The following is a 57,671-nucleotide window of genomic DNA, read 5'->3' as shown; positions in this document are numbered from 1 at the left end:
GATCTCACGGTGACCACCCCAGAGACAAACACTGCTGTGAGTGATGCTATTATCGAGACCCGATCGGTCTGGTTCGATGGTCAACAGCGCGAAACACCCGTATATGACCGGTCACAACTCCCCCCTGAAAATACACTTACCGGTCCGGCAATTATCGATGATGCTCAGAGTACGACCGTTATTCGTCCAGAGCAAACCGCAGAAATCGATACATATGGAAGTGTTATCATCGAAATAAATCCATGAACTGTATGAGAGAGCTCATCCGATATTCCCATCATATCCATCCTCACAGCCATATGAGATGAGAATAATGAATCCAGAGACAAATATGAACACCAACACTAATACCAATACAGATACCGGCGCTGACAACACCAACTCAGATGCTGACATTAATATTGATCCAATTACACTTGAGGTAACACGCAATGCAGCAGCTGCTGTGTGTGAAGAGATGAATGCAACGCTTATTCGAACGAGTTATTCTCCAAATATCAAAGAGCGACAGGATTGCTCGTGTGCATTGTTTGACCGTGATGCGCAAATGATTGCACAAGCAGAAACAATTCCCGTACACCTTGGCGCAATGCCATTTTCAGTTCGTGCTGCGATCGAGCGATTCCCACCATCTGAGCTTAATCCAGGTGATGCTATTGCAGTTAATGATCCTTTTGCAGGGGGTGCTCATCTTCCAGATCTCACAGTTATTAGCCCAATATACAGTGATACTGATACTGATAGTAGTGATGAACTGATCGGATTTGCAGCGAATCGGGCACATCATGCCGACATTGGCGGTGCATATGCTGGGAGTGTCGCTGCAAATTCAACAGAAATCTATCAGGAAGGGCTTCGAATCCCTCCGGTAAAACTGTTTGAAGCTGGTGAGCAGAATACAGATGTATTTGAGCTTATCTTAACGAATGTCAGAACGCCTGATGAACGACAGGGAGACCTTCGTGCGCAAAAAGCAGCAAACGAAACAGGTCGACGGCGATTTCAAGAGCTTGCCAATCGATATGACTCTGATACATTCCTCGCAGCGACTGACGCAGTCAAGAATTACTCTGAGCGTCGAATGCGCACTGAGATTGAGTCGCTACCGGATGGCGAATACTCATTTTCTGATGTTCTTGACAGTGATGGGGCTGGGAATAGATCGATTACGATTACCGTTACAGTAACCATTGAGGGTGATACGGTACATGTTGACTTTACTGGAACAGCTGAACAGACAGATGGTCCGGTTAATGCTGTGCAGGCAGTGACGACCTCAGCAACCTATTATGCTATTCGTTGTCTCACTGACCCAGATATTCCACCAAATCACGGTTGTTATCGACCTATCACTATTGAGACGCCATCTGGGACTGTTGTTAATCCTGACCCACCAGCAGCTGTTGTTGGCGGGAATCTTGAGACATCTCAGCGAATTACAGACGTAGTGCTTGGTGCCTTCGGTGAAGTGACGCCTAAGCGGATTATTGCTGGATCACAGGGAACAATGAATAATGTCACATTTGGGGGGACCGACCCTCGAGATGGAGATCAATACACGTTTTATGAGACCCAAGGCGGTGGGTTTGGTGGTCGTGCCGGAAAGGATGGGCTTGATGGCGTCCATGTTCATATGTCGAATACACTAAACACACCTGCGGAAGTGCTTGAAATAGCATATCCACTTCGTGTGATGCAGTACTCACTTCGCCCAGACTCAGGAGGCGCTGGCGAGTATCGTGGTGGATTAGGGCTTCGTCGCGATATTCAAATACGCAATCATGAGGCAACATTCAGTTTACTTGCTGATCGGCATGATCATCACCCATACGGGCTCACTGGTGGTAACCCAGGTGACACTGGAGCAGCGATTCTCAACCTCCCAGATGGTGAGTCAGTTACTCTTGATGAAAAACTAACACGGACATTACCTGCGGGGAGTATTGTCAGCATCCGGACGCCTGGTGGTGGTGGATACGGCGCTCCAACTGATCGTGAAAGAGAGGCAATAATACGTGATCTTGATGCTGGGAAGCTCACACCAGCGCATGCAGTTGACGTATATGACTATCACGATGATTATAATTCTGGGATTGCTGAGAGTAATGACAAAACAAATACCGATTCTCAATAGCCGATTCGGATTCGGACTCCAACCCGGTCTCCAACCCGGTCTCATAATGTCTCGATTTTAGTCCTTGAGGACATTGTTGAGTTGCTTCGAAGTTCGGCTGTCGCGATCTCAACGCTGTCGCTAATCACATCAGATAGTGATGCTGAAGTCGGTCCTTTGAGACGCTCCAAACCCGAGGGAGAAGCAACAAGCGGTGGTTTACACTAATCGTATCGAGGAGCGGGTATGTATCAACAATTAATAGCTGTTCAGTTCGAACGATCATCAAAAGGAGTGCTGACGTCGTGACGAGTCGCGTATTACCGAATAAGGTATGAGTTAGAGCTTGTCACAGAGGAAGAACACAGCATCGAGATTACCCGCGAGGGTGACCGCAGCGTTTTCGCCATCGTCAAGCGGAAAACTCGGCATCAAGAACAACTGAGTGTCTATCGAGCGTTTCGGTTCGATCAAGGACGATATAGCATGATCATGCATAATCATATGCGTTATCATACAAGCCAATCTCCTGGAGTTCCTCGGTGACGGCAGTTGGGACGATACCTTTGTGATGGACGTAACACAGCACGAGTGGATCAGAACCATTGTCAGCAACAATTCTGACACTAACGACGGCAGGGCTATCACCAACAAGTATCGGCATCTATACCTTGGCGACCCTGCCGATGAAGTCTTCATCCAATTATCTTTAGAGCGGTCTTTTTACAGAGATGTTTACCCTGCTCAGTCTTGTGTTTCTTCAATATGTTTCTTGTCGATGGTCGAGTTAGCCTCGGTATGGTGATCGATCTCTCTATTCCAAATTTTAGGCTATCCAAAAAATAGATTGCATATACAAAAGATTCTTTATCCAGAACAAATATAATTTAGTATGGTAGTCTTAGCCCATCTCGCGCTTGTGTTCGTTGCCGGTCTCGCAACCGCGTTGGCGACGGGATTGGGGGCGATTCCGTTCTTTTTTATAGATGAATTCAGCGACCGATGGAATGTTGGACTCTGGGGCGTTGCCTCCGGAATCATGGTCGCAGCGTCATTATTCGGTCTCATTAATGAGGGGATGCAGTACGCCAGTGATGGATTTCCGGTATTGATGCTGACTGGTCTTTTGACTGGGGTTGCATTAGTTGAGGGCTCAGGTCGGGTGCTCAGCCGAATTGATATCAACGCGACCGGTCCTGATGAGAGCGGTCATGGAGATGATGGCTATCCTCGTGACGAGGGTGATAAACAAACCGACCCCGCTCCGGATATCGGTACTGATGGTGGACCAGAGGCAACTCCGGACATCGAATCACAAGAACGCGATGATAACCCCCTGGAAGCCAAAGTATTCGCTGACGGGGATTTAAAAACGCTATTGTTAATTCTCGGTATATTGACCGTCCACAGTTTCCCCGAAGGTGTGGCTATCGGTGTCTCATTCGCTGAGATCGGGTTTGACGGCGGAATAGGTATATTCGGTATTGCCATACCATTATTGGCTGTCTTCATGACGGTGGCAATATCAATTCACAATATTCCTGAGGGGACTGCAATTGCTATTCCGATGCGAGCGATGGGACTCTCAAAATGGCGGATGGTCGGTGCAGCGGTATTTTCGAGTCTTCCACAGCCGATTGGTGCTGTTATTGCCTTTGCGTTCGTTACTTGGGCTGAGTCATTCCTTCCGTTTGGGTTTGGCTTTGCTGCGGGTGCAATGATCTATTTAGTCGTCACCGAATTTATTCCTGAGGCTCTCGAAACTGGTGCTGATCTTGAACACAGCGGTTACCGTGCACTCGCAGGGGGAGTTATTGCCGGAGTAGCAGTGATGATACCGCTATTGTACGTTTAAGCCGGATATCTATCTCGTGCTCTGACTGCTGATATGGATGCAATGTGCGATGTATCATAAGTATGTTTTCTACGCTTTTGACTCTCACAAATTACTCCCATCTACTGCTGTTGGCTTTAACCCCGTCTGAAATGCCATTATTACGATCGAGGCAGATACGCTCCATTGCATCATGATTGCTCAGCGATTCTCGCGGATTTGGTTAAGCACGGAGGCGATGTCATCGTGCTTTTCACCGCTCACACGACCAGCGTGAATCGCCTCGGGGTATTCGCTTCGACCGCAGATAAAACGGAAGTCCCGATGATAATTCCATGTCATGATCGCCAGCAGCGGCGGCAATGACGATTCCGAGAAGGATGCTATTCACCCAGCCGACGAGTGTAATAAGATATTGGGACCCAACACCCCAGTCATGGTACTGGTGCTTTCCGCAGCGGAAGTTGATCGAAACCTCGATATCGCGACACTCGTCGATGTCGTGGATAACGCATTAGTTAAACAGGCTGCTGATAAGGTCAAACGACCGCAGCGACCACATTTCACAGTCGGCGCGGGTCTTGATGATGACGAACCAATCGGAACTGGGATTGCGATGCCAGCGTACGTCTATGGTGCAGACCACTACGCGACGAAACTTGTCGGTGTACATGAAGATAATGAAACGCGAAATCTTCCGACGATCAACGCCCAGGTCATACTTACCGAGGCTCGGACAGGTCTCCCGAAGGCGTTCATGGCAGGGACAACAATCACAAACGCTCGGACCGGCTGCATTGGGGCAGTCTCAGTTCGAGCATTGGCACCGGAATCAGGCGATGATGGTCTTACGCTTGGGGTGATAGGCGCAGGTGCACAAGCACGCTGGCAGACCCGCGCAATCGAGACCGTCACAGCGCTTTCAGATGTGCGAATCTACTCACCGAGTGACTCGCGGGAGGCATGTGCGGCAGACCTAGTTGAGGAAGGGATGCCGGCGCATGCGGTCGATACACCCAGGGAGGCTGTCGTAGGTGCTGACGTCGTCGTGACAGCGACGACAGCGACCAATCCTGTTTTTCCGCCCGACGCGCTCGAGACAGGATCTCTTGTCGTCGCCGTTGGTGCATTCACCGCGGAGATGCAAGAACTCAATCCTCGTGTTCTTGAGCGTGCCGAACAGACGTTCGCCGACGTGCCCGAGGAAGTCGCCGAAACTGGAGATATCCTCGTAAGTGATCTTACCGCTGATGACATGGTTGAACTTGGCGTCCCACTCACGAACGGATATGTTCGGGACTCACCGGACGAGATACTGACGGTCATCAGTGTTGGATCCGCGACGTTGGATGCCGCAGCGGGCGAGATGATTTATCAGCGGGCAGTCGAGGCAGGCAACGGGACTGAGATTTCGCTATAGTCCGGCTGATATCATTTGGCGACTCGGTCGGAGAATAATATCAAATTGAATCAAACTCTTGATTCGTGCGCTGACGAACAGCAATTCGACCCTCACAGCCTCTGTGAAGAGATATCGATCCGCTCGCTCAACCGCTTAGCTAAACAGGTACTCAACATAGCTACATCGACAACCCCCTGTTCAACCAATCGATCGTTGCATGCCGAACCAATCCCATTAATAGACTCAATGTCTCCACTTGCGTACTATCTCAGCGATCTGCTCATATCGGGTCTCAATTTTAATATCTATTATTTTACATGTGTATTATTGACTAATAGCGTCTTTTCATGCAGGATTTTCTGTGGCGGCAGTTTTAGATAAATTAGTCCAATGATAACGCTCAATCGGAAACTGACTCAACACTCTCCATATCACCATCCTGCGCTCCGGTTGATTGTGTTGTGAAGCGTGCTCATCATATAGTCGGCAGTCAGCTCATCCCGTGGTCAACTCAGATTCAACAGTCTGTTATCACGAACGGGATAACATCTCAGCATGGTAAATTCAGAACTTTTGGTATTCTCTCTCAATTTCTTTATATGCTGTCAGGGACGAGAATCCAACATTTCCTAAAATTGAAGTATGCTGAATCATATGAAATTTCAGTCAAATATTTGACATGTATCACACCCCGTTATCGATGTGTGCAAAAAAAGAAAATGAAGAGACGTCGCTGAGGAGTTCTAAGTCATACACACTCTCAACTCATGAAATTGGTCATAACCGTCAGATATTGATGCGATGCATGAACTCTTCAGACATAATCACTAGTAAACATATATGACGACGACAGCGAATTTGGGATTCCCACGAATCGGCGCGCACCGCGAGCTTAAGCGGGCGGTCGAGGAGTATTGGAATGGAGATCGCTCAAAAGAGGAACTCCTCGCAGAAGGGGCGGACCTGCGTGAAAGACACTGGCGGAAACAAGACGAACTTGGTCTCGATTTCGTTCCCAGCAATGACTTTTCATATTATGATCAGGTACTCGATACCTGCGCGATGGTAGGTGCGGTTCCTGATCGATTCCCTTGGGATGGCGACACAGTCGATATTGACACGTACTTTTCGATGGCTCGCGGGATCCAAGAAAAGGACTTAGAGGGAGATACCTCCGGCGTGCAGGCAATGGAGATGACCAAGTGGTTCAATACGAATTATCATTATCTCGTTCCGGAACTGTCCCGCGACACGGAATTCTCCCTTTCTTCAACGAAGATCATTGATGAGTATGAAGAGGCAAAGGCTGTGGGCATTGATACGCGCCCTGTTCTTATTGGACCAGTATCATTCTTATTACTTGGTAAGACTCAATCGGAGGATCTTAATGCGCTTGATCTGCTTGAGGAGTTACTTCCGGTATACACTGAAGCACTACAGCGACTTGCTGACACGGGGGCACAGGCAGTCCAGATTGACGAGCCGGCTCTTGTGTTCGAGCTTGACAACGAAGAACAAGCGGCCTACACTGAGGCATATGAGGTCCTTGCTAACGCCACCGATCTTGATATTCACCTTGCAACGTACTTCGAATCGCTTGGTGATAATCTCCCGACTGCGTTAGACCTCCCAGTTGATTCGCTCCATCTTGACCTTGTTCGGGGTGAGGGGCAACTTGATGACGCGCTTGAGTACGGTGTCCCCAACGAATTGAGTCTCTCGCTTGGTCTTGTAGATGGTCGTAATGTATGGCGAGCAGATCTTGATACGCTGCTGGAGACAGTGGAAACGGCTATTGACGCTCTTGGTTCCGATCGAGTGATCCTTGGACCATCATGCTCACTGCTCCATGTGCCGACCGATCTTGACGCTGAGCCAGGTCTCGACGACAATACGAAATTGTGGCTTTCGTTCGCGACAGGGAAGATTGAGGAAATCGTGGCACTAGCTGACCGTGCGAACGGTGATAAGACGGGAACGGAAGCTCTCTTCGAGCGAAGCCGCCAGGCAATCAAGAACCGAGCCGAATCCGACTGGATCAATGATTCGGATGTTCAGGAACGTGTAGACGGTATTGATGATGCGATGACGCGACGGGATTCCAACCGCGATGTACGACGAGAGATTCAGCGCGAGGCGTTTGACCTGCCAGAACTACCGACAACAACCATTGGCTCATTCCCACAGACTGATGAGATGCGAGAAATGCGGGCAGCATATAAGAATGAGGAGATTTCTCAGTCGAAGTACGAGGCATTCATCGAAACGCAGATTACCGAAACAATCGAGCGACAGGAGGAGATTGGACTTGATGTGCTCGTCCATGGCGAAAGCGAGCGAGGTGATATGGTGGAGTACTTCGGGCGTCAACTTGATGGGTTCATTTTCACCGAGAACGCATGGGTCCAAAGTTATGGCACTCGCTGCGTACGTCCACCAATAATTGCAGGTGACGTAAGCCGTCCGGAGCCGATGACTGTACGCTGGCTGTCTTACGCCGACGAACAGACAGACGAATTGGTTAAAGGGATGCTCACTGGTCCAGTTACAATTCTACAGTGGTCATTCGTGCGCGACGACCAGACCCGTGCGGAGACATGCCGTCAGATTTCACTTGCAATTCGTGATGAAGTCCGTGATCTTGAAGATGCTGGGATTCAGGCGATCCAAATCGATGAACCCGCCTTTCGTGAGGGGCTTCCACTGCGCGAAAGCCAGTGGGCTGAGTATCTTGAGTGGGCGGTCGAGTGCTTCCGGCTTGCCTCCTGTGGGGTTGCGGACGAAACCCAAATTCATACCCATATGTGTTATGCGGAATTCACCGACATTATCGATGCAATCGTCGATATGGATGCGGACGTCATATCTATTGAGGCGTCCCGCTCGAAAATGGAGCTGCTCGGCTCCTTCGATGAGCTCGATTATCCGAACGACATCGGACCAGGCGTGTATGATATCCATTCACCGCAGATCCCATCCATCGAAGAGATGGAGGATCTCATTTATAATGGGCTTGAGGTGCTTGATGAGGACCAGATGTGGGTTAACCCGGACTGTGGTCTTAAAACACGTCGGTGGGTTGAGGTAGAACCGTCACTAACGAATATGGTCAAGGCTGCTGAGAGTGTTCGCGAATCTTGAGTAATCACCCGGTGAGACACCCAAACAACTTACAATCGATCATGCGTCAAGCGAGTTATTTACCAAGATCAAGACAATGAGTGTATCAACCGAGATAACGCTCCGCATGTTCCAGATGAGCATCTTGTAGGGCTGAATCAAATCGCTTGCTCATGTGAGATATGCAAATATGAGAACACGACCGAATCTATATCTTCTTTATTCACAATACTGTTTAATTTCACATACTGTAGCTATGATCATTGTTGAGGTCACTCCGGTGGTTCTTCACTATGTTTATTTCCTTTCTCTCCAGTTGAGAGCTTCCGGACGACCAACACTGGTCGGTCAGTCTGGTCAAGGAGTTGCCCTGGCACATCACCAATAACTTGCTCGATTAGTGACGGTTCAGATTCGCCAATAACGAGCAGGTCGTGATTGACCGCGGCATCGACAATATCATTAATAGGAGTGTCAGATTCAAGCGTTACTGTGTCGATACGACCAGGATTGATGCCAGCATCTTGCAACTCGTCGGTCGCTCCCCTAAGTATAATCTTTCCAGCTCCGGTGTCCTCGTCTGCTTCTGCGACATATAAGAGTGTAACAGTTGCTTCACTATCCATTAGCAAGACACCGACAAGCAAAAGAATAGCCTGGAGATTAATATCAGTCCGAATCGGCACGAGGATACGCTTGACACGCTTAACAGCTTTAGGGACCAAGACGACTCCACAGTTGTATTCATCAGCAAGCCGGTCAACCGTCGTTGATTTATCAGGAGTAAAAACAACAACTGTCTCAATTGCTGTATCGTCGTCCCGAAGATTAGATGCAATGGTTTCGATATACTCGATTGCCTCATCCTCATGAGCCCGTTTGAGCTGTTCAGGAGGTGTTTGATGAGGGACAGGATACCAGCCGGCAAGAACGACTCGGGCAGGTTTGAGAAGTTCAAGAAGTCGCGGGTCAGGCTGCTCGTCTGTCGAAGCGTCAATAGGCACGAGTACCGACGGTTTGTTACTATTTTTAGACATCGAAATCAGTGCTCCCTGCGGACCACGAGGACCGCTCGTCCAGTCCGATCATGGATCCGCTCCGGTAGTTCGCCGAGGACGCGCTCGGCGAGTGAGGGCTTTTCTTCGCCCATGATGATGAACTCATGCTCATCAGCTAGCGTAACCAAGTCGGGGGGTTGAGTTTCCGCGGTCGGATTGCGCCACGTGATACGATTTCGTTTGAGACCCTGCTCACTCAGCCAGTCAGTCGCACCGCGGAGCATGAGCTCAGACATAGCACTTTCGTTCTTGATGCTTTCGGGGTGATGTAATGTGACGCTGGGATCGGTCTCTTTTAACAGGACACCGACCACAGAGAGAATCCGAAACACACTCTCTTCATCGTTCAGTGAGACAAGGATATTGCGCAATTTTGTAACTTCGGCGGACCCTGGAATGAGGACTGCATCGCAGTCGTGCTCGTTGGCTACTCGGTCGATCGACGTGATATGATCTCGCGTAAATACCAGCACCGACTCGACATCGGCGCCCTGCTCTACAAACCGGCGGACGACCGGTTCCATCGCAGCCTTCGCTTCATCCTCATGAGCTGCTTGAAGATGTTTAGGCGCCGTTTGATTTGGTACTGGATAGTACCCGAGTACGACGATGTGGAGTGGTTCTAAGAGATCAACGAGTGTCTGTGATGGATCCTCCGAGGTCGATACGTCGATGGGTATCAGTAAGGTAGGAGTATCAATCATAATTGGTAGGTAATATCCACAGGTGAAATTTCTGGGTGCATGGATGATCACACACGAGTGTTTGCTGCCGACTTCTGATACATAACGAGTTGTTAGTCATCTTCTGCTACCTCTTCAGTTCGCTTCGATGGGGTGTCGAAGTCAAATTCCACCTCGACTTCGATCTCAAGTGGGACTGCGCCGCGGTACACCGCTAGCGCACTGGTGTCCACAACGCGATGACGGACATATAGGACATACCAGATAGCGCCCCCAGCAACAACCCCGGTAGCAAGCAGTATCTCCGATAATTGCATGAATCCAATGAGTCCAAATGAAGCAATGGCACCTAGTGCCGGAAGTACCGGATAAAATGGGACTGTGAACCCCGGATCATAATCGCCAGTATTACTCTCCCGAAAAACGATAAGCGAGACATTCAACAGACCATACACCAATAAATGTAGAACACTCCCCGCTCGAGCGAGACTATTGACCTCTCCCACGATAATAAGCAACAGAATGAGCCCGCCGGTCAGCAGGATAGAGCGGTAAGGTGTGTCAAACCGGTCGTGAATGACTGAGAGTCGCGCGTCCATCAGACCGTCCCGCCCCATTGCATAATTGATACGAGAAGCTGATAGCACTGATGCGTTCGCCGACGAGGCGGTTGCTAACAGCCCACCAAATGTGAGCAAACCAACGCCGATGACACCGCCTCCAAACGCGCCGAAGACAACGGCTGCACTATCCGCGATTGCTGTCCCGGACCCAGCGATAACAGGGCGCTCAACGACGCCGAGTAGAATGACCATCGACACCGCATAGATAATCATGACAAAGAAAACGCCACCAACCATTGCTTGTGGGAGATTTGTTCCAGGATGCTTGATTTCGCCGGCGACAGTGGCTACTTGGGCAAATCCAAGATATGAGACGAATACCAGCGCAATGGCTGGAAAGATTGATTCAACTCCTTCAGGAAATATGGGACGGAGCGTTGCGATGTCAGCCTGAGTGGCACCGAGGAGAATGAACAAGCTAAGAATCCCAACTAAAACAATGACGATTATATTCTGCAGATCGCCGGTTCCCTTTGTACTGAGATAATTGACACCAATAAAAACGGCTGCAGCGACGAGTCCACTCAGCTGAGCCGCGGAGATCGGTATGGCACTGACGCCGAGAGGTGGAAGTATCCCTATCCCTATCCCTGATACTAGTGGTGCGACGTAATTGCCGAATCCAATTGCGTAGAATGCCGTTGCAAACGCCAACCCGAGCCAGTTGCCTAACCCAGCGATACTTCCGAAGATAGGACCCAACCCCTGATTAATAAAATGATATGGACCACCGGAGGCTGGCATTGCAGTGGCGAGTTCACTCGCTGAGAGTGCGGTTAGAACTGCAATTCCGCCTGCAGCGACGAATGCAACGACTGCTGCAGGTCCGGCGAGGGCGGCTGCTGGACCTGGAAGGACAAAGATGCCCGCCCCAATCATGGTTCCGACGCCAATAGTCAAAGCTTCCTTAAGTCCGAGCGTGCGTTCAAGTTGGGTCCTAGTTCCGCTCACCGATTGTATTATGATGCAGACACTAAATAAAATACTCCCCCAAGATCAGCCGCAGAGAAGTCTCAAAATCTCGCTGCAAGTGCCTGACTTTTCACCAATAATATGAGACTCAATGGGATCAGGTTTGTTTACAGGATTCCACCGATAATAAAGAGACCAACGATGAACAACAAGATTGTGACTGTGCTGGCTCCAACCAACCATGTGTTCTCCATCGCTTTCTGATAAAACGGCATATCAGCGTACTCCTCACGGAATGTATTGAGATTTTCTGTATCATAGAAATACTTTGTTTGTAGCGCAAATCGTTCGGTCACTGCACAACCCGTACAGACTGGCTTTTCTTCCAGCCGTTCGGTTTTGATGTGGCGATTGCAGGCGATTGCCCCGCAGTTTGGACAGTAGGTATAGGTCTCGTCGACGCCAGTCGTATCACAGTGAACACACCGGTGAATCCCATCCTCCAGCGTGACCCGTGAGGGACCAGCAGCATAGTATTCATGTGGATATGAGTATTCTCTCAGTTCGGTCGTCTGTCGAATCACAGGGAGATATACTGGTTCAATTGACTGAACGGAGATATCCGAACGATTCGGCTCACACGTCTTATTATATGTTACATTATTATCACCAGTGTAGGTCACTGTGGTTGTGTGGTAATCTTTGAGATGGTCGACAGCCCACTCTTTGTATTCCGTCTGGGTTTGACCGAATCGATGCTCCTCAACGTCATCGAAACTCTCGGTGAATTCCCCGATATCGAGGGTAACCGTTGCGTGGAAGTTCTCTGTGACCAGCGTCCCAACATCGTCGTCAACTACCTTCGGATGACCGCGCTCAGCGTGGATAACAAATTGCGTGCTGTCGTTGATTTGATGGATGACGCCGACAGAAGTTTCGAAGACAGCGTTCGTGTTGGCAGTGATTGTGACTACCGGACGGAAAGATACCTGTGAATGCGGTGTTGGGACTTCCGCGGTGTTGATGTTGTTAATATCGCGGAACGCTTCTTGAACAGGTGCATCAATATCAACCGCGGGGTCATATGGACGGAGCGTCTCCTGACAAAGGATTTCGATGCGCCCATTATAGAGATCAAGACCAATGTCGTCCGCAATCTCTCGGAGACCCTCACCGTCGATCAATTCAATCGGATAGGGATCGTCGCTCTGCTGGAGGTCTCCTGCATATTCTTCGGCAGGATTTGTAAATCGACCAGTTGTCACGACCATTCCGCGCTTTGGACCGTCAAAGTCGAACGTCGCAATAGCGGAGTGAAGTTTCTGGACAACTGGTCGACCGACTGTTGCCGTGTGCTTGCACTCAATGATAATTGCACGGTGGGTGCCGTTGATCACTTCCTCCATGATGATATCTCGCCCCTCATCAGCCGTCCGTGCGGCCTGTCGAACATTTTCATATCCAAGATTGCGGAATACATCCTCCATCAGATCCTCAAACTCGAATCCAGAGAGATCATCTAAAATTGCCATTCAAATATAATTTGATACTATCTTGCAACGATTAAATACGTTATCGAGCACAGCGCTATACTGCCCATTGACCCAGCAATACCGATATGGATGTCATCGATATGGGTGTGAATCGCCTCGGGGTCACATCCACATCAACATCACCATCAAAATCAATATTAAAGCCCCGAGGCTTTCTGTTTCTACGACGCGCTTTATAGATACTGAATGGGTATCCGTAAGGAGCGCAGTCTCCACGGGTGTGTCTCCGAACCATCCCCTCGTTCAGAAAAAACCGCCGTTCTAAAATGTTCAACGACGCGTTCGCATCACGGTCATACTCGAACACATACGACGGAGACGGACAGGGCGTAATTGTACGCTTGGCGATGAACGTCAATATACTATTCCAGTCTCTCCGCTACCTCTTGTGTCGGGTAAGCGTGGTAGCGGTGAGTATGCTCCATCGCTCTTTAGGTCGACCTAAAACATCTTAGTCTTTGCCCCCTGGAGGTATGTGTGGAATCAGAATTTATTTCATATGTATGTGTCACCGCCGTACAGTCTAGCGGTAATCGCCACGGGTGGATGAGTATCGACATCAGAGTTATGACTGCTTTTCAGTGCGTGGCGAGGCAAGCCGAAACACAGCCGGAGCAGCTATCGCGGCAAGTGTGACTTCGACCGCGCCAGCGAGGACAAACACCGTGGTGAACCCAGTAGCGCCAGCGACGGTTCCCGCAAGTATCACTCCAGTGAGAAAGCCGATACTGCCGGTAGCGTTGAATCCAGCCATCGCAACGCCACGGTCAGCTTCGCTTGCGAGATCGGTTACTAGCGCCATCGTCGCCGGGGACATAAGCGCGCCGACAACACCAACCGTCACCATTGCAACGCCAACAATTGTCACTGTCGGTGCCAACCCGACCGCGATTACGCTGAACCCATAGCCAATCGAGCCGAACACAATCGGGAACGCCCGACCAAGCCGGTCCGACAGCGAACCAAACGGATACTGGAACAGCGCAAATGGTCCAAAAAATAAGAACAACATTGCTCCTGTCGCGGCTGGTGATAAATTGAAAACTGTCCGAAAATATAGTGTCCCCGCCAGCGCAAATACGCCGGCGGACAACCGATCAATGAAGCCGAACGCATATGGGATGAGCAGTTCCGGCGTTTCGCGAATGCGATTAACAATGGTTATAATTGTCTTCGAGGTTTGTCGACTCTGATTCCCAGAAGCCGGAATGCGATCGACGAGTTGCGTCGACAGCAATGCAATGACCACCGCAAGCATTGCTGCCGTCGCCAGCGGGACGAACGGTCCTTGCCCATACAGCAACCCACCGGTTGGTGCCCCTAGCGCGGTACCCGAGCCGATGGCGATTCCGGCAGCGCCCATGTTCCGACCATGCCCGCCTGGCAGATCCATCAACATCGTCATTGCAAGCGACAACACCCCAATAGTGGCCGCTCCTTGAATGGCGCGGATTGCCAGCGCACCCGAAAACGGGATTATCACCACTTGCGGAATGATAGCCAGTCCGCCATAACTCGCGGCTGCTAGAAGTGCGCCGAGTCGCAACAGTGGCACTCGAACTCTCCTCGCATCGCTAATCAGTCCCCAAACCCAGACAAACAGAACTGATGCCCCCAGTTCGGCTGCTAGGAACCACGTACTCCCCCTAAGAACGACAGGAGCGCCCAGCGCAGTTACCAGCATGTCAACCCCTGGATAGACCAACAACTGAAGAAACAGAACAGCAAACACCACACTCCCAAGAAGAATCCGCTCCGTATCGACTGTAGAGGTGCCCGTTTTGGACTGCGAACTCATGTGATGATAGTGCTAGCAGGGCGGGAATTATATTTAGTTGGACGTTCGCGACATTCCAAACAACTGGATGACAGGAGTGAGGTGCTAAGACGAATATCTACGATGCCCTCATAGTGATTAGTGCAAGTCTTTACCGCCGTGATTATCCGTGTCGGTGATGGGAGCCGCTGAATCCGCGTCATTCGACACCGTCAGTGAAACTATTCGAACTAATCACTATCAGTGGGAATTTTATCTATAGTATTCACTTCAGTGCCGCTATTCATCAATATCGTATATTGTCCGCCTCTGTTGTGGCTGCCAGGACTTTGATAGGCTCACTTTCGATTGTTTCATCCACAACCCTGCGTTGACTCTCCACTGATAGTAATCAATGTAGAGAAAGTATCAAACCGACAGGAAGGTTACTTTCGATATCGACTCAAGCTGAACCGATGGGTATCACGCGTATACTTCGATTGTGTTAATGAGTAATTGTTGATATGTCGTGGACTTTGTTGATATTGGCTGGACTATTCGAGATTGGATGGGCAATCGGACTCGAATATTCAGATGGATTCTCAAAACCACTCCCGACCCTCGGTACTGCTATCTCTCTCATCATCAGTATGATTTTGTTAGCGCGAGCAGTTCAAGATCTCCCGATAGGCACAGCGTATGCTGTCTGGACTGGTATCGGCGCTGTTGGGACGGCTTCATTTGGAATTATTTTGTTTGATGAGCCTGCGACTATGGCTCGGATCGGATTCATCAGTTTAATTCTTGTTGGGATTGTTGGGCTTCATCTTATTTCGGGCGGTCAATGATCGGATTGAGAGATACAACATGAGCATGATTAAGCGGTTGCTGCAAGCTGACAGGCAGCAATAGCTCTCGCACCTCCAAGCGTTTGAGGGTAAATCCATCTGCAATGCTGAGTGCTGAGTGCTGAGTGCTGAGTGCTGAGTGCTGAGTACTGAGTACTGAGGGAGTAACAACATAGCAGGTACCAGGAGTGCCTTAGCTAGGAAGTTGAACGACCATATTCAGCGCCTGTGGGAGTAAAACACTGAGAAATATCTGCGACCACATCGTGAATGTGGTTGGATACGTTTGCGTATTTTTGACATGTGATATCATTTCTTGAGCTTCCTCATATTGCTCACGGTCATCAATATTCGTGAGCGTCGCATCATATGGGTCCTTGACTGCAGTTTTGAGTTCGCGTTTGAGTTCGCGTAATTTTGTGTCTTTTTTTTGCTTCATTATAGAGTGAGTTCGATACATTGAGTATGCAATTGTCAGTACCCCAACTGCCCATACTCCTGATAGCGCAAGTTGAAACACCGGTCCTGGAGGGGGATACGGACTCATGAGAAAGTCCGCTAGCAATACTGGCGTGTGTGATTGTAGAAACCACAATAGCAAAATTATCGTGTAAAGATAATATGAACGTTTAAGTAGCTGACCAACCGGTTTGAATCCGCCTAAATTTTCCGGGTCATAATAAAACAGCCCGAAGTCCGCTTTGACAATTCGCCGAGGCACATTGATATGAATAGCTAAATACGAGATACCAAGCTCGTATAGAACAGGAACAATGATCAGCGGGAAGTCAACGAGTTGAGCATACAAAACTAATCCGATTCCACTAATCTCAATGAGTTCAGAAATTGTAATCACAAAAACAGAAAAAGCATAAAAGGCAAGAAGTGTCGCCACATACCCGAGTAGACGAAGCCGGAACGAGACGAGCCCCTCAAACTCATTTCGAATCGTCTCGTCAATATCAATATTTTCCTCTTCGATACCCAAGTTCACGACGGCGTCAGCATAGCTATCATGAATGTATTTGAGTCCAATTACACCGATGATCGTCATCGCCGGAATCGCAAGCGAATTTGGCTGGCTGAGAAATGAACTCTTGCCAGACACAACGAAATTGTACACATCAAACACGCCGTATTCAATGAATAGTCCAATAGTAACTAACAGATATGGCGGGTACACTGACCCCGGAAGAACCTCTGAAATCCGGTCGAATTGAAGCCGCTCGGCAATGACTTCTATTAACAGATCACTCCGATACTTCTCCGAAGTAGTCATATTCCTGTATTCTTGCGGATATGGTATAAATGCTGAATATACGATTTATATTCAGTAATTATCGGATCTGATGAAACAATGACCGTCAGTATGACACCTGTAGTCGGAGATGACCTATAGAGTGACCTCACCACCGAAGATAATCACCGTCTTCAAGATATTACCATCTCAGCGGTGAGTGATGATGATACAATTTATTTCACAGAGTTACAAGGCGGATGCCACGGGGATTTGATGTGACCCCGAGGCAGTTTACCTTGTTATCGGATGGATTCCCGAAAACTGGTCATGAACATGTACACAAAATCTTCTGTGATATCTGTGTGAATCCAATCATCATCAGAGTTAGTCCCCTCCATCTGAGGGAGCCTGAAAGCGCTCACATCAATCATGATCACGTTCACGCACTGCTCCCTTTTGTTTGAGTTCAGCAAAGGAGGCAAATACCCCCTCTGAGCGTCGTATGGTTATTTGATTGACTCTCGCTGTGTATAGATTTGCATTACGCAAGTCAGCATCGGTAAGATCGCTCTCAGAGAGGTCTGCTTTGGTGAGATCAGCATCAATGAGCGTGGCACCCGAAAGGTCTGTCCTCGGGAGGTCAGCACCAGAGACGTCGGCATTCGAGAGATCAGCCCCGGAAAGATCACTCCCAGGAAGCTCAGCACTCGAGAGAGTCGCGTTTGAGAGATCAACTCCAGAGAGGTCCGCCCCGGAGAGATCCGCATCATGGAGCTTTGCTCTTGAGAGGTCGGCACCGGAGAGGTCCGTCCCGGTAAGATCAGCGCTTGAAAGAGTTGCATTTGAGAGATCAGCCCCAGAGAGGTTCAGCCCTGAGCAATCAGCTTCTCGTCTAATATCAGTCTCATCAATCGGGTCGTCTGAGTCGAGATTTACCACGTGATAATTTATCACGGCGTCTGCAAAATTTGTTGTGTCGCGACAGCGCTGGATGTCTCACTCTCCCGGCTCTTGAATAGATCGCATGGTGCTTATCATCATCTGATCATGATTAGTTCGAATAGTTTCACCGACGGTGTCGAATGACGCGGTTTCAGCGGCTCATATCACGGCACGGATAATCACGGCGGTAAAGACTTGCACTAATCACTATGAGTGAACGCTGAATACGTGGTCTCATCAGTCATGGGAGAATTCGAAGAGCACCTGTAATAATATACATGTGCGAATCAATGTTGATATCTTGTCAATAATCACTATTCAGGTAGCAAGCCATCTGGTGCCTCCATGACTGTTGGTTTGTCAACCGGAGCGCTGCTTTTCACTGATTCCTCAAATGTTTCGTGAATCTCACGCGGTTCATCTGAGAGTTCGAGTTGAAGCATATCGGCAAGCCACTCGCAAAATTCTGTTTCGATGTGACCAAGACGTACTCCTTCTTCAGTTTGAATGAGTGTCACATACGTCTCGCCATCGGTATGATCTCCATCTGACGTTGAGTCCATCATGACAGTGACTTCACCCGAGACTTGAGTCCCGTTAGCCCAGCACACGTTATCATCTGATTCGAATGTTTGTGTGTCATTCGCCGATGCCGGTGACATTACTGTGAGTTCAATCATTAGTGTTATTTCGCTGCATTGTGTGATAAGTTTCGTTGTTAGCTGTCGTATCGTGACTCAGAGACTATGAAAATCACACTGCGAAAAAATCCTTGCGTGAGGAGTCTCAGCCCGCCCGTCTCTCATCCAGCGTATACAAATCACATCGCCCCGGTCGTATGGAGTCAGCGGGCTCTTTGAGTATAACAGTCATTGGCAATCTCACCAGTGTTTCTTTCCGAACCCACACCCACACTCAGACTGAGTTCACCTGGAACGCCCGGTGACGCGTTCGGTTGCAACTTCTGAGACAAAAATCACAGTCCCACCAACTCATAACCACAGTCGCAATCTATCACCGAGATTGAGCTGTTATACGAGTCGTCACAGACAAGACTACCTCACGGTGATGAAAGAGGTGGACAGAGCCGATACCCAATCACGCACTCGTTGGATGTTGAGAGCGTAATAATGGTCCATATCGAAGAGATTCATTACAGATTATCTTCCTTCGGCAATTGCACCTGACAGACGACATGACAGTTCGTGGTAACTCAGTGGAGTTGTGCCCGCTCGGCGAACAGTATCACAACTCAAAAAAAGGACCGATGACACTTGTTCGAGGCGAAAGCCCACAGCTTTAGCCGTGAGAAGAGATCAACAACAGTTGTTAGAACAACCGAGAGAGAAATCCACCATCTGATTTGGGTTGTTGCTCTGAATGCTTTCCACCATCTGTTGAGACAGCATCTGCATTAACATTAGCCGTGGCTAGTCTGTCGACTACCTCCTCAGTCGTTGCAGTCTCGTGTGCGATGAATCCGAAATTGGTATGCGCTGCTTCTAGAGCGTCGTGTCCGGCGGCCGCAGTCGCGTCTGTTACTGTGAGCACTTCGAATCCATTTTCGACAGCGTCGCGCAGATGCGATTCGACACACAAATTCGCGCTCATCCCCGCGAGGACGAGGGTGTCAACCCCACGCTGACGAAGTTGTGTTCCAACGTCATTGCTCCAAAAGCCTGATAACTGTTTGTGTGGCGAGAGCACGAACGTATTGTCATCCGGTTCCAACTCGGGGACAAAGTCACTCCCCTCGCTGTCGGCGTCAAACATCCGTGTGTCAAACATTATTTGATCGATCGTATTCAATTTCTCCCAGCTATCGAATTCGTCGTCAGTGTACTCGTGAGGAGAATAAAGCACCGGGACATCGCCTTCGCGTGCAGCATCACGTAACGTAACCAACTTCTCAACCACTGCATTCTCTTCGACTGTCTCTCCAACCTTATCCCACACGACGCTGTCCGGCTTCAAAAAGTCAATCTGTGGGTCCGTGATAAGGAGTGCTGTACTGTCTGTGTCAATTTCAACGGCTGACATACAAGTTACCTCTCGTTACTTGATACGGGTTAGTAATGTAAAAGTCCGAGCTGAGAAGATAGATACCCCATAACCAATCGGTAACTCGGTTACTGAAACCTAAGGTAAAATCGCTGTCATCTGGGTTGGATATAAATCCAATATTAGTTTCTATAATTCGAATAAACTAGTGAGCATACTCTTTTTTACCTCAAAGACCGTCTTTCTTCACCTCAACAGATGACCCGTCAGCAATTGTGATGAGTGCCGAGCACATACTCAAACATAGACCAACTACTGTTATCCCTTGTCCTCGTCACTGAGACGCGAATACGGCATTTCCTCAGTTGAATCATCGACTCTCGAAGGAAACGACATTTCCATTCACCCGTGCGGTCCACCTGGATACGAAAGAGTTCTGTGACGGAACTCAACGCATTGGAACGCGCGTTCCTGGCATAACCAGACAGCAATCAGTGAAGATTAGTTTCTACACGACAGCATCCTTGAGACGAGAGAACGTACAAACGAAATATCCTTTGCGAAGAATCCTTGTCGATAGGCAGAAGAGCATCTCAATAGACGGGTGAGTGCTGAATGATCACGGAATTGTTGACCTATCGAGGTATCATGACATGTGCGAGTCTCGCTCTCGCCTATTTTGAGTTATTACTGATACAATCATAACGATTATTTACGCCTCTGCAGACATAGTTACAGTACGTAATGTACTATTGTATAGTAACCTTATTTACTACCCTGCACGAACATAAAATCGTGACCGAACAAACGCGACTTCCAGTCTGGTGTGGTGGGGAGGAGTGGTGTCCAGTCACGTCAACAGCGACGTTAATCGGGCGAAAGTGGCATCCAGTAATCGTTGAACGACTCCTGGACGACGGACCGATGGGATTCAGTGAGCTCAAAGAAGCCGTCGACGGGATATCGAGTAAAGTGTTATCGGATGTGGTTGAGGACTTAGAACAGAAGGAGTTGCTTGATCGAGCAATCATCAGTGAAAAGCCGTTTCGTGTCCAATATTCGCTGACAGACCGTGGAGCTGACCTACGACCAGTCATTGAAGCGATGGACCGCTGGGGTCGTGATCATCTGCAGTCTGCCTCCGATGAGGAGGAGTCTATTGTCTAGCAGTTATTGGTAATACGATTTCTTTATTACTCTTTGATCTGAATCTTTCATGACTGATTCACCGAGATTCTGACGTATGCCTACGGTTCGATTCAGTCCTTCCTCTTTGAGTTGTGATACTGTTCATCAACAGACTTCAGCCGCAGCTTTCCGAAGTTGTCTCGGGAGTGCGAACCGGTCCTCGTGAAACCGTTCTTCACAGTCCTCAGCGGGCAGTCCCCGAGGTACGTTACGATCTGTCTGTGTTCCACTGTCTCCAGTCTGAAGACCTCGCGCTGTTCAAGAATCTTCTTCTCGCAGAGCCGGAGGTCGTCGCGATCCTTAATCCACCGCAGTCACAGCACAGACCTGTCGGTCGCCTCTGGATATTCCGACGCCACCACGAACGGCGTCACCAACTCGATGAGGCATATCCCTGCACCTTCGAGCCGGGAGTAATTCAGGATGGTTCGGTCTATCATCTGCATGTACTTTCATTCGACCTCGCCGTAGCCGTGGTGACGCTTCCCACTGAAGTGAGGTCCGTCAACCACAGCCTCGCCAAGCGGGATCACCGCTGTATCATCAGCGTGTATGTAGGTGTGGACGTACCACTTCGTCGTCTGCTGCTGTTTGCGTTGGTCTTCTCGGCGACTCATAATGGTCTCGTGAGCAAATGCTTAGTGACCAGCCTGAACACGGAGATTGTGCGTATTCAGCGCATTCCAAGCGCGCGTATCCAGCAGCCACGGGTGCATCGCCTTCCGCTGGAAGAAAACATCGTCGGAGGCCTCCACGTCGGGCAGACCGCTCCCAATGTCGAGGCGGATGCCCGACTGCGTATCTTCTTCGGGGAACGGCCTGAACTGACCGGACAGGAAGACACCCCGTGTCCGGCGGAGAGCGCCCTGTGCGTCTCGGGATCAAGATGCTGACCGAGAGCGTGTATGATGATGTTCCCTACGGTACGGATGACTGATGCAGTCCATCCACAGCTCTCACAAGACTTGCTGAATCATCCTTATTGGTCTGGTCTCCATTCGGTGTAATCATCGATTATGAGTCGGAAATTGGGGAACTTGTTCCCGGCTCGGTAGTTATCCAGCAGTGCCGCCACGAGCAACGTGTGGAACGTCAAACTCGTATACATATTGTCAAGGCGACTGCCTCGGGGCTTTGATGTTGATGTGACCCCGAGGCAGGTTACGGGTAGAGACACCGACTTGTTGAACGCGGCGGCGACATCGGACGCCAGCTATTGTTCGTGCGTTGTTTGTGCGTACAGTTGGTGGGACTGTGGTTTCTGTCTCCGAAGTTGCAACCGAACGCGTCACCAGGCGTTCCAGGTGAACTCAGTCTGAGTGTGGGTGTGGGTTCGGAGAGACACAGTGGGCATATTGCCAACGACTGTTAATGACGACGAGGTCCGTCACCTCGTTTTCGGTTGTCGCTCGGGAGAACTCGCCGTGGTCGTGGGCTGCCTCACCAGTCAGCAGCGAGAGCCGGTAGTGGCAATCGCGAGTCGGGACGGTCTGTTCCTGCTTTTGTTGAGGACGCGAGACAGCAGTGACAACTGTCCGCTTCGGAATATTCGTTTGATATTGATATTCTGCTGTCTTGTCCTTGTCTTACTGCCGACCGATAGGATCCTCAGACCCTCTCGTGAGTATATTCGATCAGACTGACTGGAAAATACACATCATCTAACCATATATTCTTCTTCAGATAACTTACATAGATGTTTCGTGATCGTATCAAATGGTACGTTGCCAATCCAGATGTATTCGAGAAAGACATCGCTATCGCCATTGAGACAGTAGGACCAAATCATCGTTTTGCTCAGTCGGCAGTTATCGGGAGTGAAAGCTACTGCATCCGCTGATACCACGAACCCGCCTCTAACAGCGTGAGACTATAGAGCGTAGACTTCTTTCGATGTCGCTCTGCGTTTACTAGCTAAGACCAGTTTATAATCGCGCTGAGACGTCATTATCAAACGGTGGAAGTCCAGCAGTGAACCCACCCGAGGACGGTCGCATTATCTGAGACAAGATGTGAAACGGCTTCTGCACCCCCGCTGTTCAGAGACTCAAAATGCAGAGAATCGTATTGTCGTCTTGTTTGCTTCCTCCGGTCGCCAATTAAACACGGGAGTGAGTCTCGATAGATTATATATCGATGTCGATATTACCGCCATCATCGCCACTCGCTCCACTAAATGGCATGTCTTCGGTAAGTTGTGTCACAAACCCATCATAATTCCGGGTTTGCGTGAATACAACACCAGGACCAGTGAAATCCATCACAAGTCCTTCACCGCTTAGGACAGTCTCTTTTAATCCGCCGACACGGCGAGTCTCATAGTTCATATCTGCATTCCACGCGACAATATGCCCCGAGTCAACGGTGAGGGTTTCATCGCGTTGGATTTCTTTTCGATCGATTCCACCGAAACTGCCGATAAACAATACACCACTACCGTGTGCTTTGATCAGTGAAATACCTTCACCACCGAGTAATGTGTCAAGCCCACCTAGTTCCGAGTCAATGCTGACATCGGTTCCGCACCCGATATATGCTCCACCTTGCAGGTATAGTTCATCGTGGTCTAATGTGAGTGCAGTCACATCACCTGGTGTCGATGGTGCTAGCTCAACCGTTCCCTGCCCGCCTTCTGATGTAAAGCGATTTCTAAACAGCGATTCATCACCTAAGACCGAATCTTTAAGCGACGAAAACATTCCTTCATCTTCATCACCAATTCCTGTTTCAAGCCTGATTTCTTCGGAGTGTGAAACCATTGCGCCTGCTTCGGACGTCACTGTCTCGCCGCGTTCTAATGTGACTTCCACAACTGTGTATGCCGGGCTCTGTCGTAACTCGTACTGCATATCTTGCTTCATTCTCCGCTAAAATAAAAAATATAAGCTTGATTTCACCTTGAGACACGCTCGACGGTGCTGTGAGCGCTTTAGTTGATCATCGCCGCTTCGCTCCTTTTTTAACGCATCTAAACGAAAAGCAGTGCGAGTTCCCCGCCCCACCGTGGGCGGGGGTGAAGCGCGTACGCTCGGCTGCGTCCCATTTTTTAACTATCGGGACGCCCTACTACAGTTTGGAACCCACGTTATCGGCCTCGCAAAACCCGCGCACCCATTTTGGGGTAAGACGCGGTGCGCCGGGTCTGTGTCGCGCCCATGTGAAGGGGCGGACGCCCACGGACACACCCGCCACGGCAGCAACAGATGACCTCTGTTGCGGTGGCACTTTTGATGTGTTCGGGTATTACTGGTTCCATGCGAGTCTCGCCAGAGACAAGCGCGGGCGGAATTAAAATTCGCCACCGATCGTTTCGTTGGTTTCCCGCCAGAGACCACGGCGAAGCCACGGGCTACCGCGCCCGTGGTACTTCACGCGAGACATCGCCGTTGTCGTCAAAATAATAAATTCAGACCTTTCCTGTGGTAGTTACAACTGGATATCACTCATTTCCTTCATATCAGTAAAATCAATTATGATGATAATGATAATTATGAATCTGAATCATGAGAGATTAAAATGGAATAATGCTTGTATGTATGCCCTGGAAAAGCGATTGACAGAAGCACCTGTCAGATCTCGGTCGCCCCCGTCTCAACATCGGAGGGAGCTATGTGTCCTGGCTGCGGGGAATCAATTGAGTGACCACTGGATGGAGTGCCCCCACGAGCGTATTCTCATATGAATGACGGTCATACCGTCGTCACATATCTCTATAGAGGGTAACTCACTCATGAGCGTGATGACAAGACTCGATCGTCAAGATCATTATATATGAAATAAGTGATAAAAAGAACATTATGTGATAATTCAAATTATGTTATTGTATATATTGGTTCATCAATCGTCGACCGTCAATTATCAACAATCAATACTATCGACATGTGTAATACTCGAGAGAAGAAATAATACTGATCAATATATACTCTCGATACCGATCTATAGTGCACTTACAAGAAATTAAGATATCAGGCTAACGAATACTCACATATTGAAGCTTGAGTAGACTAACTTATAATCAGTTTACAAACGGGCTGGGTCAACAGTAACTCCTCACTCTCACTCTCACTGTAGCATGACAGAATCAAATAGTGTGTCAATATGCTCGCTGAATATCCGTAATCGATGGTCCCAAATTTTGGGGTGTATATTCATTAGTATCATTTTTGCTGTAGGGTATACCTGGCTTATCGGTCCGAGTGCACTGTGGCAGGCGCTGACGAGCGTTTCGTCCTGGCAATTTGGATTCTTACTTCTGATTAGTATTGTTCCGATGATCCTGTGGGGAAGTGGTTTCTACGTTATTCTTCGCCGACTTGGACATGAAGGAAGTTTTGTTGTCTCAATATTACTCATGAATGCATCGGGATTTCTCAACACCATCACACCGTTTGGACAGCTTGGCGGGAATCCCCCCGCTGCGCTGTTAATTAAGCGAGCACTTGGGACTGATTTTGAAACAGCATTGGCAGCAATCGGGGTAATAAATGCAACAAATCGTCTTGCATCGCTGTTTTTAGGCTTCCTTGCTGCGAGTTATTTGGGATGGCAACTCGTTGTTGAACGGGCATTTAATACGGCAATTTTCACACTCACTGGTGTCATAGTCGCCGCCGTGTTTGCGGTCGGATTTTTATGGCAGTATCGATACATGTTTGTTGATTACAGTAGTTGGGTACTCTCAATTATATCGAAACCGCTTGATTATCTCCCGCGGATTACCGCTCCATCACAACAACGGTTTCAACAGCACGGGGTGCAATTTATTGAGGCATTAGAGTTGCTCGCAACTGCGCCAGCACAACTAGCGCTTGTATTTGGGTTGTGCATGGCTGGACAGATTTTCATTGCGGGAATTCTCTGGACAGCACTTACAGCGCTTGGTGCTGAGTCATTATTCGTAACGGTCTTACTCGTTATTCCAATCGCCAAACTCGGTGCAGTTGCACCGACACCAGGCGGTCTTGGAGCCGCAGAAACAATATTGACCGGAGCGCTCGTGACTATGACAGGTATGTCCTCAGCAGTCGCTGGCGCGGCGGCACTACTATATCGTGCGAGTGCGTTTTGGATTCCAGCACTCAGTGGCGGATTCATTACCGCGTGGTATCTGACGCACAAGTCCGCATCTCAAAAGACGTGATCTGAATATTTTGCAGCGCTGCGATATCGATGTTGATGATACTAGTTGCATATCTCAGAGCGCCCACCTAGTATAAAATCAGGGTGTCATAGAACGATTCACACACCTCAGTAGCTTTCAGAAAGCCAGCATCTGAGAGATAAAAAATATTGCCGCTATTCAAAAGCAGCAAGAGCAGTCCTCTCGATCGATATCAGAAAACCATGCTAACCGTTCTATGACACCCTCTAAAATAGCTGAAAGGACAGCTCACGATCAATCGAAATCAGCAACGGAGCAAGCGAGTAGACTGAGACTGAAGACGATACTCAATGAACACGTCCTCTACGTCATTTCTGCAAGCGGACCAAAGTCATCAACCGGCAACACGGAGTAATCAATCGTGAGCGTATTCTTTGTGGCGCGAATCTTGCCGACGAATGTCGAGATCGTCTCGAGTGATCCCTCAAGAACGAATAATTCCATACAGTGATGACCGCCAACGTGACTATGGAAATTCGAAGCGACGATATCCTCATGTTCATGCCGAAGGTGCATCATTTTTTCCTCGACATTCGTTGTTTCATAATCAAACACGACCGTCACGATACCCATTAATTCACGATTTTCGAGTCGTTTATCCTCAAACTCCTCTAACAGATTCCGACTTGCCTCTCGAAATACCTCACTCCGACCTGTGTAGCCATGATCATCAGCAAACTGATCAATTCGCTCAAGCAATTCTTCAGGCATTGAGACGCTGACAACGCTCATATAACAATTCATGCCCAAGAAAATATTAAGTATTGTTATCGAAATGCAGATTTTGATGAACGACTTCATAATTTGACCTTGCAGCGTCCGCACTCAAAGAGCTAATGTCCAATGTCGCTAGTTGTCCACTCTGTCTCAGTGATGCCGTCGCTGACATATAGTGCCAGATGAAGCGGGTGAATCAGGAAGCTGATTCATCCGCTGCCCGGATGTGGGTGACGTGAACCTACCAAAGCTCAAACGAATCCTCACCGATCCGGACGAGTTCATTTCGAACAGCCAGCTGAAATCTCTTAGCATGGAGTTGCTTGAGTTGATACCCATGGAAGGAATCGAGGGCTCCGACCTCGATTCCGACCAGATCATGGAAGTCGTTTTACGGGCTGCTGTTGACCAGACATCGGTCAACGGTGTCACAACCAGCACTGAGGACACACCAAACCGGGAGACAGTGATGGATTGGCTCCACACGCTGGAAAAAGAGACAATGCTTGATGCTGTTAACGACATTCTCGCGCTGGTAGCTATGACGGTTCTCGACCGCGACGGGTCGAGAACCATCTGCATCGACTTCATGAACAACCCATTCCACGGCTGTCCAGACGATGAAGACGAATTCCGGCGGATGAGTGCCCGCGACGGCACTACAAAGTGTCACCGCTACTGTACAGCGTTTGTTCTTGCACAGGGGAAGCCGCTGACGCTGGCGGTTGAACCGGTTGATGGCAAAGATAGCAAGGCCGACGCGGTCGAGCGCGTGCTCGCCCGCGTCAAGACTTACCCGTTCGAGATCGATCAGATTCTCATGGACAGAGACGCCTTCTGTGGCGAGTTAATTGGCGTTCTCCGTGAGGCAGCACCGCCGGTCTTTCCGGTGAGAACCGGGAAAAAAACCCTCGAAGAGAAGCTCACAACGGGTTCATCGTACATGAATGAGGAGATAATCTGCGAAGGGAAAGAGCACGAGCAAACGTATCCACTGGCGGTCAACGTCACGTATCAAAACGGAGATCGCGGGAAGTCAGGGCTCAAATAGACAGGATACGCGGCGTACGGTCTGGAAGACCGAACGCCGCGGCAAGTGGCGCAGGTCTACAATCACCGGGCACAGATTGAGAAGAGCTACGAGACATTCCGGAAAGCGCGTGCTCTGACAACAACACCATCGACGACAATTCGGCTGTTCTACGTGGGCGTTGGGTTCCTGCTGGAGCAGTTGTGGGTTGTGTTGCAGTGGGCAGTGCTCGCCCGGCCACGGCGTGGCGGGCGAGCACTTCCGACCGATTTCACGTTCAACGACGCGTTTCTCCATGGGGTCGAAGAGGTGCTGGACGATGAGCTCGGCTGGAAAGATGAACACCAGACGAACGGCCAGGGACTACCAGCAGGGCACGAACACGGACTCGGGTAAGCCGCCTCGCTTCAGGCGAAGCGAGGCTGGCGACCAGCGACAGCTGTATCTGAATTGCGGCTTCAACACAGAGCTCAGTAGAGACAAGTAGTAAACTCGATATCTGTTTAGGTCACTGAGACAGCTGTTGGCGTCTTTGTCTTGTTTCGACGTCTTCCGGACGTGAAGTTTTACTTTCGCGGCTGCGGTTATCGGTAGAGTGGACAACTAGCGAATGTAGCCGAAAGTAAGTGTATATATCAGAGTCACTCCAAACAGTTGTAGTATTACTATCAGTGTGATGTCAGATCGATATGTATTTTCTAGGTCACCCATTCAGTTTTATCACTGGATTAATGTTTTTCTTTTTGACCGTGTATGCACTCTCCTATGTAACATTGTGCCATTCGAAAAAAGTCTGATATATATAATAAAAATAACGAGATGGGATTTTTTATTCCCTCGATGTGGGTCAAAGCAAATAAATGAGCCACTCAGGAGCGAAGCCCCAGCAAATGACTGCAAACAAATCACAGAACTCGCCGTCACCGCCGAACACGCTCATCGGCTATCTGACGAACGCGGGCAAACACTGATCGGGTGCACACCTGTGGGTGCTGACGCAAGCACTTTCTCCAGATATATGATTGCTCGATAACATTCCCTGCTGTTCCCGGAATTGATTGGGTGCATCCACGCCCTTCGAGAGCAATGATCTCCGATTACCAGTGTGATTTAGCTCAATATAGGACAAACTCTGCTTAAGCTATATCAAGTCAAGAAGCGAACCTGCAAGCATGACCCGCGGCGACAACTCCGGTGAGGGAGGTCAGTCCCCCGGTCGTAATTGCGTTGAGTCCATCCCCGACCGGGCGAAGGCAGGGCAATTCCAAGCGACATTTGATCTCGCCTTGATATAGAGATAAGGCTAGAATCGCCGACAGTAACCGTCATCTGCTACTGGTAGACCCCCAGCGATTGGTTCCGGGTCAACCATAGCGACCCGAATACAGGCTTCCACGCTGGCTGGTATCAGGACGAAGACCATCCTGATCTTGGTCCTGTACACTTCCAATACACTTCCAATACACTAACACGGACGAGACTAACTACCAACCATTTTTATTCAAACATGAAATGCCGTCGCTCTGACTGTGGGAAATCATCGACCACCCCGTTTCAGAGGTTCTGTTCTTCCAAAGCTGGCGAGATATTCGCAACTAACCATGATCATTAGCTGACTTCCTGATAGTGGGATTCGCTCTACAGAAGTCGAAGCGATTGATCGTCTGCTATCACAGGGCATCTGACTGTTCGGCATTGGAGTCTGGCGAAAAAGCTACAGCGAGGATATATTTTGTTGAACTCTCAAATAGTAGGTTCGATGATAAAGAATTGTAGATCACCGTCTGATTTCGAACATTGAATTATTTAGGTGAATGCAGGCGCTAAGTCCCCGTCTTCAACAAGCGCTGTAGTCCGCCTAGCTCATAACAATCGCGGTAGGGCGGGGGAGTTCACAGAGCGCTAATATCGACGTATATTCGGGCAGCCTTTGCCTTTTTCTCATCACGCTCAATAATTGTAGTTGCGGGAACGATTATACGTGACCCATCGTGGCGTGTGTATGTCACGTCCGCTTCAACTGTGAGGATGTCATCAGCATCTTCAGTCCCCTCAATTGACCAGATGCCGCTGAAACTATGATCCAAGGTATCGATTGAACAGAAAAACTCACCGATATACTCCTCGATCTTTTTTGACCCTGTTATCATGTCCTGATTGCCCCAGGTAAGGCACCCTTCTTCAGTAAAAGCATCCGCAAAACCCGCCTCATCGGTGTTATCGACCGCTCTGTACAGATCTTTTATCCATTCAACTGCCTTTTCTGATGCATCGATTTTCGTGTCCTCAGTTATTTCCATAGTACGATAGGAACTCAGACATCATATCTGATAAAGTCCGAGATTAAGACTGATATCTGGATATTATACCACGTTGGCGGCTGAAGGATATGGGTCTATTCTTCTCGCGGTATCGGTATCACGAAGCAGTTAGGAGCGGGACGTTTCGAATCAACGTCCTCAGCATCGCGGAACAATTCTGATGTACGAACGAGAGCTCCGCTCTCGTCAACGCCTGTAGATGTAGATACTCCGCTCCCTGCGGATACGCCTGTATCTGCAAAGCGCGTCGTGGAATCAGGAAGGTCCACCCTCAAGCGCGAGCCGTCAGGCGAGCGGGTGGGGTAGTTCACCAATTTTTATTTATTGTTGGGATATACGTAAAATAGTGGTTGAAACACTGATTCAAGCCCTCTCGTATACGAGCCTAGCTGTTATTGCCGCGCTAGTTGGTGGTGTCATCGCTGTCTACCGGCCCCCCAGACCCCAAATGGAAAGCAACGTCCAACACTTGGCTGCTGGTGTGGTCTTCGCTGCGGTCGCGGCTGAACTGTTACCGGATATCCATAATCAATCACCTGCGGTAGTCATCGTCGGATTTGCGGTCGGCGTCATTGCGATGCTCGGCATCCACCGACTCAGCAAGGCTATCGAGAAACAGGGTATCGGCGGTAGTTTTGCGGGCGCCGCAGGTCTCATTATTACAATTGCTATCGATATGTTCATTGACGGCGTGCTCATCGGTGTCACCTTCATCGAGGAGACAACCACGGGAGTCATTATTGCCCTGGCGCTTGCGATTGAGGTACTGTTCCTTGGGGTGGCTGCCGTTGTCGCGCTGCCGGAGGGAATGGGAAAAGTTCAGAAGATGGCTGTACCGGCGACATTTGGAGTGTTGATGACTACTGGCGTCACCGTCGGTGTGCTCACGCTTGAGGGGGCAGCTGAGACAACGATTGCAGTCGTCCTCGCTTTCGGCGCGGCAGCGTTGTTATATCTTGTCACCGAAGAACTGTTGGTAAAAGCTGGTAAAGTTCCACAGACGCCAGTGTCGACGACGCTATTCTTTGTGGGCTTTCTCATGATATTCCTCCTCGACATTATCGGGTAAACTGCCTTGGCGTCATATCAAAGCCCCGAGGCACTTTACCTGCCATTTCTGTCGAGTTAGACAACATCACAGAGTGCAGTATAATCTCTCATTTTGGATAAGATACAATACTCACGTCGCGTATTGATTGACCTCAGCCGTTAGATAACTTAGTTACTCTTCGAACGACCGTTTTCTTTTGCTCAAGACGGCTATCATTTTTTGTTCATCGATATTGTCACTATAACTGTGAGTGTCTCAGACAAAGAGCTTGTATCAGTCGTGACATCTTCGCCCGGCGTGAACGTCGGGATTCTTTCGCTGATTAAAGATAGTATACTATCAGATCAATAATAAATTTACAGAGGAGAACAGATGAAACAATTGCTGTACTGGCTGCAGTCTCGATAGTGACTGTCCTGGCTTCTGCGAATTCCCTTGCAAAGATGAGAATGAAAAATCCAGCAAGAGTCAATACAAGACCATGAACAAATACTTGTTTGACTGGCATCCATGCATTCGTGTTCTGATAACCGCCAGTGTAAAGATACCCAATCATTGTCTGTCCGCCTTCGAAACTGAATACTGCGATAGCACCGGTGATTACCCACAGTGGCGTCTCAGTTGTGTCGGTTGCGTCGACGACTGGTCCGGCGACAAACCCGCCAAATCCAAGCCATACGGCGGTGAGTAAGGGGACAAAAAATATAACTGCCGGAATTGTCCCATAATAGATGCTAATATTAGTCCATGGAATCGGGAAATAATTCTCACGCCATCTGCTGTACTTATTGAGAGTCGACTTAGAAAATATTGTCTGATCAGTATTGACCTCTGGAACTTCGCCGGCGAAGAGAGCCCTGATGAGAGCCCATATTGCCAACACACCAAGTTCAAGCCAATAAAACAGTAGTATTGCTGCGGTCGACGTCTGAAATCCGAGTATCCCAATGATTGGTGCGCCATTGGCAACAATCACCGATATGAGTCTGATATCGGGGGATAGCAGATATGACAAAGAAACCCGTTTCATGCTTATATGACGATGGATCCGTCGTATGTCAAGGCGAGATATTGAACAATTCAATACGTCGAATCTGATTTACTGACTGGACATATCGTTGTCAGGGACCGGACATATGTCGGTGGACAAACGCTGGTGCTTCGATTGTCCCCTTCAGCAAGTATAATATTCAATAATCGACTAATAAAAATAATAGTAGCATTTCGCGTGTTGAAATGGTGCAATCATGAAGTGACAATCCTCATAAATTGGCTTTTATAAGGGCGGATGATATCAGCTGTCAGTCATTGACGACGACAGCTTGTTGCGTTGTATTTTTTCGCTAGCAGTGTATCGAACTTAAGAATGACATCATAATCAACTAGCCGTCGTATGCATATTAAAACCATCTGGGAAGATTAGCTATATTCCTCCATCCAAAGACGATGCAGGTCGGCTATCTGCGTGAAGATTGTGTGTATGGTGGCATCTTTGTGCTGAATTGAGGGCGTATTAGCCTTTCCAATCTCCACCGTCGGAAGATCTCTATCATCTGGATATTGAACATATATGACCGTCTTATCGAACACTCCTGCTGGCATCCCGATATTATTTTTCTCCATCAAAGCGTGCATCTCTGTGTCGTCGTTTTGAAGATAGAATACCGCGGTGTATTCGCTTTTGATTCCCGCTTTTTCTCTAATCGTCTTTAGTGTAAATTCATTTGCAGGTATCCGATAGATATGATTCAACTCCGTATGATTTCCTGGTTTATCTCGTGAGCATGCTGAATATGGATAAATATCGGCTCTTCCATTATTTGAGTCAATATCTATCTGAACGGTCACTTCCGTTCCAGTAAGTGATGACATTTTATCAGTGGCGCTCACTGTAAGTTCGAGGGTCTCAAGTGCGCGTTGCATTCGCTTGTCTCCGACGACTTCTATCTGTGTGCTGTCCATCATGAGTATCTCACCAGTTGCAATGTTTCTACCCTGAGTCGTGGAAGAATCGGACGTCACGTTGTATATTTGCGGTACGAGAGCTGTTGGTCGAAGACCCAACTTCTCACCCCAGATGTACTGTGAGCCAGTCGAGACATAGTTTGTCCCTGTGCCTATCGACCAGTCATTGTGATCTTGTGCTCTAATATCTCTGAGACTTTTTTCACGTAATGAAATACCGATTCCTTCTCCTTGATACGCTGGTCGTATCGAGAGTCCTTTCGCTTTATACCAGGGTGGTTCAGCGTGCTTTCTGGAGAGAAGTGCAACGCCGATGGCACGTTTATCTTTTTCAGCAATGTAAGCACTGTTACCTGCACTCGCAACGAATGTATGAATAAAGTCCTCGTGTAGTCTCTCTTCTGAAGCATAACATATGTGATACCCCTCATAACTGTTCCAAGCAGCCTTGTATATCTCTGGGATTTGCTCATCATACTTCTTTGCTTCAGCAGACTCAGTTATCCGCTTAATATCAACGCTGGATTGGGTATGGTTCATTCTTGGGGCTTTGTGGATAACTGAATTGGATTCGATTTCTTTTTTGACCGAGTGCTCCGTCTGAAAAACACTGATTGGCGTGTCGATCTCACTCTGCGTCCTGTCTTTGACGCCAGTGATTCGTGACCGTTTTCGATGGCATTGAAAATGTACAGGGCATGAATGTGATCATATGGACACTCTGAGTGTTTACTCTTGATTTGGAGTTCTGTGGATTTTAATCTGACTTTCACCAATCGCTAGCGCGGAATCCCTGCCCTCAGCAGAGGCAGTGAATAGGGTGGGGAGGAAGCGCGTACGATAGTTACCTAATAAAACTCATTCCAACCATAGGATAATTAGTGATAGTCAACATGCGGGTTTCACCGACCGCTGTGTTGGGTGAGTCTCTGTGTGAATCGCCTTGGGATCACATCCAAGCCACAGGGATTCATCATGACCTTATCTAAAGATTCAAGATTCAATAGAGCACTAAAACCGATTGCATAGTGACTGGGTGGATAATTAAGAGAACAGAGCGGAGAGGAGTCGATGTCGGTTGCTGACCCGGTTCTTGAAGCGTTGAGAGACTCCCATGGATTTGTGTCTGGACTCATCCTCAATGCTGCACTCATTCTTGGAGTGATTGTGTTTGAGTGGAGTCTCATTGAAATTGCTGTGGTGTATGTCATCGAGGTAGTAATTATCAACTTTGTTTTTCTCTCTGTCGCATTGTTTACGCCACAATCAGTGGATGACCGTGATGGAGATGTGTGGAACACGAAGCCCACCCCACTTCAGCCGGTTTCCCAGCTCCCGCCAATCTACTGGCGAAATGTCAAATTTGTTGGGCACAAGGCTGTCTTCACCGTGGTCTTCATCGGAGTCTTCATTGGAGGATTTCGTAACATTGTGTTTTCTAGCCCTTATTTTGCTTCAGGAGTTCCCCTCTCAATTGGAGTTGCGATCGCCGGTATTATTCTGTTTCAGTTGCGGCGAGTCTGGCAATACTTTATTATTGATCAATCGTATCAAAATAAGTCACCGCTGGACGCGGTGCAGTTTGCGTTTGCCCCAGTTGCCGAGTTACTGTTTATGCTTTTTTATGTGTTCGTTCCGGTCACCTTTGTGGTCGTAGGTGCCGCGATCGTAATGAATGTTGACGTTACCTCACGGCTTGTGTTGTTGTTATATCTCGTGCCAATGGGAGCCATTCGGGCGTGGATAGGGAGCTTAGATCCCCAGACAGACGATCTTGAGATACGTTTCGGCTGAAGGGTTCTGACCGCCCGGATAATGATAATTGTGACTCACCATCGCATGATGAGAGTACTGTCACTCTCGAAATGGAGCTCGTTATTGACGATGCCGAGAGCCGGCATGGAACGCTCTGTGCAGACAGCAATTCATATCATCCAATTACCAGTTGGTGGCACTGTGCGTTCTGTTATTCGGAATGGGACGTGCAGACAAACGTTCAATTCAACTTGATGCTACTGAGTGTGGTTTCGAATAAAAAAACAGTAGCCACAGTATCAGTATGATTACTGTGAAACGAGGTGATGCTCCACCCTTGATCAACTCATCAACTGAATGTGTGCTGAGTATGAGCGTGGTGGATAATATAATACATATACATATACATATACATATACATATACATATACATATACATATACATACGACTGTCATCATCAAGTAACGAGTGGAGTAAGTGATACTGAGACCTTCACAACGAGGGGTGTAGTGGAGGAGCGACTACTCCATCAGCGCCTGGCGTTTTGCTGTTGGATTGATCAGACCATATCAAATGTTCTTGTATGGTGACTTTTGAGTTGTCTTCGACAATAACTTCACTCACATTTCGGAGATATCTGACTGCACAGCGATTATCTTCATATTTATTAGCTGCGGACCCTGTTACTGCCCTGGTATCAGCCTCACCGAGCGCGTTAGTCGTCCGTCGGCATGGACATGTACTCCAGCCGTCAGTGAGTTCAAAGAGTGAATATATCTCAGTGAGACGCTGATCGAACATCGTCAGCGTAGTCTTGCAGACTCTCTGCTACTGCTTCTGCCTGGTCGGGGGTCAATTCAATACGGTCTGCATGGGCTGGGACCGCATCAACGCCGACTGTGTCCAGTTCAATACCGAGGATAACGCGGTCCGGACACTCGTCCTCTGTCGCTACATTGAGAACACCATCAAGTGAAAGTGAATCATCGTGAGTCTCGAGTCGAGCGGAAACAAGATCAAGCGTTGTATATGCGTTTACTGATAGAATTCGATTTGACATGTGTCGTGTATCATATTATCTTTAATCGTCGGCGGTTGATTTCGTCCGGGCTGTCTCTTCGGCGGTGATTGCGTTGGGTGCCGGTTCGAGTGCGACCGCACACTGTTTATAATTCGGTTCGTCTGAACGGGGGTCGGTCGCCGCCACGGTCAGTTCGTTCGTTGCCGGATGATGAATCGGGAGCCAAACCATCCCCAGGGGGACAGCCTCGTCACTGGTCACTCGCACAGGGACCGACGCGCGACGAGACGAGACAAAAGCGATTGAATCGACTTCAATAACATCGTTTTCGTTGTCGGCATCGGTTTTCAGATTTAAAATCGTGTCTGGAGCGACCCGGGCGACTACCGTGTCTGTGTGGTCCGATCCTGTGCCCCGTGACCGGATACCGGTATTATATTCGTCGATTGTGCGACCGGTCGTCAGGGTGAGCGGATACGACTCATCAGTTGGTTCTGGTACCTCGCTGTGCATCCCAGTGGAAAATTGAGCCCGCCCGGACAGTGTCTGGAATGACCACTCACCGTCATCGTAGTAGCGATATCCGCCCTCGGCAGTAGCAGATGGTGCTGGCCATCGGACTGCTCGCTCGTCTTTGAGTCGATTGTATGAAATACCTGAGAGGTCAGCAGCCGTGCCTGCGGTGAGTGAGGCGAGTTCGTTGAACAACATCGCGGGCTCTGTTTCAGGAAACAGTCCAGGCGTGAGTTTCTTACCGATGGTCGTGATGATATCAAGGTCAGTTCGCACATTGGATGTTAGATCCGACGCGGGCTGGATACGCGAGATCCGCCGTTCCATATTGATTGCCGTCCCATTGGTCTCAACCCATGTTGCAGCTGGCAAAATCACGTCTGCCAACTCGGTTGTGTCGGTGTGGAACGCGTCCTGAACGACGAGGAACGCATCTTCAAGACGGTCTCGAACTGTCGATGCATCTGGGAGCCCTGCGGCTGGATTTGTGGCAACGGTCCAGAGAGCCTCAACCGGTCCATCATCAATCGCCTCAACGATATCGACCGGTCCCGGACCGGAGTCCTCCGGCAGTCGCTTGACAGGCACGTCCCACGCCTCGGCAATCGCTCGACGTTCGATAGGGTCTGTAAATGAACGCATGCCTGGCCACGAGCCCTTGGATGAACATACGCGCGTCCCCATTGAATTCGCCTGTCCGGTCAACGAGAACGGACCGCTTCCTGGTCCGAGGTTACCAGTTGCAAGACATAAGTCGATCAGCGAACCAGCCGTTTTGCTTCCCTGAGCGCTTTGATTGACTCCCATTCCCCAATATACGAGTGTGGTGTCTTCAAGTGCGTCAGCGAGCGTGTCGACAGTTGACATAGAGACACCAGCGGTCGCTGCAGCGTCGCCGGGGTCCGGAAGTGATGATCGAGTCGCCTCAAACCCGGTTGTTGCCCGATCAATAAATTTGTCGTCGGTATTTCCCCCTTCGATGATTCGCGCAAGGATAGCACGAGCGAGTGCGAGATCAGTTCCGGGTTCGGGTGCGATATGACGGTCGCTACGTGCTGCGGTCTGTGTTTCAATAGGGTCGATAACAAGGAGTCGGCTATCGCTTGCAGACGCGCTGTCAACGATCCAGCGAAACATAACAGGGTGGGCAATAGCTGGGTTTGCGCCCCAAATGACGTGTGTTTTCGCAGCTTCGATGTCGTCGTATGTACACGGTGGTGCATCGCTCCCGAACGCGTCATAATACGCGGTCACAGCACTCGCCATGCACAGCGTCGTGTTCGCATCGTAGTATCGTGTTCCAAATCCGCCGCGGGCAAGTTTTCCCAGCGCATAAGCCGCCTCATTCGTCTGCTGCCCGCTCCCAAGGACCGCAACTCCATTGTGGTCATGAGTGAGGATATCACGGAACTCATCAATAACCCGGCTGAGCGCTACATCCCACGTGGTGCGGTGTAACTCGCCGTCACGCCGGACATGCGGTTTTGATAGCCGTTCGCCATCTGCGTTTCCTGTTTCTTCGATGCCGCGGGCACACGCAAGTCCTTGGCTGACTGGGTGCGCGACGTCGCCTCGAACACCGTCGATTCCGTAGCCCGAGTCAGTCATCTCTGTAAGATGTCCGCATCCGACCGCACACCGCATACAGGTGGTTGGGACAAAGTCGTTCACCGGCTACTGCCTCCTGTCTGATTACTACCCGACACCTCCGATACGAACAACTCTGGGGCAACATCCATCGATGCCACTGGTATGGTTTCCGACCTCAATTCAGTGTCGTCTTGTGTTGTTTCGGTATGCGTATCAGTCATCGCTTTCAGTCGCTAGTGACGTGTCGTCGGGGGCAGTTGGAGCAGGTCCCTCACTATCTGCAAACGGGTACCATGATCCTTTTGCGTCGTGGAGACACGGGTCCTCGTAATCGGTTTCTTCCGGCTCGGCGGCTTCGATAAGCACCTCCTCCTGGGTCGCCTCAACCCATTGTCTAAACGTTTGTCCCTTTTCGCGGTGTGCTGCGAACGTTTCAAGAAGGTTCCGCAAGAGTCCAGGAACCTCGTCTGCCGGCACACGCTGTCTGATCCACTCGACGAAAGAGGGGTCAGGACCGATGCCGCCGCCAACGCCAACATCAATCGCCTCAACCATTTCCCCGTCTTTCCGCGCTCGCATTCCCTGAAATCCGATGTCGGCAGTCGTTGCATGACCACAGTCAGCCGTACAACCGGAATAATGAATTTTGATCTGTTCGATGTCATCTGGTAGGTCCACATTCGACCGCAGCCATCGGAGCAGCGTTGCCATTCTAGCTTTCGTCTCCGTCAGCGCAAGCGAGCAGAACTCCGTGCCTGTGCACGCCATTGCACCTCGCGTGAACACATTTGGTTCGGGACTGTGAGTCTCAAGCAAATCAGACGTCAAGAGCGCGTCGAGTTCTGACTCGGGGACATCTAAGATCAGCGGGTTTTGTCGTCGCGTGAGTCGCATTGCTCCAGACCCGTGTATCTCCGCTAGATTGGCAAGTCGGACGGTCTCACCAGCAGTGAGCCGCCCAATTGGCACCGAGAGACCGACGTAGTAGGTGCCGTCCGTTTGCTCATGAACGCCGATGTGATCATGTTTGCCGTCTTTTGGTGACTTACCGGCATTATACGTATATTCATCGCGACAATCCGCTCCTTCGCGCCGGAGATCAAAGTCAACGTATGACTCTTGGAGTTGGTCACGGATCTTTTCCGTCCCCCAATCATCAACAAAAAAGCGACTTCGGTTTTTTTGTCTGTTTTCTCTATCTCCGGTCTCAAAGTACAGTTCGACAAATCCTCTGACAACATCATATGCGTTGTCGGGCGTGACAAAGATATCAAGACTCCGTGCTTTGCGTGGCTCACGACCGCCGAGACCGCCGCCAACGCGGACGTTGAATCCCCATGTTGTATCGCCGTCAATCGTCTTTTCTGCGGGTTCAAGTCCGATGCCGTTAATCGAGTCCTGCGCACATCCCTCACGACAACCGGTCACACTGATGTTGAACTTTCGAGGCATGTTTGCAAGGTCATCGTCAGCGCGAAGTTTCGTAGATATCTCATCAAGTACCGGTTGTGCGTCGACGAACTCATGTTTGTCTCGCCCAGCAACCGGACACCCAGAGATATTACGCATTGTGTCGCCTCCAGACGACCGAGATGATAATCCGACGGATTCAATTTTTTCCCAGATTTCTGGCACATCCTCAAGATTGAGCCAATGAAGTTGTATCGATTGTCGGGTAGTGAAGTCAATCCACGCATCGCCAAACTCTGGGTTTGAGACTGGACCGATAGCGTACTCTCCGGCGACCTCTCCAATGACGCGGAGTTGTTCGGCGTTCAGGACGCCGTTGGTGTTCGCCAATCGCATCATAAAGTAACTCTCCTGCCCAGACCGCTGGTGGAAGACACCCCAGAATTTAAATCGGGAAAACCACATTTCGCGGTCATCCTCTGGGATCGAGTCCCATCCGGACTCGGCAAACTCAAGAATCTTCTCTCGTATCTCGTCACCGTACATCTCATCCTTCCACTGTTCTTTCTTTGTCGTCATGCGTGATCACCAGTTTTTGTTACTCTGTTTTTGATCGACGTATTTCTACTTGATTGCATCTTTTTGATTGGTTTCAAATTAATATCGTGGCATAAAATGCTGTTGCTTTAACAAATACAGAAATTATACGGAGGAATTGGAGAGAATCATACATCGATCGATCCGACGTGATAATTTCAATCATAAGAGGATGAATATATCATCCCGTGATACTCTGGTTGGTTTAGTGAAAGATCGGAACTTTTGATTTTGAGGAAGGATATTCATTTAGGTCCCTTCATCGATTAATACGTCTCCATACGAAACACGCAGTAAAGCCCCTCAGACGGTCGAAATATAAGGATTCTTTATTATGAACAACGGTTATATCCTGGACAAAGCTGTGTGTATCTATCTGAGAGATCCGATAATGGTTATGAGTAGTATAATAATTGTCAATCAGTTCTGGAACTGTCGGTGGTTATGAAAGAGACGCAACCGACAACATGCATGCGATGTGCGGTTGGCTGCGGTTATCTTCAAACGGAAGCTGACGACGACGAGCATATTGTCGATGTCTCGGGAGATCCAAATCACCCAACAAATGGCGGAGTAAAGTGCCAACGTGGCGTCAGAGAAACAACCAATACAAGGACGGACCGGTTGACACAGCCACTAATCCGCCGGGGTGGCTCACTACAGCCAACGACGTGGGACACCGCGCTTGGCGTCGCGGCAACGCGGCTTGTTGAGGCTGTTCGACAGAATCCGGACAATGTCGCGGTGCTGGGAAGTGGTCAGCAAACGAACGAGGCAGCTTACGCCCTTGGAAAGGTTACCCGAGGCGCGATTGGGACACAGTACTATGACGCAAACACAACCCTGTGTATGGCTTCGGCGGTCGCCGCATATTATCAGGCATTCGGGAGTGACGGACCCCCACCGACCTATGACGATATCCCGAAGGCGAACACTCACATCGTCTGGGGAGCCAACCCAGCTGTTGCTCATCCCGTATTATACTCGTGGATCATGAACAGTGTAACCGAAAATGACGGCGAACTCATCGTTGTTGACCCAGTTATTACGACGACCGCAGCCGACGCCGACATACACGCACAACCAGACCCAGGAACAGACCTTGCGTTGGCGCGAGCGGTGCTCGCAGCTGTGATTGCATCGGGAAACGTCGACGAACAGTTTGTTGATCGTCACACAAAGGGGTATGCGGAGATGGTTGAATCGCTCCCGACGGTGGATGCTGCCGCAGAGACGGCCGGCGTTGCACCCAAGCGCGTTCGTGATATCGCCAGCACGCTGACCGTGAACACACTCATTTACTGGGGGATGGGCGTCAATCAGAGTATTCAGGGGACGGGGACAGCGCGAGCACTTATTGACCTGTGTCTTGCAACGGGAAACGTCGGTCCGGGAAGCGGACCATTCTCGTTGACAGGACAGGCAAATTCGATGGGTAATCGCGTGTGTGCCTCGAAAGGAACGTGGCCCGGTCACCGCGCCTTTGGAGACTCAGCGAACCGCAAAATCATTGCAGACACATGGGACGTTCCATTCGGTCGACTTCCGAAGTCCCCCGGTCCAGGGTTTATCCGAATTATCGATGCACTTGCTCGTGGTAATATCGACATTTGCTGGACAGTCGCAACAAATCCAGTCGCCGGCGTGCCTGATTCCAGCCGCGTCGAGACCGCTCTTGAGGACACGTTCTTAATCACACAGGATACATTCCGATCGGATACGATCAATTGTGCGGACGTGGTGTTACCGGCAGCGACATGGGGAGAATCAACCGGCACAGTCATGAACATGGAACGCCGGATTTCGCGAGTTACCGCATCAGCCGACCCACCGGCGAAAGTCAGACAGGATATCGACATTATCGCCGCGGTCGGAAACCGAATCCACGCGGGACTATTTAATTCACCACCGCTGGATCCTACGTCCGTTTTTGACGAGATCCGCGAACTTACCGCTGGGACGAACGCAGACATGTTTGGTATCACCTATGACCGGCTTGAGTCTGAACGAGCCGTCCGGTGGCCTGCTCCGAGCGCTGATACAGAAGGGGGCTATCGGTATCACGACAATGGAGAGTGGTCGTTCCAAACGGCGTCTGGTCAGGCACGGTTCTCAACGGAAACACATACTCAAGTTCCAGAGCCTGTCGATTCGGAGTACCCTCTTACGCTTACAACGGGTCGAACAGATGGTGTGTATAATACCGGTGTTCGAACACGCGATGATACCGATACTGAACGACCGACAGCGCGGATCCATCCAGAAACGATTGTTCAGTATTTAGACTCGTTTGAACGAGGGCAGACAGTTATTACATCGCGTCGATCTCAGGTCATCGTAGATGTCAGTCCGAACGATGATATTCCGCCTGGCATGGTCTGGCTGCCGATTCACAACGCGACAATTAACGAACTCACATTGTCTGCGGTCGACCCCCATTCTGCTGAACCGAACCTCAAACAATGTGCGGTAGCGCTGTTGGCGCCAGCGCGTCAAAAGATGGACACACCTCACGGTGCCGTCTCAAAGTGATATCTTGGTCTACTCCGATCAACTGCTGATTTGATATCGTTCTCTCGGTAATCCTTCAGTGTCGAAAGCATATGGTCTGACAGCCGATAAATATCCAACAGATTCTCTTCTGTATTACCTTCGGTTGAGCATTGTCGTCATCCTTGACGCAAGCAAATAGTGACCACAATCCGACAACGAAACATGATCACATCATATGAAAATACATATCGATGAACAATGATGACGTATATTTCTTTACTTCGTGCAATTATTTATCAGATTTAGATGAAAAAATAAATTTCTCTTCTCGCAAAGTTGAAACAAACGCTGTCAGCATAGGTTCTTTGCATTCCACAAATACTCTTCAATCAAATTGACTATTTGTCAATCAAATGGTTTATCAATTACTCATTAATGATGTATCCTTGTGGAAAATAACAAATACAAAAACAAAAGTCGAATTCATTCATGGAATGTAATCACCATGTCAGAGGAATCGCACATACAAGATGCAAAGCAGTCTAAATCATTGCCGTTGCGATCACATAATAAAAAACGTCAGTATGCAGGATATACCGATATCATGGGGTGTCTCAAATGAATAGTCCAATTAAAATGACGAAGTACCGAACGTTACTGCTCGCAACAGTCGGTTTCAATTTCTCGTTTCTGATTTGGTTTTCGTTCGCACCATTTACCGGACCGATGGCGGATGAGTTCGGTCTATCATTGGCGGAGATTGGTGTTTTGGCGAGCGCAGCGATTTGGCTGGCTCCATTTGGACGTATCCTCACGGGATGGCTCTCGGATCGGTTCGGCGCACCGACAATCTTCGCTATTGTCTTGGCGTACGTCGGAGTCTTCTCGATTTGGAGTGCGTTCGCCGAGTCGTATACTGTGTTCTTCATCACGCGATTAATCGTTGCCACAGCCGGTATCACGTTCGTGATTGGTATTCAGCATGTCTCCGAATGGTTTGATGCATCAGAACTTGGAACTGCTGAGGGAATCTACGCCGGTATCGGAAACGCCGGTGCAGCAGGTGGCGCGCTGATCCTTCCTCGGGTATTCTCGCCTGGATGGAGCGGTCCAATCTTCAACACAAACTGGCGGGCTGCGTTCTTTTATACTGGAATTGTGTCAATCGTGTTGGCAGGCGTTTACTACACCTTTGGTGAAGCCGCAAAAAGCAGTCAGAAACGTGCAGCAACCAAAAGCAAGGCAAGCCTGAAAGAGTGGATCTTCACCGCGACGCGGTACGGAACAGTGGTGCTTGCACTGGCGTATGTCATGACGTTTGGACTTGAATTATCAATGAACGGCTGGCTCGCTACGTATTACCGTGAAGGATTCAATACACAGAATCTTGTATTGGCTTCCACGTTTGCAGCGACATTCTCAGTTGCAGCTGGACTTCTCCGTCCGGTTGGGGGATATGTGAGCGATCTCCTCGCTCGAAAAGAACGAAATATAATTCCATTCTTTACTGGTCGCTATCGTGAACAGTGGACGTTTGTATCGTTGTGTTTCGTCGTGCTTGCCATGTTTGGAATGACGCTTGCGGGTCTGACCGGGCAAGTGCTCATCGCTGTCAGCGCAGGGTTCCTCGTTGGGATGGGCTGTGCGTTCTCAGAAGGAGCAATCTTCGCACAGGTACCCGCGATGTTTCCGGACAGTTCTGGTGCCGTCGCAGGCGTCGTCGGTGGAGTCGGGACTGTTGGGGGAATCGTCTATCCATTGGTGTACGCCGCGCCGTTGTTGCCAAATCTTCATACCGGATATTCCATTGTGGCTGTGTCGATGATCCCGATTGTGTTGCTAGCAGCGTGGGTCTTCCAGCCAACCGTTGCTGAGCGTGCGACTGATGACGGATTGGTTACCGGACGGGATTCTGGAGGGGTTGCTGACGATTAACTACATGTATATGATCCCATCAGAGTCTGTGTCGAAACGGCGATACTATCATCAGTCCACCTGATGTCGGTCTAACATATCGTGACCTGTCATGGTATTATTGCGAGCATGTTGAGTCGGTGAATCGCCTCGGAGTCACGCCCCGTAGCATCCGTCTTGTAACTCAGTGAATGCGCTACGTTCGCTGTATCTGATGATTATTTAATATAAATGAGGCTCACCGAATACTAACATATCTCATCTGACGTCGAGTCAATCAGCGTCACCCCCTTGCTTGAACGCGGGTTTCGGATAATATATCTGATATTCCGAATCACCGGTGTCAATATTCCTGACGCAATTATCGTGGACCTACAGTTTCATAAACAGTGAACTACTGACCCGGTGGATTACCAGGCTGTCGTCGATACTAGAGTGGAGTCTGAGTGCAAAAAGATGGGATTTCACCGAGAGAGACCGTTGGCTGGTAATTATATATCTCTAGACTTTCTGATATTGTATATTTCATTGTGAATATGAAGAGATTATCACAGGCACTGTTTCGTGAACCCGATGGACGGACGAAAGGGCTCTGTTTTGTAGGGGTGTCGCTTGGAGGCGTTCTTGTGTGGGTGTCTCTGAGCGTTACATTCGGTGAGTTCTTATCTCCATTTATTCTCTTTGTCTCTCTATCGTGTGGATTGGTGGGGATTGCCGAATCTCTGCCTGTATCTCGACGACAATTAGCAGGAATCCTCCGGGTAGGAGCCGTGAGCGTACAACTAGCAGTGCTACTGCATCTCACAATAGTTCCAGATTTTTATGTGTCGTGACTGCTTATCCCCGCCGAGAGCAGAGTCCGACACCGTGCTCGTCGATCAGCGTCATTAATAAAAAGATCCTCGGTGGCGGCAGCCCGCTATATGGGCGACGGACGGGGGCGATCGATCTCCCGCCGCTGTCGATCGACGATGCAAGACAGTTCTATCCGGGCGACGACCCGGACACGACGATTCAGTCGTGGGGCGTCTTTGGGGGGAAACTCGCAATAATCGGCTCGCATTTGCCAACTGACTCGGTGACAGCGAATGGGAAACGTACCGATTCTTGGAGACAGGAATCTCCATCGATACGAGGTCTACAAACAAGTCGCAACGCGTCTTCGACGAGAAGCTGACGTCACGGTCGTGAACGCGGATCCAAGTCTGATGCGTTCGGTTCGTTTCGTGGCGACACTCGATTGTGCGGTCTTTTCTGATCACGATATAGATGCTGACGACGCAACGCTGGAATTCGAGTGACGTTGACGTTCACGTCCTGAGCGCGATGAGTTCCGCATCCAGTACAACGAACCGGGGACACAGTGATCATGCAGTTAGCATCAGAATGAAACCCACGAAAACTTGATCCCGAGTCACTTCCAAGTTAATTACGAAGAGTGGTCAGCACCGCACCGTGAATCTGCATCCTTCACAGATTCGAATCCGATGGCAATCCTCAACACCGTGTCCCGAATCGCCCTGAAACCGCTCGACCAAGTCTGTATGATGATACGCGGTAGGTGTTTCACAGTACTCGCTCAGCATCGGCTCCTTCCTCGGACCCCTCATTTTTGTTAGTGTCGTCACTCACCAGCGTCTTCTGGTCATCGTCATACTGTGGGATGTATTCCGAATCACCGAACCTCCGAACCCCCGAACGAGCGTCGGTCTCAGATCGAGGGCGATCTAGAGTGGGTCATCGAGTCCGTCCCGAGGCTGTCGCCCGAACGTCGCTGGGTAGCCCGAACCGCTCGAAAAAGCCATGTCATGCCTCGATGTTCTGCTCATGAACGGCGAGAAAGGGTCGATAGTCGTTGCGACCGACGTGGTAGTCACCTTTCAGGCGTCGACTGCATCGATCCGGGTGGATGCGGACGACCAGTTTGACTCACGCCGCCCGACACTGGGATCCTATACTATGAGCAACGCGAGACCACTCACGATGACGACGCCCAGTACGATAGAGACAAGCCGACCAAGACGCTGCGTCCCTAAGAGCCACGCCAAAGCCGCCTTGACCAGCGTGTTTGCGATGGCTGCAATGACGATCCCCGTGGTTGCAACCTGCGTTGAAATCGTCCCCTCAGCAGCGAGTCTACTCAGTGTAATAGTCATTGCATCGACATCTGCCAGCCCAGAGAAGAATGCCATGGCGTACACACCCGACGTGCCAAGTAATTCGTGCGCATGCTCGGAGACGAGAAGCACAACCGCGAATACCACGCCAAACAGGAGCGCCGGTTGGAGTCGAAATGGATTTTTTAATTCTTCGGATTCGATTGTCTCATCGGACGTTGTTAGCCAGTACAACACTCCTGCAGCGACAATCCCAACGACACTCATGACACCCAATGGGATAGCGACACTCGGGAGTAACGTTGGATTGACGACCGCGACTTCAATGAGCGCTCGTGGGAACATCACAATAGACGCAGTGACAACTGCGAATGCGCAAACGTGGTACAACGTCTCATTTTCGACTGTTTTCTCAGCCATCGAAACTGTCGTTGCTGTTGAGGAAACAAATCCGCCGATAACTCCGGTTACAGCGATGCTCTGTTCAGGTTTGAGAAACTGTGCGAGTACGTACGCACCGAAGCCAAGTCCGGTGACGAACACGACCATTAACCAGATAAACCGTGGATTGAGCCCATAGAGACTGTCGAGTGGACGGTCTGGAAGCGCCGGGAGAACAACGAGGACAACCAGAATAAACTTCGCCGAAGCTAGACGCTCAGTCTCTTCGATCTGGTTGGCAAACTCATGGATTGGATCCTTAACCGAGAGGAGCACGGTCACAGTCCCGCCGACAATAATTGCAATGATGGCACCGGTCTCAGAATGCATGGTCATCGCTCCCAGTATTGTGGTGAGAAGTGCAGCCATCAACGTTGTCAGACCAATATCTTGTTCATACCAGACCTTCCCAGCGTACGCGACTGTGAGCGGGACGACAAGTGCGCTGACAGCAAGCGAAAGGATTCTCGGGAAGAATGCCGAGATGAGTGCTCCATAGAGCGCAAACAGCGGAAAGGTACGGCTCCCGGCGAATGTTCCACCAGACTCGCTTTGCTCTCGCTCCAATCCAATAAGCGCCGCAAGTCCCACACCGATGAGGAGTCGAAACAAAACCTCCGTGAGTGGATCGGTTACGGGAGTGACCATTCCGTACATATTCGATGAGATGAAGTCTTAAACTATGTGATAACCAAATCAGCGCAATCATATCCACGAAATCACTCTATACGGTTGGTCAGAACCTGCTTGGGACGCTCTTCAAACCTTTTTTATCGCACATCCTCGTGATTTCGCCATATCGTAGTGATGTCGTCTGGGACCCGACCCACTCAAGCCGGGAGAGAACCCGCGTCCGTGGCTGATTCCAGTCAACGAGGGCTTCGATGCCGCCAAAGAAGATGTACGCGAGAGCGTCGAAGGACATACCAAGCGGCTATAAAAATGCCACGGAGTGAAAGGCAGGACCGACCTATGAGCGACGAAGAGTTCGAGTCGATGCCCGAGTGCGGCTTTTTATTATCGGTGACCTCTGGTAGCCATCTACTCAGAGACAGAAGGCTGAACTCCCGATAATCTGTTTCCTGGCTTGTGGGTGGCAATCAAAAACAGAACGAGGGCGGGCGATTCGAGCCAGAGACACCTATGAATTCCAATGATGATATGATCGAAGCTCTATGACATCCAGAGTCAACGCTGGAGGATACGGTATCTCGCGTATTTTATTATGATAGGGAAACAGATCTGCAATTAATCTCTCATAATATATTCGAGTTTTATTATAATAATGCCACTGAACAGTATGAAACGATATGATGAATCGCGTGTTGAACACATCACCGGCACTGCTGTTGTTATCGGTGGGAGCATGGCTGGTCTTTGTGCAGCCCGAGTGCTTGCCGGTATCTTTGACGACGTCATAGTCATTGAGCGAGATACGTTATCCGACGAAGCAGCAATCCGTGATGGGGCACCACAGACCAGCCAACCACATGCACTGCTCGAAGCTGGTCGAGCAACGCTTGAGGATCTCTTTCCGGGATTCACCCAGAGCGTTCGAGACGCTGGGGGACTCGCTCTCAACATGACGAGAGATATTGTCTGGTATGATAAGGGCGATACCGTCGAGGAAGCGGAAACCCCACTGTCAGCTCTTTATGCAAGTCGACCACTATTCGAACATATTGTCCGAAAAAAAGTGCGTAGTAAATCGAATATCTCCTTTCGAGATGGCTGTCATTTTATTACTTATACTCAGAATCGATCGGCTAATCAGATTACGGGCATCAAATTCAGAGATGAACAGGGTGAAGAAACAACGCTTGAATCGAAAATCACTGTTGATGCGAGTGGGCGAGCAAGCAAGACTCCATCGTGGCTTGCGAATAATGGGTATGCAAAGCCGGATGTTGACCGCGTGAATATTGATGTGACATACAGCACTGTCTGTATTTCGCGACCAACAGATGATCATCACGGTGTTCTCATCGCACCAGAGCCCGGGCGACCTCGCGGGGCAGCTATGCTTCCAATCGAGCAGAATCAATGGCAGATTCTCTTACAGGGGGTGCATGGTGAGAGGGCTCCTGTCGATACGGAGCGATTCATCAGCTGGGCTGCTCAGCTCCCAATTCAGGATCCTGTGCGTGAACTACGGGAGCAACAGTGGCTGACGGATATCCGTCGTTATCCGTTCCCTGCAAGCGTTCGACATAACTATCATACCCTTCATCGATTCCCAGATAGATTTGTGGTCATTGGCGATGCAGTTGCAAGTTTTAATCCAATTTATGGACAGGGAATGTCGGTCGCTGCGCTTGATAGTCTCGCAGTTCATCACGCACTGTCAGATGGCATCACTGGAGTGGGACCGCGAGTTTTTGATCTCATAAAGCCGGTTATACACGAGGCATGGCGAACAGCGGTTGGGAATGACTTCATATTTAATGAAACAACAGGTCCGAAACCATTCGCAACCGATCTGCTCAATACATACGCATCCCGGTTGGTCAAGAGAGCTCATGACGATGGGGTGCTGACAGAGGCGTTTTTACGTGTGTTCCGTCTCGAGCGGCAAGCAACCTCGTTATTACACCCGCGGATTTTGTGGCGAACGCTTCGTCCAAATCTATAAGCGGAGCAGGGCGAGAACCCCGACCCTTCGGGGTTGTTCACGAGGGGAACAGACCAAACGTCTATTTATTCTGAGGTGTGTTAGCTTCCTGTTTGGGTGATTCCAGCGGTGAGACGTCTTGCACCGAAGCAACTGAGCCCGAAAGGATAATTGTCGAGTGAGAGGGATTAGCGTAAAGTATCTTGGAGTTTCTCCCAAGAGCACTATCGCCATGTTCAGTTTGTGAGGATATCAAGATCCCATTTCAGAACCTCGTGTCGCACATCGCCGAGCCGATGTATAGTAGTTCACAGAAGAAGTGGGTCTTTAATTAGACGTGCATCAGTCAGAATAGTTCTCTCGCATCGGATGAGTGAATCAGTTCATCCAAACGTTTGCTGAATCACTAACATCGGCTACTACAGCACCCTCAGCCACCACGGGCTGATTGAGCAGATCCCCCGGATGGTCTACGTCGTGACACCGACCGGGTCCAGAGCCGGGAGATCCACGGGATTTCATACCAAGTGACAACTGTCACTGAGCGGAAGTTCTTCGGGCACGAGCCGACATCCATTGAGGGGACGATCGTCCATGTCAGTGACCTGGAGAAGACGCTCAAATCGATTTGGTCCTGATCCGCGATGATCAGTCAAGACCGGATTTGTGTCCTCGCCCGAGAACTCGGCGTCCGGCAGGGGTACGCTGAGGAGAACTAGGTAAACTCGTGGCTGCTCTGGGGAATCTTCACTAGCGACGACGGTGATAATCTGCTATTCAAGAGTGGCACCACGCTGTGCAAGCTCTATTTTTCTCAGTCGTGGCGGTTCTCGGAGGACCTCGATTTTGGCGTTGAGGGATAATACCAAGGAAAAAAAGAAAGACCCTGCGGTCTCTTCTTGATAGGTTCATCGACCGCTGTCACTGCGGTATCGAGCGTACGATTCAAGAGCACCACGAGTTACAGCAGAATCACTACCCCACCCACTACGTCGACATCAGAACCCAATACCGAGCAGTCCTCGATCACCCGAATACGACCAGCGTTGATTTGATGATCCAGCGTCCAGACCGCAGCCTCGCCGGTGGCGGTCGGTTGACTACTCGCCAGCCGCATTTAGCGCACTGTTGAGTTCGAAGAGCTCTTTGACTGCCTCGCTCTTGGCGACTCGGTAGCAACGGGGTGACGTGTTCGGGACTTCTTCAACGATTTCAGTCTCTGGCAGGAAGTCAATACAGTTGCTCACTGTCTGGCGTGTGACTCCAGCGTGATCGGCAAATTCCGTCTTGTTGAATTCCCTGCCTGGAGGAAGGGTGAGAATAGCGTCGATGAGGATAGGGACGCTCTTGTACTGAAAGAGATGAAGGACGCCAGTGGGGTTTTCTAGGCGCGCTTCCTTCATGTCTTTCTCCTCTGCAGGATGTGTTCGCGTTGACTCACTCATATGGTCAATATGCCGGGTAACGCACATAGCCGTTTACGTAGGCGTAAACGTGAGATAACATGAATTTATCATAGACGAGGGAAGACGGAGAATATGCACAAGCCGTCAGTGAAACGTGCCCTCCTCGCGGTGATGGTAGCTGAGCACCGATGGGGATCGCCGATCGTTGAGGAGAATCTACAGATATGCAAGGCAGAGTGCCTCGGGGCTTTGATGTGACCCCGAGGGTGAATGCCGACATAAACATTTAATTAGTCTCGTTTCATGCACCAATTCACAGTCAGAGCACCCTCAAAGACGGATTAAAGATCTTAATCCAATGTTGACTGAGGTAATTAATGGAAATGCGGCACCTCTCAAAACCCGCTGTTGGCGGTGAGACGGGTGCTGTCGGGTGGGGTGGAGCCGCCGACCCTCACGGACGCACCGGGCGTTCGGGTGTCAATTCCAGCCGACCCATCTCGGGAAGGTCGAGGAGAATTAAATTCGCCTGCGGGTGCGGTGCAGACCCTAAACGATGAAGCCTCGGGGCTTGTCCCCGAGGTACTTCACTCTCTATATCTGCTATCGAGACAGATGACTACCCCACTACAAGCGATGTATTTGATGAACTTTGCATCGAGGACTACATCACGTCAAAAGGCAAGCGAGGCATTGAGTTGAACAACAGCCAGTTTGAAGCGCTCACTGACGTGCTCTACTACGAATATGAGTGATCCCGACTGTCCATGTATTAGTTATCTGGGCGAGCAGGTTAATACTCAATGGCAATTCTGGTAACCCACTTTTTAATAACCCTTTTATACAATACACTTCTCAATTATTAATGTAATGTCGTACACTTGCTCCAACTGCGATGCACAGTTCCAAAGCGCTGCCGGCGTGACTCAGCACGTCGCGCTTCACCACAACACGTGTGCCGAGTGCGACGAGAGGTTCGATAAGACTGATGCGCTGCGCGACCACATCCACGAGAACCACTGAGATATCACTACACCACGGAAAAATCTGTCTCGACTACGATACTGATTTTTCGCTAGAAGACGGAGCCACGAGCATGCACAAGGACATGTTCAGCTACGAATCGACCGGGGTGATACGGACGCCGTTCGAGTCATCAGAAGGAATGTCAGTTCAATCGATTGGAGTAGATTCAGTTCTTTGAGTACCTGACGAGAACGTGAGCGTCACGCCGTTCGGCGGAATCTCAAGACCTCCCTCTGGGTGTCGACAGTGCTCTTTCTGAACCGGCTCTGTATCGTGACGCAAGGAACCGTTTTGAAACTCGACAAGCGCCGACAATTTCCGGGTGAAAGGACCAACGCTGGACTCTACGAGCGCTCCCGAAACGTACACCGCAGAACGGCTATCATCGATCCCTCACCATGTGAGCGTCCGGTCGTTGAGGACGGGAAAGCTGTTCGCCCCCCTCCCCCCGCTCAAGTGACAACGACTCGGCGACGGAGCCGACTAGTGGGTGCTCTGGGACCGTATTGAGTCCGGTCGCGAGGACAACCTGTGCATCCGCTGCGGTCGTGTCGTCCTCGAACCTCACCAGTAATCCCTCATCTGTCACGTATGCAGACGCGATCTCGCCGCTCCAACTGAACAGAACATTATCGAATCGATGCGAACCGCATTGCAGTGACGTGTCTCAGGCGTGTAACCCAGTGTCGACTGATACACGTGTGAAGCCCAACGTTTGAAAGTCTTTATCAGACCATAGAACGTGGTCAATATCGCGTTCTGCAGCCAATACAGCTGTCGTGTGATTTACGAATGAAATTGTTTGATCGTCGTATTGCTCGAATTGCTCTAGTGCTGTATCGAAGGTAATTCGATCTATGATTAGATGGTTGAAGCTCTCGCTACTACGAATTTCGGTAGCTGCCCGAAGTGCTTCGTCGTGAGTACTCTTCCGGAGGAGTAGCGTTGCGAGTTCGGAAAGTACCGCTTGCGTGGTGAACAGTGGACCAAACGGAAGATCTCCATCTACAATCCTATCAAGTAAGTGTTTCACGCGCACGCGCGCTGCTCCGCAGGTTCGTAATAATACGCAAAGAACATCCCCGTATCCACGATAGCTGGAGATGTCTGGACAGCACTACCCATTGATTTCGCCATACAGCACGTCGTCGATATCGGCTTCACTCACAGTCTCATCTCCGGTTATTGGGTCTGTTCCCCAGACGGGGTCTTCCGGATTGATATCTGTGACATCGCCCGCCGGTTGAAGCCAGTAGATATTCCGCCCAGCTGTCTTCCGTTTATCGAGCATCCCCCGATCATGAAACTCATTCAATTTCCGTCGAGCAGCTTCTGCCGTCACACCGAGCTCCGATGCAATATCAGCACTGGTCACAACTGGGCCAGCGATAGTACTGAAAACCTGCCGCACACGGTCGATTGTGACCGTCTCAGCGTACTGTCCGGAATCAGTTCGTTCCCGGCTCATGACTGAGGGAATTTCTTCTATACATATAATCATAGTGGATACGACCACGTTGTGTACCCAACTTGGATAGGTGACTGTTTACAGAGGATGCCTGAATGATAGTCACAGTAGTTGGCACTACATCCTACTCATTATAGCCGCAAGAGCACTACCTATCCATATACGTCGCGTTTTAACGTTCTATGTTGTCTTCACAGGTGTTCTCAGTCGTATATTCTATCGCTATACTATTCGAAATCGTACTGTCACAGGTTGGGCATCTTGATCCCTACAAACCACCAAATAGCTGATAGCGTGACCAACAGAGAGCCGCTGCCGTCGTGACTGGGCATCATAAACTGGGTTCTAAAATAGTCGCATCTGTGACAAATATGCAACACTGATTGGGCTCACTCTCAGTAATTCATGACACGATGGATGCTGAACATGCACCCGGAACTCCCGACTCGCCCCCTCCGCGAACGCTTCCAGCGAGGACGGCTCCGTGCTGATGTGGTGAACGAACATCGACCGGAGCGCTCGCATCCCGCACTGATGAGTTTTCCTCTCGAACGACGTGAGTAACTGGTCGCGAGGGTCGACGAGACGGAGATCCTGGTGACTGTACGCTCCCTCGGCAAGGAGATAGTTCGCCAGGCAGGTTCCGTGAATACCGCAACCGATGATCACGTATTCGTAGGACTGTGACCCGCTCAACGTGGTATTGGTGTCCGGTCCGTCGACGGTCACTCTCGCTCGCCTCCGTCGGCTTCGAGTCCGTCTCGGGTCTGTCCGGGCCGTTGGCTTCGGTGCCGTCGCACGGTCGGGAGACGGTGCGCCAGTCCCTGGACGCCGAGGGCGACGGCGTACACAGCAATCGCCGCGACGACAATCGAGCCACCGGCCGCAATTGCATAGACGTACGATAGTGTCACACCGGCTATCGCCGCAAACTCGGCAGCGAGGATCGCCAGCAAGATGGACTGTTTGAAACTCCCGGCGACCTGCGCCGCGGCGGCGACCGGAACGACAAGCATCGCAGCGACCAGGATGACGCCCATGATCTGCATTGCGCTGACGACGACCAGCGCCGTGAGCACGACCATGAGGCGTTTGTACAGGCGGACATTCAGTCGCGCCGCGCGGGCGGCCGTCGCGTCGAACGTGACGTACAGAAGTGGTCGATACGCCAGCGTGACGAGGCTGCCGACGATGACGCTCATCAACACGAGGATCCCGACGTTCTCCGTCGAGACGGTCGCCAGACTGCCGAAGAGGTAGGCGTCGATGCCGACTGCAATGCCACCGTCGGTTGCAGTGATGAGAATACTGCCGACGGCGAACCCGCCCGTCAGGACGATCGCCAGCGAGGTGTCACTGTACGCTCCGGCGTGTTCGACGAGCAACTCCACGAGCAGTGCCGTGACGACTGCGACCACGAACGCGGTGAGCAGCGGGGACAGCGTGAGCGAGAGGACCGAATTGAGGAACAATCCGACGGCGACGCCGGCGAAGGCTGTGTGTGCGAGGGTGTCGCTGATCATCGCCATCTCTCGATGGACGAGGAACGTCCCGACGACCGGCCCGATGAGGGCAATACACACCGCTGCGAGGTAGGCTCGCTGCATATAGGGATATCCAAGCATCGGCGTGCCGAGCAGGTCGGCCAACACATCCATTCCGAGACCGAAGATGTGGTCGAGGAACCACTCGATGGGGGCGAAAATATTGACTGTGAGGAGGAGGGATGCAATCGCATCCTCGAATTGGATACTCTCTCCGAGGCGGTGTAGTGTGTGTATCATTTATGATCGTGCTTGAGAACGTGCTGGTCCTTTCCGTATGCCTGTGAGAGTGCATCAGTCTCGACGAATTCCTCCGGATTACCGTCGAAGTACAACTGGCGATTGACACAGGCGATGTCCGTCGCATGCGTGGTGACAACGCCGATATCGTGTTCGATCAGGATGACGGTCAGTCCAGTCGCGTTCAGTTCGTTGATAAGACTGTAGAACTCCTCTCTGGATTCGGCATCAACGCCGACCGTCGGTTCGTCGAGTGCAAGCAGGTCGGCCTCCGAGGCAAGCGCACGGGCGATGAAGACCCGTTGGCGTTGACCACCGGACAGTCGACCGACCCGCCGAGACGAGAGATCTGTGATTCCAACCTGCTCCAGTGCCTCCTCGACCGCTCGCCGGTCCGCTGTCGAGAATCGACCGAAGAGCCGCCGCGGGTATCGCCCCATCTTGACCACCTCTCGAACCGTGATCGGCATATTGCGCGCCGCCTTCGTCGCGTCCTGTGCGACGTATCCGATTCGCTCACCGGCGTCGAACTCGTGGGCAGGGTCGCCGAACAGCGAAACTGTTCCACTGTCGGGTCGTCGGAGACCGAGCATCAGGTCAAGCAGCGTGCTCTTGCCGCTACCGTTCGGCCCGACTAGTCCGAGGAAGGCTCCGGGTGCGACGTCGATCGATACCGACTCGAGAACCGGGACCTCTCCGTAGCCGAATGTGACGTCGTCGACGCTAATGAGATGGTCTCCCGACCCTTCCCGCTCCGTCGTTGCTGTCGTCATCGGTAGTCGTTGAGGTTGACGAACGAGTTCCCGCACGCCGTAATCCAGGTCGTCGTCCGATACGGAACGGCCACGTCCGGCGGGTAGATCGTGCAGGCAGGTCTCTCTGCTGGGCCGACGACCAGTGCCATCAATCCTGACCGAGGGCGCTCGGACGGACCGGAATCGGCGTTCCCGTCCCAATCTGGTTCCGTGTCGCTAGACGTGGTGTCGCTCATTCTGCGTCGAGGGTCTGCTTCAGCGTCTTGAGATTGATATTTTCCATGATCTCGACGTAGCCCCAGTCTTTGTCGTCCCACTCTTGGGTCTGCCCGGGAATCGGCGTCAGCGGGAGGACTTCAGTGGCGTCGGTTTCTTCGACGAGCTGGTTCGCCGCGGTCTGGGATTCGAGCGGGTCCGCACAGACGTACTGGAGGTCGTGCTCGGCAATGACCTCTTGGGCCCGCTCGATGTCCTTCGGCGTCGGCTGGTCGTCCGGTGACAGTCCCGTCAGCGTCTGTATTTCGAAGCCGTATCGCTGACCGAGATACTGGAAGGCGTTGTGACCAGCGACGAACACGACGTCTTTTGAGGCGCTCTCAAGCGCGGACTGGAACGACTCGTCGAGTTCGTCTAGGCGGTTCCGGTACGATTCGGCGTTCTCGGCGTAGGCACTGGCGTTGTCCCCGTCGACGTTGAGGAACCCGCTCCGGATGTTGTCCACCGCCTGCTTCGCTCGCTCGGGGTCTAGCCAGAAGTGTGGGTCAGCCCCACCAGAGTGGTTGTGACCGTGTCCCTCCTCGCCTTCGTGTTCTTCTCCACTCTCGTGGTCGTGCTCACCCTCGTGCCCGTGTCCGCCCGCACTCTCGGTCACTTCGGGTTCGATGACCGACCCACTGCCGTCGATGAGCGTCGCATCAAACTCAGCGGGAGCATGCTGGGCAAAGAGGACATAGTGACCCTCTGTTTCGACGTCGATGGAGAACGTCGTCTCATCGGAGTCCGCAAACTGGAGGTGATAGAGTGAGTCACTAGACGGCGTGAGTATCTCGCCGCCTTCGACCGGTGTGTGCGTGTCGTGGTCGCCGTAGAGGGTGGTTGCGGTCTCCTCAACGTGGTGAATGCCGTGGTCGCCACCCTCGTCGGTCGCGATGACCGCGAGCTGCATCCTCGGATCGGGGCCCTGATAGAACGTGTGCGTGTAGGTGCCAGCTTCGAGGTGGTAGAGGCCAGCCCACTCCCAGGAAGTCTCCC

General features: G+C 50.4%; 44 protein-coding genes and 8 pseudogenes (2 of these 52 only partly in view). 22 read left to right on the top strand and 30 right to left on the bottom strand.

Going from position 1 to position 57,671, the window contains the following annotated elements:
• On the top strand, window positions 1-246 hold the final stretch of the coding sequence (locus HQRW_RS06620; RefSeq protein ID WP_014555980.1) for a hydantoinase/oxoprolinase family protein. The gene continues 1,812 nt to the left of window position 1, outside the view; the window shows 246 of its 2,058 coding nt (coding positions 1,813-2,058); its start codon lies off the left edge, out of view; its stop codon occupies window positions 244-246.
• Window positions 247-304: 58 nt separating this feature from the next.
• Window positions 305-2,134: a hydantoinase B/oxoprolinase family protein gene (locus HQRW_RS06615; RefSeq protein ID WP_014555979.1), complete on the top strand. Its 1,830-nt coding sequence runs from the start codon at window positions 305-307 to the stop codon at window positions 2,132-2,134.
• A gap of 469 nt (window positions 2,135-2,603) precedes the next feature.
• On the opposite strand, the gene HQRW_RS15825 is transcribed toward HQRW_RS06615, so the two are convergent.
• Entirely contained in the window at window positions 2,604-2,777 is a 174-nt protein-coding gene (locus tag HQRW_RS15825; RefSeq protein ID WP_158307739.1) for a hypothetical protein, read from the bottom strand.
• Between the two features lie 228 nt (window positions 2,778-3,005).
• On the opposite strand from HQRW_RS15825, the gene HQRW_RS06610 reads away from it, so the two are divergent.
• The 3 genes from HQRW_RS06610 to metE all read left to right on the top strand — a co-directional run bounded on the left by HQRW_RS06610 (window position 3,006) and on the right by metE (window position 8,490).
• On the top strand, window positions 3,006-3,968 hold the full coding sequence (locus HQRW_RS06610) for a ZIP family metal transporter (protein ID WP_014555977.1): 963 nt from the start codon (window positions 3,006-3,008) through the stop codon (window positions 3,966-3,968).
• Window positions 3,969-4,383: 415 nt separating this feature from the next.
• Window positions 4,384-5,367 carry an ornithine cyclodeaminase family protein gene (locus HQRW_RS06605; RefSeq protein ID WP_014555976.1) on the top strand — a complete coding sequence of 328 codons (984 nt, stop codon included), beginning with the start codon at window positions 4,384-4,386 and terminating at the stop codon, window positions 5,365-5,367.
• Between the two features lie 822 nt (window positions 5,368-6,189).
• Window positions 6,190-8,490 (top strand): 5-methyltetrahydropteroyltriglutamate--homocysteine S-methyltransferase, encoded by a 2,301-nt coding sequence (metE, locus tag HQRW_RS06600; RefSeq protein ID WP_014555975.1) that lies wholly within the window; start codon window positions 6,190-6,192, stop codon window positions 8,488-8,490.
• A 251-nt stretch (window positions 8,491-8,741) separates the two neighbouring features.
• Here the strand turns inward: metE and HQRW_RS06595 are convergent, their stop codons facing one another.
• The 6 genes and pseudogenes from HQRW_RS06595 to HQRW_RS06575 all read right to left on the bottom strand — a co-directional run bounded on the left by HQRW_RS06595 (window position 8,742) and on the right by HQRW_RS06575 (window position 15,096).
• Window positions 8,742-9,506 (bottom strand): universal stress protein, encoded by a 765-nt coding sequence (locus HQRW_RS06595; protein ID WP_014555974.1) that lies wholly within the window; start codon window positions 9,504-9,506, stop codon window positions 8,742-8,744.
• Window positions 9,507-9,511: 5 nt separating this feature from the next.
• Window positions 9,512-10,231 (bottom strand): hypothetical protein, encoded by a 720-nt coding sequence (locus tag HQRW_RS06590; RefSeq protein WP_014555973.1) that lies wholly within the window; start codon window positions 10,229-10,231, stop codon window positions 9,512-9,514.
• Between the two features lie 92 nt (window positions 10,232-10,323).
• Complete coding sequence (locus HQRW_RS06585; RefSeq protein ID WP_011571492.1) at window positions 10,324-11,784, bottom strand: APC family permease; 1,461 nt, start codon at window positions 11,782-11,784, stop codon at window positions 10,324-10,326.
• A 128-nt stretch (window positions 11,785-11,912) separates the two neighbouring features.
• Complete coding sequence (locus tag HQRW_RS06580; protein WP_014555972.1) at window positions 11,913-13,277, bottom strand: restriction endonuclease; 1,365 nt, start codon at window positions 13,275-13,277, stop codon at window positions 11,913-11,915.
• A gap of 123 nt (window positions 13,278-13,400) precedes the next feature.
• Window positions 13,401-13,614: pseudogene (locus tag HQRW_RS16940) on the bottom strand (hypothetical protein); the annotation flags it as partial.
• 249 nt (window positions 13,615-13,863) lie between these two features.
• A complete protein-coding gene (locus tag HQRW_RS06575) occupies window positions 13,864-15,096 on the bottom strand; it encodes an MFS transporter (RefSeq protein ID WP_014555971.1) in 1,233 nt (410 codons plus the stop codon).
• Between the two features lie 482 nt (window positions 15,097-15,578).
• On the opposite strand from HQRW_RS06575, the gene sugE reads away from it, so the two are divergent.
• Window positions 15,579-15,902: a quaternary ammonium compound efflux SMR transporter SugE gene (gene sugE / locus HQRW_RS06570; protein WP_014555970.1), complete on the top strand. Its 324-nt coding sequence runs from the start codon at window positions 15,579-15,581 to the stop codon at window positions 15,900-15,902.
• A 193-nt stretch (window positions 15,903-16,095) separates the two neighbouring features.
• Here the strand turns inward: sugE and HQRW_RS06565 are convergent, their stop codons facing one another.
• From HQRW_RS06565 to HQRW_RS06550, 4 genes are all read right to left on the bottom strand, one after another.
• Complete coding sequence (locus HQRW_RS06565; RefSeq protein ID WP_014555969.1) at window positions 16,096-17,181, bottom strand: hypothetical protein; 1,086 nt, start codon at window positions 17,179-17,181, stop codon at window positions 16,096-16,098.
• A gap of 384 nt (window positions 17,182-17,565) precedes the next feature.
• Window positions 17,566-18,081 (bottom strand): pentapeptide repeat-containing protein, encoded by a 516-nt coding sequence (locus tag HQRW_RS06560; protein WP_011571487.1) that lies wholly within the window; start codon window positions 18,079-18,081, stop codon window positions 17,566-17,568.
• Window positions 18,082-18,398: 317 nt separating this feature from the next.
• Window positions 18,399-18,764: a hypothetical protein gene (locus tag HQRW_RS06555; RefSeq protein WP_014555968.1), complete on the bottom strand. Its 366-nt coding sequence runs from the start codon at window positions 18,762-18,764 to the stop codon at window positions 18,399-18,401.
• Window positions 18,765-19,413: 649 nt separating this feature from the next.
• Window positions 19,414-20,124 carry a cysteine hydrolase family protein gene (locus tag HQRW_RS06550; RefSeq protein ID WP_011571485.1) on the bottom strand — a complete coding sequence of 237 codons (711 nt, stop codon included), beginning with the start codon at window positions 20,122-20,124 and terminating at the stop codon, window positions 19,414-19,416.
• A gap of 756 nt (window positions 20,125-20,880) precedes the next feature.
• On the opposite strand from HQRW_RS06550, the gene HQRW_RS06545 reads away from it, so the two are divergent.
• Window positions 20,881-21,252 (top strand): winged helix-turn-helix transcriptional regulator, encoded by a 372-nt coding sequence (locus tag HQRW_RS06545; RefSeq protein ID WP_011571484.1) that lies wholly within the window; start codon window positions 20,881-20,883, stop codon window positions 21,250-21,252.
• 92 nt (window positions 21,253-21,344) lie between these two features.
• Here HQRW_RS06545 and HQRW_RS16935 read toward each other — a convergent pair.
• Both HQRW_RS16935 and HQRW_RS17150 read right to left on the bottom strand, forming a co-directional pair.
• A pseudogene (locus HQRW_RS16935) lies at window positions 21,345-22,220 on the bottom strand (hypothetical protein).
• Window positions 22,221-22,261: 41 nt separating this feature from the next.
• Window positions 22,262-22,486, bottom strand: a pseudogene (locus HQRW_RS17150) (hypothetical protein); the annotation flags it as partial.
• Window positions 22,487-22,969: 483 nt separating this feature from the next.
• On the opposite strand from HQRW_RS17150, the gene HQRW_RS15820 reads away from it, so the two are divergent.
• Window positions 22,970-23,113 (top strand): hypothetical protein, encoded by a 144-nt coding sequence (locus tag HQRW_RS15820; protein ID WP_158307738.1) that lies wholly within the window; start codon window positions 22,970-22,972, stop codon window positions 23,111-23,113.
• A 286-nt stretch (window positions 23,114-23,399) separates the two neighbouring features.
• Here HQRW_RS15820 and HQRW_RS06535 read toward each other — a convergent pair whose 3' ends face one another.
• On the bottom strand, window positions 23,400-24,122 hold the full coding sequence (locus tag HQRW_RS06535; RefSeq protein ID WP_014555966.1) for a TIGR00266 family protein: 723 nt from the start codon (window positions 24,120-24,122) through the stop codon (window positions 23,400-23,402).
• Between the two features lie 1,286 nt (window positions 24,123-25,408).
• Between HQRW_RS06535 and HQRW_RS06530 the strand changes: the two genes are divergently transcribed.
• Entirely contained in the window at window positions 25,409-26,413 is a 1,005-nt protein-coding gene (locus tag HQRW_RS06530; protein ID WP_231852462.1) for a lysylphosphatidylglycerol synthase transmembrane domain-containing protein, read from the top strand.
• Window positions 26,414-26,737: 324 nt separating this feature from the next.
• On the opposite strand, the gene HQRW_RS06525 is transcribed toward HQRW_RS06530, so the two are convergent.
• A complete protein-coding gene (locus HQRW_RS06525; protein WP_011571480.1) occupies window positions 26,738-27,166 on the bottom strand; it encodes a CopG family ribbon-helix-helix protein in 429 nt (142 codons plus the stop codon).
• Between the two features lie 211 nt (window positions 27,167-27,377).
• On the opposite strand from HQRW_RS06525, the pseudogene HQRW_RS06520 reads away from it, so the two are divergent.
• Window positions 27,378-28,577 (top strand): annotated as a pseudogene (locus HQRW_RS06520) (ISH3 family transposase).
• A gap of 1,496 nt (window positions 28,578-30,073) precedes the next feature.
• Here the strand turns inward: HQRW_RS06520 and HQRW_RS06515 are convergent.
• Window positions 30,074-30,481 carry a nuclear transport factor 2-like protein gene (locus HQRW_RS06515; RefSeq protein ID WP_014555962.1) on the bottom strand — a complete coding sequence of 136 codons (408 nt, stop codon included), beginning with the start codon at window positions 30,479-30,481 and terminating at the stop codon, window positions 30,074-30,076.
• Between the two features lie 90 nt (window positions 30,482-30,571).
• On the opposite strand from HQRW_RS06515, the pseudogene HQRW_RS16780 reads away from it, so the two are divergent.
• Together HQRW_RS16780 and HQRW_RS06510 are read left to right on the top strand one after the other, a co-directional pair.
• A pseudogene (locus HQRW_RS16780) lies at window positions 30,572-30,808 on the top strand (RNA-guided endonuclease TnpB family protein); the annotation flags it as partial.
• Window positions 30,809-30,848: 40 nt separating this feature from the next.
• Entirely contained in the window at window positions 30,849-31,571 is a 723-nt protein-coding gene (locus tag HQRW_RS06510; protein WP_048066748.1) for a ZIP family metal transporter, read from the top strand.
• 304 nt (window positions 31,572-31,875) lie between these two features.
• Here HQRW_RS06510 and HQRW_RS06505 read toward each other — a convergent pair whose 3' ends face one another.
• Together HQRW_RS06505 and HQRW_RS06500 are read right to left on the bottom strand one after the other, a co-directional pair.
• Window positions 31,876-32,583: a DUF6498-containing protein gene (locus HQRW_RS06505; protein ID WP_014555961.1), complete on the bottom strand. Its 708-nt coding sequence runs from the start codon at window positions 32,581-32,583 to the stop codon at window positions 31,876-31,878.
• A gap of 389 nt (window positions 32,584-32,972) precedes the next feature.
• Window positions 32,973-34,058, bottom strand: a complete 1,086-nt coding sequence (locus tag HQRW_RS06500) for a GNAT family N-acetyltransferase (protein WP_014555960.1) — start codon at window positions 34,056-34,058, stop codon at window positions 32,973-32,975.
• 531 nt (window positions 34,059-34,589) lie between these two features.
• Here HQRW_RS06500 and HQRW_RS06495 point away from each other — a divergent pair.
• Window positions 34,590-35,312, top strand: coding sequence for a DUF6498-containing protein (locus HQRW_RS06495; protein WP_014555959.1), 723 nt, complete (start codon window positions 34,590-34,592; stop codon window positions 35,310-35,312).
• Window positions 35,313-36,052: 740 nt separating this feature from the next.
• On the opposite strand, the gene HQRW_RS06485 is transcribed toward HQRW_RS06495, so the two are convergent.
• From HQRW_RS06485 to HQRW_RS06475, 3 genes are all read right to left on the bottom strand, one after another.
• Window positions 36,053-36,334 carry a DUF6360 family protein gene (locus HQRW_RS06485; protein WP_014555958.1) on the bottom strand — a complete coding sequence of 94 codons (282 nt, stop codon included), beginning with the start codon at window positions 36,332-36,334 and terminating at the stop codon, window positions 36,053-36,055.
• Window positions 36,335-36,355: 21 nt separating this feature from the next.
• Entirely contained in the window at window positions 36,356-38,479 is a 2,124-nt protein-coding gene (nasA, locus tag HQRW_RS06480; protein WP_014555957.1) for an assimilatory nitrate reductase NasA, read from the bottom strand.
• Between the two features lie 132 nt (window positions 38,480-38,611).
• Window positions 38,612-40,387 carry a nitrite/sulfite reductase gene (locus HQRW_RS06475; RefSeq protein WP_014555956.1) on the bottom strand — a complete coding sequence of 592 codons (1,776 nt, stop codon included), beginning with the start codon at window positions 40,385-40,387 and terminating at the stop codon, window positions 38,612-38,614.
• A gap of 462 nt (window positions 40,388-40,849) precedes the next feature.
• Here HQRW_RS06475 and nasA (HQRW_RS06470) point away from each other — a divergent pair, with 462 nt between their 5' ends.
• The 3 genes from nasA (HQRW_RS06470) (at window position 40,850) to HQRW_RS16010 (ending at window position 46,113) form a co-directional block, all read left to right on the top strand.
• Window positions 40,850-42,937 carry an assimilatory nitrate reductase NasA gene (gene nasA, locus HQRW_RS06470; RefSeq protein WP_014555955.1) on the top strand — a complete coding sequence of 696 codons (2,088 nt, stop codon included), beginning with the start codon at window positions 40,850-40,852 and terminating at the stop codon, window positions 42,935-42,937.
• 597 nt (window positions 42,938-43,534) lie between these two features.
• A complete protein-coding gene (locus HQRW_RS06465; RefSeq protein ID WP_173252946.1) occupies window positions 43,535-44,833 on the top strand; it encodes an MFS transporter in 1,299 nt (432 codons plus the stop codon).
• Window positions 44,834-45,900: 1,067 nt separating this feature from the next.
• Entirely contained in the window at window positions 45,901-46,113 is a 213-nt protein-coding gene (locus HQRW_RS16010) for a hypothetical protein (RefSeq protein ID WP_049891787.1), read from the top strand.
• A 651-nt stretch (window positions 46,114-46,764) separates the two neighbouring features.
• Here the strand turns inward: HQRW_RS16010 and HQRW_RS06455 are convergent.
• Window positions 46,765-48,018, bottom strand: a complete 1,254-nt coding sequence (locus HQRW_RS06455; RefSeq protein WP_014555953.1) for an MgtC/SapB family protein — start codon at window positions 48,016-48,018, stop codon at window positions 46,765-46,767.
• Window positions 48,019-48,655: 637 nt separating this feature from the next.
• Here HQRW_RS06455 and HQRW_RS06445 point away from each other — a divergent pair.
• The 3 genes and pseudogenes from HQRW_RS06445 to HQRW_RS16925 form a co-directional block, all read left to right on the top strand.
• Complete coding sequence (locus tag HQRW_RS06445) at window positions 48,656-50,002, top strand: FAD-dependent oxidoreductase (RefSeq protein WP_014555952.1); 1,347 nt, start codon at window positions 48,656-48,658, stop codon at window positions 50,000-50,002.
• Between the two features lie 390 nt (window positions 50,003-50,392).
• Window positions 50,393-50,601 (top strand): annotated as a pseudogene (locus HQRW_RS16930) (type IV toxin-antitoxin system AbiEi family antitoxin domain-containing protein); the annotation flags it as partial.
• Between the two features lie 24 nt (window positions 50,602-50,625).
• Window positions 50,626-51,041, top strand: a pseudogene (locus HQRW_RS16925) (nucleotidyl transferase AbiEii/AbiGii toxin family protein); the annotation flags it as partial.
• A 40-nt stretch (window positions 51,042-51,081) separates the two neighbouring features.
• Here HQRW_RS16925 and HQRW_RS06440 read toward each other — a convergent pair.
• Window positions 51,082-51,426 carry a hypothetical protein gene (locus HQRW_RS06440; protein ID WP_049891783.1) on the bottom strand — a complete coding sequence of 115 codons (345 nt, stop codon included), beginning with the start codon at window positions 51,424-51,426 and terminating at the stop codon, window positions 51,082-51,084.
• A 399-nt stretch (window positions 51,427-51,825) separates the two neighbouring features.
• On the opposite strand from HQRW_RS06440, the gene HQRW_RS15475 reads away from it, so the two are divergent.
• Together HQRW_RS15475 and HQRW_RS16920 are read left to right on the top strand one after the other, a co-directional pair.
• Window positions 51,826-52,089 (top strand): hypothetical protein, encoded by a 264-nt coding sequence (locus HQRW_RS15475; RefSeq protein WP_149031527.1) that lies wholly within the window; start codon window positions 51,826-51,828, stop codon window positions 52,087-52,089.
• Between the two features lie 168 nt (window positions 52,090-52,257).
• Complete coding sequence (locus HQRW_RS16920; RefSeq protein ID WP_014555950.1) at window positions 52,258-52,410, top strand: C2H2-type zinc finger protein; 153 nt, start codon at window positions 52,258-52,260, stop codon at window positions 52,408-52,410.
• A 670-nt stretch (window positions 52,411-53,080) separates the two neighbouring features.
• Here HQRW_RS16920 and HQRW_RS06430 read toward each other — a convergent pair.
• The 3 genes and pseudogenes from HQRW_RS06430 to HQRW_RS16915 form a co-directional block, all read right to left on the bottom strand.
• The gene (locus HQRW_RS06430) at window positions 53,081-53,452 is read right to left on the bottom strand and encodes a type II toxin-antitoxin system VapC family toxin (RefSeq protein WP_014555949.1); all 372 of its coding nucleotides are present in this window, start codon (window positions 53,450-53,452) and stop codon (window positions 53,081-53,083) included.
• Between the two features lie 78 nt (window positions 53,453-53,530).
• Window positions 53,531-53,881: a helix-turn-helix domain-containing protein gene (locus HQRW_RS06425; RefSeq protein ID WP_014555948.1), complete on the bottom strand. Its 351-nt coding sequence runs from the start codon at window positions 53,879-53,881 to the stop codon at window positions 53,531-53,533.
• Window positions 53,882-53,910: 29 nt separating this feature from the next.
• Window positions 53,911-54,000 (bottom strand): annotated as a pseudogene (locus HQRW_RS16915) (hypothetical protein); the annotation flags it as partial.
• Between the two features lie 307 nt (window positions 54,001-54,307).
• Between HQRW_RS16915 and HQRW_RS16910 the strand changes: the two are divergent.
• A complete protein-coding gene (locus HQRW_RS16910) occupies window positions 54,308-54,445 on the top strand; it encodes a hypothetical protein (RefSeq protein ID WP_158307737.1) in 138 nt (45 codons plus the stop codon).
• A gap of 161 nt (window positions 54,446-54,606) precedes the next feature.
• On the opposite strand, the gene HQRW_RS06420 is transcribed toward HQRW_RS16910, so the two are convergent.
• The 4 genes from HQRW_RS06420 to HQRW_RS06410 form a co-directional block, all read right to left on the bottom strand.
• Window positions 54,607-55,665, bottom strand: coding sequence for a metal ABC transporter permease (locus HQRW_RS06420; RefSeq protein ID WP_014555947.1), 1,059 nt, complete (start codon window positions 55,663-55,665; stop codon window positions 54,607-54,609).
• The gene (locus HQRW_RS06415; RefSeq protein WP_014555946.1) at window positions 55,662-56,438 is read right to left on the bottom strand and encodes a metal ABC transporter ATP-binding protein; all 777 of its coding nucleotides are present in this window, start codon (window positions 56,436-56,438) and stop codon (window positions 55,662-55,664) included. Before HQRW_RS06415 ends, HQRW_RS06420 begins: the two co-directional genes overlap by 4 nt.
• A complete protein-coding gene (locus HQRW_RS17145) occupies window positions 56,435-56,569 on the bottom strand; it encodes a DUF7511 domain-containing protein (protein WP_455429225.1) in 135 nt (44 codons plus the stop codon). Before HQRW_RS17145 ends, HQRW_RS06415 begins: the two co-directional genes overlap by 4 nt.
• Window positions 56,570-56,652: 83 nt before the next feature.
• Window positions 56,653-57,671, bottom strand: partial view of a metal ABC transporter substrate-binding protein gene (locus tag HQRW_RS06410; protein WP_014555945.1) — the 3' portion only. 493 nt of this gene lie beyond the right edge of the window; the window shows 1,019 of its 1,512 coding nt (coding positions 494-1,512); its start codon lies off the right edge, out of view; it ends in the stop codon at window positions 56,653-56,655.

The organism is Haloquadratum walsbyi C23, from assembly GCF_000237865.1.
GTDB lineage: Archaea > Halobacteriota > Halobacteria > Halobacteriales > Haloferacaceae > Haloquadratum > Haloquadratum walsbyi.
Note: the sequence above shows the minus strand (reverse complement) of the source record. Positions and strands in the feature narration are given on the sequence as shown.

Excerpts from the sequence above, each read along its gene's own strand:
- HQRW_RS06500 (WP_014555960.1), bottom strand. The coding sequence starts at position 34,058 with ATGAACCATACCCAATCCAGCGTTGATATTAAGCGGATAACTGAGTCT.
- metE (WP_014555975.1), top strand. The coding sequence starts at position 6,190 with ATGACGACGACAGCGAATTTGGGATTCCCACGAATCGGCGCGCACCGC.
- HQRW_RS06485 (WP_014555958.1), bottom strand. The coding sequence starts at position 36,334 with ATGTCAAATCGAATTCTATCAGTAAACGCATATACAACGCTTGATCTT.
- HQRW_RS06495 (WP_014555959.1), top strand. The coding sequence starts at position 34,590 with ATGTCGGTTGCTGACCCGGTTCTTGAAGCGTTGAGAGACTCCCATGGA.
- HQRW_RS06440 (WP_049891783.1), bottom strand. The coding sequence starts at position 51,426 with ATGAGTGAGTCAACGCGAACACATCCTGCAGAGGAGAAAGACATGAAG.
- nasA (WP_014555955.1), top strand. The coding sequence starts at position 40,850 with ATGAAAGAGACGCAACCGACAACATGCATGCGATGTGCGGTTGGCTGC.
- HQRW_RS06415 (WP_014555946.1), bottom strand. The coding sequence starts at position 56,438 with ATGACGACAGCAACGACGGAGCGGGAAGGGTCGGGAGACCATCTCATT.
- HQRW_RS15820 (WP_158307738.1), top strand. The coding sequence starts at position 22,970 with ATGTTTCGTGATCGTATCAAATGGTACGTTGCCAATCCAGATGTATTC.
- HQRW_RS06525 (WP_011571480.1), bottom strand. The coding sequence starts at position 27,166 with ATGAGCGTTGTCAGCGTCTCAATGCCTGAAGAATTGCTTGAGCGAATT.
- HQRW_RS06515 (WP_014555962.1), bottom strand. The coding sequence starts at position 30,481 with ATGGAAATAACTGAGGACACGAAAATCGATGCATCAGAAAAGGCAGTT.
- HQRW_RS16920 (WP_014555950.1), top strand. The coding sequence starts at position 52,258 with ATGTCGTACACTTGCTCCAACTGCGATGCACAGTTCCAAAGCGCTGCC.
- HQRW_RS06505 (WP_014555961.1), bottom strand. The coding sequence starts at position 32,583 with ATGAAACGGGTTTCTTTGTCATATCTGCTATCCCCCGATATCAGACTC.
- HQRW_RS06595 (WP_014555974.1), bottom strand. The coding sequence starts at position 9,506 with ATGTCTAAAAATAGTAACAAACCGTCGGTACTCGTGCCTATTGACGCT.
- HQRW_RS15825 (WP_158307739.1), bottom strand. The coding sequence starts at position 2,777 with ATGCCGATACTTGTTGGTGATAGCCCTGCCGTCGTTAGTGTCAGAATT.
- HQRW_RS06550 (WP_011571485.1), bottom strand. The coding sequence starts at position 20,124 with ATGTCAGCCGTTGAAATTGACACAGACAGTACAGCACTCCTTATCACG.
- HQRW_RS06565 (WP_014555969.1), bottom strand. The coding sequence starts at position 17,181 with ATGACTACTTCGGAGAAGTATCGGAGTGATCTGTTAATAGAAGTCATT.
- HQRW_RS06445 (WP_014555952.1), top strand. The coding sequence starts at position 48,656 with ATGCCACTGAACAGTATGAAACGATATGATGAATCGCGTGTTGAACAC.
- HQRW_RS06610 (WP_014555977.1), top strand. The coding sequence starts at position 3,006 with ATGGTAGTCTTAGCCCATCTCGCGCTTGTGTTCGTTGCCGGTCTCGCA.
- HQRW_RS06605 (WP_014555976.1), top strand. The coding sequence starts at position 4,384 with ATGGTACTGGTGCTTTCCGCAGCGGAAGTTGATCGAAACCTCGATATC.
- HQRW_RS06425 (WP_014555948.1), bottom strand. The coding sequence starts at position 53,881 with ATGAGCCGGGAACGAACTGATTCCGGACAGTACGCTGAGACGGTCACA.
- HQRW_RS06465 (WP_173252946.1), top strand. The coding sequence starts at position 43,535 with ATGACGAAGTACCGAACGTTACTGCTCGCAACAGTCGGTTTCAATTTC.
- HQRW_RS06475 (WP_014555956.1), bottom strand. The coding sequence starts at position 40,387 with ATGACGACAAAGAAAGAACAGTGGAAGGATGAGATGTACGGTGACGAG.
- HQRW_RS06580 (WP_014555972.1), bottom strand. The coding sequence starts at position 13,277 with ATGGCAATTTTAGATGATCTCTCTGGATTCGAGTTTGAGGATCTGATG.
- HQRW_RS06535 (WP_014555966.1), bottom strand. The coding sequence starts at position 24,122 with ATGCAGTACGAGTTACGACAGAGCCCGGCATACACAGTTGTGGAAGTC.
- HQRW_RS06615 (WP_014555979.1), top strand. The coding sequence starts at position 305 with ATGAGAATAATGAATCCAGAGACAAATATGAACACCAACACTAATACC.
- HQRW_RS06575 (WP_014555971.1), bottom strand. The coding sequence starts at position 15,096 with ATGAGTTCGCAGTCCAAAACGGGCACCTCTACAGTCGATACGGAGCGG.
- HQRW_RS06555 (WP_014555968.1), bottom strand. The coding sequence starts at position 18,764 with ATGATTGAACTCACAGTAATGTCACCGGCATCGGCGAATGACACACAA.
- HQRW_RS16910 (WP_158307737.1), top strand. The coding sequence starts at position 54,308 with ATGCACCCGGAACTCCCGACTCGCCCCCTCCGCGAACGCTTCCAGCGA.
- HQRW_RS06590 (WP_014555973.1), bottom strand. The coding sequence starts at position 10,231 with ATGATTGATACTCCTACCTTACTGATACCCATCGACGTATCGACCTCG.
- sugE (WP_014555970.1), top strand. The coding sequence starts at position 15,579 with ATGTCGTGGACTTTGTTGATATTGGCTGGACTATTCGAGATTGGATGG.
- HQRW_RS06455 (WP_014555953.1), bottom strand. The coding sequence starts at position 48,018 with ATGGTCACTCCCGTAACCGATCCACTCACGGAGGTTTTGTTTCGACTC.
- HQRW_RS17145 (WP_455429225.1), bottom strand. The coding sequence starts at position 56,569 with ATGGCACTGGTCGTCGGCCCAGCAGAGAGACCTGCCTGCACGATCTAC.
- HQRW_RS06420 (WP_014555947.1), bottom strand. The coding sequence starts at position 55,665 with ATGATACACACACTACACCGCCTCGGAGAGAGTATCCAATTCGAGGAT.
- HQRW_RS16010 (WP_049891787.1), top strand. The coding sequence starts at position 45,901 with ATGGGAAACGTACCGATTCTTGGAGACAGGAATCTCCATCGATACGAG.